Annotated in this window: 50 protein-coding genes (1 of these 50 running past the window's edge); 25 read left to right on the forward strand and 25 right to left on the reverse strand. The window is 70.1% G+C overall.

Translation table 11 applies throughout. The annotated features are described in order from the left end of the window. The first annotated feature begins 417 nt into the window (after window positions 1-417). Together HH310_RS34970 and HH310_RS34975 are read left to right on the forward strand one after the other, a co-directional pair. Window positions 418-771 (forward strand): type II toxin-antitoxin system RelE/ParE family toxin, encoded by a 354-nt coding sequence (locus HH310_RS34970; protein WP_248294732.1) that lies wholly within the window; start codon window positions 418-420, stop codon window positions 769-771. Beyond that, window positions 653-967, forward strand: coding sequence for a transcriptional regulator (locus HH310_RS34975; RefSeq protein ID WP_169180020.1), 315 nt, complete (start codon window positions 653-655; stop codon window positions 965-967). The genes HH310_RS34970 and HH310_RS34975 overlap by 119 nt, the downstream gene beginning before the upstream one ends. Before the next feature lie 191 nt (window positions 968-1,158). Here HH310_RS34975 and HH310_RS45610 read toward each other — a convergent pair whose 3' ends face one another. After that, window positions 1,159-1,488 (reverse strand): type II toxin-antitoxin system HicB family antitoxin, encoded by a 330-nt coding sequence (locus HH310_RS45610; protein WP_169180021.1) that lies wholly within the window; start codon window positions 1,486-1,488, stop codon window positions 1,159-1,161. An 860-nt stretch (window positions 1,489-2,348) separates the two neighbouring features. Here HH310_RS45610 and HH310_RS34985 point away from each other — a divergent pair. The 4 genes from HH310_RS34985 (at window position 2,349) to HH310_RS35000 (ending at window position 5,547) form a co-directional block, all read left to right on the forward strand. Further along, a complete protein-coding gene (locus tag HH310_RS34985) occupies window positions 2,349-2,741 on the forward strand; it encodes a PadR family transcriptional regulator (protein WP_169180022.1) in 393 nt (130 codons plus the stop codon). After that, the gene (locus HH310_RS34990; protein ID WP_169180023.1) at window positions 2,738-3,652 is read left to right on the forward strand and encodes a permease prefix domain 1-containing protein; all 915 of its coding nucleotides are present in this window, start codon (window positions 2,738-2,740) and stop codon (window positions 3,650-3,652) included. The genes HH310_RS34985 and HH310_RS34990 overlap by 4 nt, the downstream gene beginning before the upstream one ends. Before the next feature lie 126 nt (window positions 3,653-3,778). Next, window positions 3,779-4,777: an ATP-binding cassette domain-containing protein gene (locus HH310_RS34995; protein ID WP_169180024.1), complete on the forward strand. Its 999-nt coding sequence runs from the start codon at window positions 3,779-3,781 to the stop codon at window positions 4,775-4,777. Further along, a complete protein-coding gene (locus HH310_RS35000; protein WP_169180025.1) occupies window positions 4,774-5,547 on the forward strand; it encodes an ABC transporter permease in 774 nt (257 codons plus the stop codon). The genes HH310_RS34995 and HH310_RS35000 overlap by 4 nt, the downstream gene beginning before the upstream one ends. Before the next feature lie 6 nt (window positions 5,548-5,553). On the opposite strand, the gene HH310_RS35005 is transcribed toward HH310_RS35000, so the two are convergent. From HH310_RS35005 to HH310_RS35030, 6 genes are all read right to left on the reverse strand, one after another. After that, on the reverse strand, window positions 5,554-6,138 hold the full coding sequence (locus HH310_RS35005; protein WP_169180026.1) for a trans-aconitate 2-methyltransferase: 585 nt from the start codon (window positions 6,136-6,138) through the stop codon (window positions 5,554-5,556). After that, window positions 6,138-7,196 (reverse strand): DUF3616 domain-containing protein, encoded by a 1,059-nt coding sequence (locus HH310_RS35010; RefSeq protein WP_169180027.1) that lies wholly within the window; start codon window positions 7,194-7,196, stop codon window positions 6,138-6,140. The genes HH310_RS35005 and HH310_RS35010 overlap by 1 nt, the downstream gene beginning before the upstream one ends. Before the next feature lie 23 nt (window positions 7,197-7,219). Continuing rightward, window positions 7,220-8,596, reverse strand: coding sequence for a M20/M25/M40 family metallo-hydrolase (locus HH310_RS35015; protein WP_169180028.1), 1,377 nt, complete (start codon window positions 8,594-8,596; stop codon window positions 7,220-7,222). A 56-nt stretch (window positions 8,597-8,652) separates the two neighbouring features. Further along, window positions 8,653-9,315, reverse strand: a complete 663-nt coding sequence (locus tag HH310_RS35020; RefSeq protein WP_169180019.1) for a vancomycin high temperature exclusion protein — start codon at window positions 9,313-9,315, stop codon at window positions 8,653-8,655. Next, entirely contained in the window at window positions 9,312-11,564 is a 2,253-nt protein-coding gene (locus HH310_RS35025) for a glycoside hydrolase family 3 N-terminal domain-containing protein (RefSeq protein ID WP_169180029.1), read from the reverse strand. Before HH310_RS35025 ends, HH310_RS35020 begins: the two co-directional genes overlap by 4 nt. A gap of 112 nt (window positions 11,565-11,676) precedes the next feature. Continuing rightward, window positions 11,677-11,910, reverse strand: a complete 234-nt coding sequence (locus HH310_RS35030) for a hypothetical protein (RefSeq protein ID WP_169180030.1) — start codon at window positions 11,908-11,910, stop codon at window positions 11,677-11,679. A gap of 96 nt (window positions 11,911-12,006) precedes the next feature. On the opposite strand from HH310_RS35030, the gene argC reads away from it, so the two are divergent. From argC to argG, 8 genes are read left to right on the forward strand one after another with little or no spacing between them, the layout of a single operon-like run. Beyond that, the gene (gene argC, locus HH310_RS35035; protein ID WP_169180031.1) at window positions 12,007-13,008 is read left to right on the forward strand and encodes an N-acetyl-gamma-glutamyl-phosphate reductase; all 1,002 of its coding nucleotides are present in this window, start codon (window positions 12,007-12,009) and stop codon (window positions 13,006-13,008) included. After that, the gene (gene argJ / locus HH310_RS35040) at window positions 13,005-14,177 is read left to right on the forward strand and encodes a bifunctional glutamate N-acetyltransferase/amino-acid acetyltransferase ArgJ (protein WP_169180032.1); all 1,173 of its coding nucleotides are present in this window, start codon (window positions 13,005-13,007) and stop codon (window positions 14,175-14,177) included. The genes argC and argJ overlap by 4 nt, the downstream gene beginning before the upstream one ends. After that, window positions 14,174-15,037, forward strand: coding sequence for an acetylglutamate kinase (argB, locus tag HH310_RS35045; protein ID WP_169180033.1), 864 nt, complete (start codon window positions 14,174-14,176; stop codon window positions 15,035-15,037). Before argJ ends, argB begins: the two co-directional genes overlap by 4 nt. Continuing rightward, a complete protein-coding gene (locus tag HH310_RS35050; protein WP_169180034.1) occupies window positions 15,034-16,185 on the forward strand; it encodes an acetylornithine transaminase in 1,152 nt (383 codons plus the stop codon). The genes argB and HH310_RS35050 overlap by 4 nt, the downstream gene beginning before the upstream one ends. Next, window positions 16,182-17,114 carry an ornithine carbamoyltransferase gene (gene argF / locus HH310_RS35055; RefSeq protein ID WP_169180035.1) on the forward strand — a complete coding sequence of 311 codons (933 nt, stop codon included), beginning with the start codon at window positions 16,182-16,184 and terminating at the stop codon, window positions 17,112-17,114. Before HH310_RS35050 ends, argF begins: the two co-directional genes overlap by 4 nt. Then, window positions 17,111-17,614, forward strand: a complete 504-nt coding sequence (locus HH310_RS35060) for an arginine repressor (RefSeq protein ID WP_169180036.1) — start codon at window positions 17,111-17,113, stop codon at window positions 17,612-17,614. Before argF ends, HH310_RS35060 begins: the two co-directional genes overlap by 4 nt. After that, on the forward strand, window positions 17,611-18,498 hold the full coding sequence (locus tag HH310_RS35065) for a hypothetical protein (RefSeq protein WP_169180037.1): 888 nt from the start codon (window positions 17,611-17,613) through the stop codon (window positions 18,496-18,498). Before HH310_RS35060 ends, HH310_RS35065 begins: the two co-directional genes overlap by 4 nt. 4 nt (window positions 18,499-18,502) lie before the next feature. Next, the gene (gene argG / locus HH310_RS35070; RefSeq protein WP_169180038.1) at window positions 18,503-19,720 is read left to right on the forward strand and encodes an argininosuccinate synthase; all 1,218 of its coding nucleotides are present in this window, start codon (window positions 18,503-18,505) and stop codon (window positions 19,718-19,720) included. 36 nt (window positions 19,721-19,756) lie between these two features. Here argG and dapE read toward each other — a convergent pair whose 3' ends face one another. After that, entirely contained in the window at window positions 19,757-20,830 is a 1,074-nt protein-coding gene (dapE, locus tag HH310_RS35075; protein WP_169180039.1) for a succinyl-diaminopimelate desuccinylase, read from the reverse strand. A gap of 58 nt (window positions 20,831-20,888) precedes the next feature. Here dapE and argH point away from each other — a divergent pair, with 58 nt between their 5' ends. Then, a complete protein-coding gene (gene argH / locus HH310_RS35080; RefSeq protein ID WP_312034528.1) occupies window positions 20,889-22,319 on the forward strand; it encodes an argininosuccinate lyase in 1,431 nt (476 codons plus the stop codon). A gap of 802 nt (window positions 22,320-23,121) precedes the next feature. Here argH and HH310_RS35090 read toward each other — a convergent pair. Continuing rightward, window positions 23,122-24,189: a winged helix DNA-binding domain-containing protein gene (locus HH310_RS35090; RefSeq protein WP_169180040.1), complete on the reverse strand. Its 1,068-nt coding sequence runs from the start codon at window positions 24,187-24,189 to the stop codon at window positions 23,122-23,124. A gap of 460 nt (window positions 24,190-24,649) precedes the next feature. Here HH310_RS35090 and HH310_RS35095 point away from each other — a divergent pair, with 460 nt between their 5' ends. Together HH310_RS35095 and HH310_RS35100 are read left to right on the forward strand one after the other, a co-directional pair. Further along, the gene (locus HH310_RS35095) at window positions 24,650-25,255 is read left to right on the forward strand and encodes a response regulator transcription factor (protein ID WP_169180041.1); all 606 of its coding nucleotides are present in this window, start codon (window positions 24,650-24,652) and stop codon (window positions 25,253-25,255) included. 41 nt (window positions 25,256-25,296) lie between these two features. Next, window positions 25,297-25,854 carry a VanZ family protein gene (locus HH310_RS35100; RefSeq protein WP_169180042.1) on the forward strand — a complete coding sequence of 186 codons (558 nt, stop codon included), beginning with the start codon at window positions 25,297-25,299 and terminating at the stop codon, window positions 25,852-25,854. Here HH310_RS35100 and HH310_RS35105 read toward each other — a convergent pair. Further along, window positions 25,813-26,874 (reverse strand): glycosyltransferase, encoded by a 1,062-nt coding sequence (locus HH310_RS35105; protein ID WP_169180043.1) that lies wholly within the window; start codon window positions 26,872-26,874, stop codon window positions 25,813-25,815. The two genes, HH310_RS35100 and HH310_RS35105, sit on opposite strands and share 42 nt — an antisense overlap. 373 nt (window positions 26,875-27,247) lie before the next feature. On the opposite strand from HH310_RS35105, the gene HH310_RS35110 reads away from it, so the two are divergent. Genes HH310_RS35110 through HH310_RS35125 form a run of 4 tightly spaced genes read left to right on the forward strand, consistent with a single transcriptional unit; the run spans window position 27,248 to window position 32,161 of the window. Further along, on the forward strand, window positions 27,248-29,200 hold the full coding sequence (locus HH310_RS35110) for a nucleoside-diphosphate sugar epimerase/dehydratase (protein ID WP_169180044.1): 1,953 nt from the start codon (window positions 27,248-27,250) through the stop codon (window positions 29,198-29,200). A gap of 18 nt (window positions 29,201-29,218) precedes the next feature. After that, window positions 29,219-30,475, forward strand: coding sequence for a nucleotide sugar dehydrogenase (locus HH310_RS35115; RefSeq protein WP_169180045.1), 1,257 nt, complete (start codon window positions 29,219-29,221; stop codon window positions 30,473-30,475). A gap of 14 nt (window positions 30,476-30,489) precedes the next feature. Further along, complete coding sequence (locus HH310_RS35120; protein ID WP_312034529.1) at window positions 30,490-31,134, forward strand: sugar transferase; 645 nt, start codon at window positions 30,490-30,492, stop codon at window positions 31,132-31,134. Beyond that, on the forward strand, window positions 31,124-32,161 hold the full coding sequence (locus HH310_RS35125; RefSeq protein ID WP_169180046.1) for a hypothetical protein: 1,038 nt from the start codon (window positions 31,124-31,126) through the stop codon (window positions 32,159-32,161). The genes HH310_RS35120 and HH310_RS35125 overlap by 11 nt, the downstream gene beginning before the upstream one ends. On the opposite strand, the gene HH310_RS35130 is transcribed toward HH310_RS35125, so the two are convergent. The 10 genes from HH310_RS35130 to HH310_RS35175 are packed head-to-tail and all read right to left on the reverse strand — an operon-like array spanning window position 32,129 to window position 43,672. Then, complete coding sequence (locus HH310_RS35130; protein WP_169180047.1) at window positions 32,129-33,142, reverse strand: GNAT family N-acetyltransferase; 1,014 nt, start codon at window positions 33,140-33,142, stop codon at window positions 32,129-32,131. The genes HH310_RS35125 and HH310_RS35130 overlap by 33 nt on opposite strands. 34 nt (window positions 33,143-33,176) lie before the next feature. Further along, on the reverse strand, window positions 33,177-34,373 hold the full coding sequence (locus tag HH310_RS35135) for an FAD-dependent monooxygenase (RefSeq protein WP_169180048.1): 1,197 nt from the start codon (window positions 34,371-34,373) through the stop codon (window positions 33,177-33,179). A gap of 3 nt (window positions 34,374-34,376) precedes the next feature. Continuing rightward, entirely contained in the window at window positions 34,377-35,405 is a 1,029-nt protein-coding gene (locus HH310_RS35140) for a GNAT family N-acetyltransferase (RefSeq protein ID WP_169180049.1), read from the reverse strand. Between the two features lie 25 nt (window positions 35,406-35,430). Further along, window positions 35,431-36,594: a hypothetical protein gene (locus HH310_RS35145; protein WP_169180050.1), complete on the reverse strand. Its 1,164-nt coding sequence runs from the start codon at window positions 36,592-36,594 to the stop codon at window positions 35,431-35,433. Next, window positions 36,591-37,820, reverse strand: coding sequence for an O-antigen ligase (locus tag HH310_RS35150; protein WP_169180051.1), 1,230 nt, complete (start codon window positions 37,818-37,820; stop codon window positions 36,591-36,593). The genes HH310_RS35145 and HH310_RS35150 overlap by 4 nt, the downstream gene beginning before the upstream one ends. After that, a complete protein-coding gene (locus tag HH310_RS35155) occupies window positions 37,817-39,085 on the reverse strand; it encodes an NAD(P)H-quinone oxidoreductase (protein ID WP_169180052.1) in 1,269 nt (422 codons plus the stop codon). Before HH310_RS35155 ends, HH310_RS35150 begins: the two co-directional genes overlap by 4 nt. Next, complete coding sequence (locus tag HH310_RS35160) at window positions 39,078-40,550, reverse strand: polysaccharide biosynthesis tyrosine autokinase (RefSeq protein WP_169180053.1); 1,473 nt, start codon at window positions 40,548-40,550, stop codon at window positions 39,078-39,080. Before HH310_RS35160 ends, HH310_RS35155 begins: the two co-directional genes overlap by 8 nt. Beyond that, window positions 40,550-41,773 carry a glycosyltransferase family 4 protein gene (locus HH310_RS35165; RefSeq protein WP_211193005.1) on the reverse strand — a complete coding sequence of 408 codons (1,224 nt, stop codon included), beginning with the start codon at window positions 41,771-41,773 and terminating at the stop codon, window positions 40,550-40,552. Before HH310_RS35165 ends, HH310_RS35160 begins: the two co-directional genes overlap by 1 nt. Beyond that, window positions 41,770-42,909, reverse strand: a complete 1,140-nt coding sequence (locus HH310_RS35170) for a DegT/DnrJ/EryC1/StrS aminotransferase family protein (RefSeq protein WP_169180054.1) — start codon at window positions 42,907-42,909, stop codon at window positions 41,770-41,772. Before HH310_RS35170 ends, HH310_RS35165 begins: the two co-directional genes overlap by 4 nt. Further along, window positions 42,902-43,672 (reverse strand): polysaccharide deacetylase family protein, encoded by a 771-nt coding sequence (locus HH310_RS35175; protein ID WP_169180055.1) that lies wholly within the window; start codon window positions 43,670-43,672, stop codon window positions 42,902-42,904. The genes HH310_RS35170 and HH310_RS35175 overlap by 8 nt, the downstream gene beginning before the upstream one ends. A gap of 181 nt (window positions 43,673-43,853) precedes the next feature. Between HH310_RS35175 and HH310_RS35180 the strand changes: the two genes are divergently transcribed. Further along, window positions 43,854-44,861 (forward strand): GNAT family N-acetyltransferase, encoded by a 1,008-nt coding sequence (locus HH310_RS35180; protein ID WP_169180056.1) that lies wholly within the window; start codon window positions 43,854-43,856, stop codon window positions 44,859-44,861. A 21-nt stretch (window positions 44,862-44,882) separates the two neighbouring features. Here HH310_RS35180 and HH310_RS35185 read toward each other — a convergent pair whose 3' ends face one another. From HH310_RS35185 to HH310_RS35200, 4 genes are all read right to left on the reverse strand, one after another. After that, complete coding sequence (locus HH310_RS35185) at window positions 44,883-45,932, reverse strand: LacI family DNA-binding transcriptional regulator (protein WP_169180057.1); 1,050 nt, start codon at window positions 45,930-45,932, stop codon at window positions 44,883-44,885. Between the two features lie 30 nt (window positions 45,933-45,962). Next, a complete protein-coding gene (locus tag HH310_RS35190) occupies window positions 45,963-48,338 on the reverse strand; it encodes a bifunctional diguanylate cyclase/phosphodiesterase (protein WP_169180058.1) in 2,376 nt (791 codons plus the stop codon). A 132-nt stretch (window positions 48,339-48,470) separates the two neighbouring features. Further along, window positions 48,471-49,340 (reverse strand): sulfite exporter TauE/SafE family protein, encoded by an 870-nt coding sequence (locus tag HH310_RS35195; protein WP_169180059.1) that lies wholly within the window; start codon window positions 49,338-49,340, stop codon window positions 48,471-48,473. A 13-nt stretch (window positions 49,341-49,353) separates the two neighbouring features. Continuing rightward, window positions 49,354-51,687: a bifunctional diguanylate cyclase/phosphodiesterase gene (locus HH310_RS35200; protein ID WP_169180060.1), complete on the reverse strand. Its 2,334-nt coding sequence runs from the start codon at window positions 51,685-51,687 to the stop codon at window positions 49,354-49,356. Between the two features lie 135 nt (window positions 51,688-51,822). On the opposite strand from HH310_RS35200, the gene HH310_RS35205 reads away from it, so the two are divergent. The 3 genes from HH310_RS35205 (at window position 51,823) to HH310_RS35215 (ending at window position 55,195) form a co-directional block, all read left to right on the forward strand. Continuing rightward, complete coding sequence (locus HH310_RS35205; protein ID WP_169180061.1) at window positions 51,823-52,887, forward strand: esterase-like activity of phytase family protein; 1,065 nt, start codon at window positions 51,823-51,825, stop codon at window positions 52,885-52,887. Between the two features lie 136 nt (window positions 52,888-53,023). Then, window positions 53,024-53,620: a TetR/AcrR family transcriptional regulator gene (locus tag HH310_RS35210; protein ID WP_169180062.1), complete on the forward strand. Its 597-nt coding sequence runs from the start codon at window positions 53,024-53,026 to the stop codon at window positions 53,618-53,620. Between the two features lie 99 nt (window positions 53,621-53,719). Continuing rightward, window positions 53,720-55,195, forward strand: coding sequence for a DHA2 family efflux MFS transporter permease subunit (locus tag HH310_RS35215; protein ID WP_169180063.1), 1,476 nt, complete (start codon window positions 53,720-53,722; stop codon window positions 55,193-55,195). Window positions 55,196-55,310: 115 nt separating this feature from the next. On the opposite strand, the gene HH310_RS35220 is transcribed toward HH310_RS35215, so the two are convergent. Beyond that, window positions 55,311-57,671, reverse strand: the 3' portion of a protein-coding gene (locus tag HH310_RS35220) for a phosphodiester glycosidase family protein (RefSeq protein ID WP_169180064.1). It continues 1,059 nt past the right edge of the window; only the last 2,361 of its 3,420 coding nucleotides appear in the window; the start codon falls outside the window, past its right edge; its stop codon occupies window positions 55,311-55,313.

Below are 57,671 nucleotides of genomic sequence, written 5' to 3' on the forward strand. Positions count from 1 at the left end.
TGAGACCTGGGGTTGGCTTGATCGCTGTGGCCGCTATGGCGTTTCCACCGCTTGAGCCGGTGTAAGTGTGCCGACTTTCGCCGTGCTGGAGCGGCTTCGAGCGGCGTTGGACTGGCGTTTGGAGGTGGGTGCGACGTTCGGTCCACCAGGTTCGAGCCCCGGAAGGTCCACCCATCAACTGACCTGCGGAAGCGTGCCGGGTGAGCGATGCGATGCGCGGACCGCTCCCGCTCGGGTTTAGTTCGGGCTATAGTTCTGCCATGCCTCCGGTTGAGCCGCGTCGTTGGTCGATCAAGACCACGTCCGACGTGCGTGACTAGCTTCGGGCGTTGCGTCGGACGGATCCGGATGTCTTCCGCTCGGTAAATGTGGCTGTCGACATGCTCGCCGAGGCCGGTCCGGCGCTCGGGCGTCCCGATGGTCGATACATTGCAGGGGTCGACCATCAGCAATCTCAAGGAGCTGCGACCGCGGTCGGGCCGGGATGTCGCGATCAGGGTGCTGTTTGTCTTCGACCCGTGGTCGCAGGCGGTGTTGCTGGTGGCGGGTAAAAGGCCGGCGACTCTAGCCGGTGGTATACGACGGCGATTCCGATCGCCGAGGCCGCCTTCGACAGGTGGCTGGCGGAGGGGAGGAAGCGGAGGGACGACTCGTGAGCGAGTTCCACGATTGGGAAGACCTCCGGGCGGAGCTGCACGACGGGGACGAGGACGCCCTTGCCGTGGAGCGGGCACGGACCGAAGCCTGGATCAGTGCGTACCACCTTGCTGAGGAGCGCAAGCGGCTGGGATTGACGCAGCGGCAGGTGGCCGAGTTGATGGGTGTTTCGCCCGGGCGGGTCAGCCAGATCGAGAACGGAGACCTCGATGTCAACGAGGTGGCGACGCTGAGCCGGTATGCGCGGGCGTTGGGTGCCCGGATGCGGATCATCTTCGACTACGGCAACGATCTTCGTCAGATCGCCTGACACATCGCACATGCCACGGCAGGATCGGTCGGCAGGTCCGAATCCCAACTAGTGAGACCTGGGGTTGGCTTGATCGCTGTGACCACTGTGGCGCTCCCACCGCTGCGAGGCCGGCGGAGGTGTGCCGACTCTCGCCGTGCTGGAGCGGCCGGATACCCAAACGGACATGGCCGGCGCAGCCTTTCGTCTGATCAGGCGCCGGCAAGCCGTGATGTCGCCAGGGCGTTGAGTGAGACGCCTTGTTCGGCGGCGCGTATGGCCAGCCGCCGATGGACTTCTTCGGGCACTCGGACCTGGAATTTGCCGGAGTAGTGCTTGTCGGCGATCGCGCCCGGGGTTTCCTCGCCGGACGCCTGCATTTCGGTGACGATCTCCTCGGCTGCCCGCTGGATGCCGATGAAGGCTTCGAGGCGGTCCGGGGCCAGCCAGGACACCGAGGGCAGCTCGGCCACGGTGCCGACGTATTCCTCGTCCTCCGCCGACCAGTGAACTCGGTAGGTGTAGTGATCGGCAGCGCTCACGATCGCTCCTCCAGCTTCTTGATCGCGGTCAGGACCTGTCTGACCGAGTACGGCTTTGCCTTTCCGCCCTTGTTCTGGATGATGGCGCTACGAGGGCGTCACCCCTGGGCCAATGACTATAGTCATTGGCCCAGGGGTGACGTGGCCGGGGCATTGATGATCGGTAGCGCGTTCCTAGGCACGACGTTCGCGATGGAGGCACCATTGATGAAGCGGCGAGCTGGGCCCTCGGTCGACCCTTCACCTTTGGCAGCGGGTGGAATAGGCCAGCACGCGACCGATAGTCCGATCACGGGTTCCGGATCCGTTGTCCCGTAAGGGATGGATCTTCGCGAAGGCTCGATCAAGATTCGCGGCACGGCGGGATTGGTCGGCAGGCCCAAATCCCAACTAGTAAGACCTGGGCTTGCATTACGCCGCGCCTTGCACATCCGTGACGGAGGCCGCGAGCTTTGCCGCGTCCTCACTGAGCTGCTCCAGTTCTGCCATCACGCGGACCATCTTCGAACATGCGTACGACAAATTTCGGGGTGTCGACGGCCGATCAGAAGATCTATGTCCACCATGTGAAAACGCCGGACGCCTCCCAGGGGTGGAACCAACCTGCTCGGCCCCCAATTGGACGGAGCCGACCTCACCGAAGCGCGACCGGACTCGCGGACCGTGTGGCCGGGGGATTCGATGCCGCCGATCTGCGCGACGCGGGAGTCCTGGCGCCACCGACCACCCCCGTCTGACGTGCGGTTTCGCTGCATCCGTCGGGCCAGGCCTCCGGAACGCCGTGTCGTGCGCGCTGAGCGTGGGCCGTTCTTTCCCGGAGCTCTATCGCGTCAAGTACTGTGCCTGATACAGTAGTTGCCGTGGTTGAGAACAGCGTCGACGCCCTCGCTGCTGACCTGCTGCGTGGGCACACCGACACGATCGTGCTGGCGGTGCTGCGGGCCGGGGACAGCTACGGGTTTGAGATCTTCAAGCGGATCCGGGACGCCACCGGCGGGCGGCACGAGATCAAGGAAGCCACCCTGTACGCGACGTACCGGCGGCTCATGAAGGACGGCCTCATCGAGGCGTACTGGGGTGACGAAAGCCAGGGCGGCCGGCGCAAGTATTACCGGATCACCGACGCGGGGCGGGCCGTGTACGGCCGCAACGTGTCGGCCTGGGAAGTCACCCGCGACCTCATCGATTCTCTGCTCGAACTGGACCGGTCGACCGGTTCCCGCGACGGCTGGCACGGAAGGCGGTCATCGTGACCATCCCCCACGACAGCATGTATGTTCACCGGCTGCTCGACGAGGCGTTCGCGGGCGTCGAGATGACCCCGGAACGGCAGGAGCTCAAGGACGAGGTCCGGGCCAACCTGGTCGCCCGGGTCGCCGAGCTGGAGGCCGAGGGGATGCCCGCGGACCGGGGTGCCCGGCAAGCCGTCGAGGAGCTCGGTGACCTCCGGGCGCTCATCGACGGCACCGAGTCGGCCGCGCCCTGGTATCAGCAGCGGGTGCGGCCGAGGCCGGGCTTCGTGGTGCGCACCGTCGCGTTGTCCACATTGGGCATCGCGGGGCTGGCCGTCCTGGCCCTCGAAGCCACCGTTGCCGACGTGCCGCTGGGCGGGGCGATCGCCGCTGGGCTCGCGGTCGCGGTGGCGGCCGGGGCGATCACCGCTGACGCGCTTCGCCAGGAGACGAACCACAATCATCCGATGCCGGTGCGCCGGGCCGCCGCGTACGGGATCGGGGTGTTGCTGGTCGTCGCCGGACTGGCCGGGGGGTGGCTCTTCGTCCGGGACGACGGGGTCGGCTGGCTGATCGGCGGCATCGTGCTGGTGCTGGCGGCGGTCGGGTTGCTGAGCTATCTCGGCGCGACCCAGACCAACCGGCACAAACAGTGGGTGGTGCGGATGCAGGACGAGCATCGGGAGGTGGGCGACCGCTTCAGCCGCGATCCGGCGGCGGCCGCGCGGTTCGGTATCTACACGATGGTCAACTGGCTGGTCACCGTCACCGTGTTCATCGTGCTGACGCTGACCGTCGGCTGGGCCTGGTCGTGGATCGCGGTGGTCGGCGGCTTCGTCGTCATGATGATCATGCTGGCCCGGATGCTCTTCGTCCCTGGAGCGGAGGAAGCAGGAGGCGCGGAGAAGGCCGCGAACAGCGTCAACGAATGAGCGTGGCCGCGGTGCGTCAACACCGCGGCCACGGTTTGACACACACCGAGGCGGTTGGCCTGCCGTGCGTGCCCGCATCATCACGGTAGCCCACGCCGCCTCCTTCACCTCGTGCTAGGAGTGCGCATGTCCACAACCGCTGTCGAAGCCGTCGAGCTCGGCAAGGCGTACGGGAAGGTCCAAGCCCTTGCGGGTCTGAGTTTCGCCGTACGCCCCGGCATCGTGTTCGGGCTGCTCGGCCCCAACGGCGCCGGGAAGTCCACCACGATCCGCATCCTGACCACGCTGTCGCGGCCGGACCGGGGCCGTGCCGCCATCCACGGCATCGACGTCGGCGAGCACCCCGAGCGGGTCCGGCGGCTGATCGGCTACGTGCCGCAGCGGCCCGGCTTCGACCCGGTCGCCACCGGCCTGGAAAACCTGGTGATGCAGGCCCGCATCCACGGCTCGTCCGCGAAGGAGGCCCGTCGGTGCGCCGGCGAACTGCTGGACCGCTTCGGGCTGACCGCGGCCGCGCGCCGCCGGGCCGGCACCTGGTCCGGCGGCATGCAACGCAAGCTCGACGTGGCCATGGGGCTGATGCACCGGCCGCGCGTGCTGTTCCTCGACGAGCCCACCACCGGCCTCGACCCGCAGGCCCGCCTGGACCTGTGGGCGGAGATCGCCCGGCTGGCCCGCGAGGACGGGATGACCGTGCTGCTCACCACGCACTACCTGGAGGAGGCCGACCACCTCGCCGCGCAGCTCGTGATCGTGGACGCCGGCCGGGTGGTCGCGGCCGGCACCCCGGACGAGCTCAAGAACGGGCTCGGCGGCGATACGGTTCGGGTGGGTCTCGCCCGCCCGGCCGATGCGGCACGGGCGCGAGCGGCCCTCGCCGCGGTGCCGGGCGTGGGGGAGACGGTGTCCGAAGGCGGGTCGCTGCACGCACGGGTGCGCAACGGCGCGGCCGTTCTGCCCGTCGTGCTGTCCGCATTGGACGGCGCCGGTGTCGAACTCGTCGCGGCGGGGGTCGCGCGGCCGTCGCTCGACGATGTATACATGCGCTTCGCGGGCCGCAGCTTCGCCGAAGCGGAAGCGGGCGGAAAAGCGGGAGTGGGTCCGCTCGAGGTGGTGCCGGCATGACCGCCCTCACCCACGCCCGCCTGCTGTCCGGCCGATCCCTGCGGACCTTGTCGCGCCAGCCCGCCTACCTACTTTTCACGCTGGTCCAGCCGATGCTGTGGCTGCTGTTGTTCGGCCAGCTCTTCCGCCGCGTCGCCGAGCTGCCCGGCTTCGGCACCGGCGGCTACCTGGACTATTTGACCCCCGGCGTGGTCGTGATGACCGCGATGATGTCGGCCGGTTGGGCGGGTACGACGATCGTCGACGACATGGAACGGGGCGTGATGGACCGGACCCTGATCTCGCCGATCCGCCGCCCCACCCTGGTCGCCGCCGGCCTGACCCATCAGGCGCTGGTCACCGTCGTCCAGTCGCTGATCGTGTTCGGCACCGGGCTGCTGGCGGGCGCCCGCTACCACGGTGGTCCGCTCGGATTGCTGACGGTGCTGGGCTGCGCGGTCCTGCTCGCGCTGGTCTTCGCCTCTTTCTCGTACGCCGTGGCCCTGCTCGTCCGGCAGCACGAGGCACTGATCGCCATCTCGCAGTTCCTGGTGCTGCCGCTGGCGTTCCTGTCCTCGGTGATGATGGCCCCCGCGCTGATGCCGGGCTGGGTCAGCCGGGTGGCACGCTTCAATCCGGTGGACTGGGCCGCGGTCGCGAGCCGGGAAGCGTTGCAAGTGGATCCGAATTGGACGGTCGTGCTGCAACGAACCGGGCTGCTCGCCGCGCTGGCGATCGTGACGGCCTGGCTGGCCGTTAGTTCGTACCGGGTGCACCAGCGCTCTCTTTGACGAGCTTTAACGAGCCGCGATCGCCGCATGCGCGCGGCGCGGGCCGTCGGTGGGTCGCCGCTGCCGTTCGACCTCGGTGAAACCGGCCTTCACCAGCCGCGCCGCGAACTCGTCGACCGGCCAGAAGTAGGCCGTCGTCACCTTGTGCGGGAACGGGACCACCTCGTCGCCGTCGAAGAACCCGACCACCAGGGTTCCGCCGGGTTTCAGCACCCGGCGGAACCGGGCGAGCACACCGTCGAGCTCGTGGGGCGGCCGGTGGATGAGCGAATACCAGGAAAGAATCCCGTCCACCGGACCTTCGACATCGTCCATCGATCCGATGTGGAACGGGACATCCGGGTGGGTGGCACGCGCGTGCGCAATGAATTCCGGAACCAGGTCGATTCCGCTCGCCGAAACGCCCAGCGACCGCAGATACGCGGTGAGGTGCCCCGGCCCGCAACCCGCGTCGACCACCGTCCCGGTCAGATGCCGGCCGATCAGGGCGAGGTCGTCCGCGTCCACCTGCGAGGTCGCGCCGAACATGTCGATGTAGAGCGCGGCGAGGGAAGCGTACGACTGACGGACCGTTTGGAACGAAGGCGACATCAACGCCGCCGGACCACGTCGGCCAGCACGGCACCGTCCGCGGTCAGCCGGATCGCGGCCGGGCTGTCATAGACGACGAGGATGTGGTCGCCGAACAGGCTGATCCCCTCGGCGTGGTCGTCGCCCTCGCCGTAGGACAGTTCCACCTCCCGCGAGATCAGGTCGCCGCGCACGATGGTCGGCATCTCGACCCGCGCCGCGTCGCGCCAGCGATAGATGCGAACCGGGCCGTCGAGATCCATCGTCGGGCCGGCCAGGATCAGCAGGTCGTCGCCCGCCGGGCACAGGTCACGCACCCCCAGACCCTCAAGATCAAGGACATGCTTGCGGTACGGGGATCCGTCGCTGAACGGACGCAGGCGCAGGCGGTCCGGGCGTTCCGGCGACACGTACGGGCGTAACTCGAGCACGAACGCCCAGCCGCGCAGGACCGGGCCGCGTAAACCCAGGTAGACGCGGTCGCCGACGACCGCGATGCCCTCCACGTCGAGTCCGTTGTCCTTGCCCGGGATGTCCAGGAACGCCCCCAGGTGCTCGTCGTCGGCCAGCAGCCTGCGCAGGTCGTCACGCCCGGCGAGCGCGGCCGCCCGATGCCGTACGCCGTCCGCCGTCAACTCGCGCACCGGAGTCGGGATGCCGTCCACGTCGGCGATGGGGAGGCGTACCAGGACCTGGCGATTGTCCTGACCCTCCACCCGAGCCAGGCGCCGCAAGGCCTTCTCGTCGTCGTGCCGCTCCTTGATCTGTTTGCGGCGCAGGCTGTGCGAGCCGACCGCCCACAGGAAGTGGCCGGTGCGGGCCAGGCCCTCGACGTCCGCCTCCTCGTCCTGGTCGTCGCCGGGCAGATCGACGAAGTCGGCGAGGCGGAACGTGCGCTCGTCGCCGAACTCGGACGGCTTGCCCGGATCGTCGGCCACCAGCCTCTCCACCGTCGCGGTCTCGTCCCCGGCGATCCACAGGACGCGGCCGTCGAGGCGTACGGCGGAGAGGTTGGTGTGTGTCGCGGCGGCGCGCGAGGTGTCGCCGAAGATCAGCCGGATGGTTTGCTCGACAGACATAGGGTCATCGTGTCATCACCGAGCTAACTTGAGGGGGCGGGCGCGGCGGCCGGGCTGCGATGACCGGACGAGTCGACCGCGCGGACGCCGAAGAAGACGTTGTCCTTGGACAGATCGATCGTCACGGTGTCCACCTTTCCCACCTTGACCACGTGTTCCCAGTCCGGAGCCGTCGTCTCGCGCCAGAGCACCTCGTACCCAGACAGATCGGGCTCGGTGCCGAGCGTCCAGCGCAGCGTCGTCTCGTTGGTGAGCTGCGTCGTGTCGATGACGACGCCCTTCGGCGTGCCGGGCGCCTGGGCCAGGTTCCACAGCGACGCCCCGTTCACCCTCGCAACCCTGGCGATGTACGCGAAATCGCAGAACTCGATCAGGTCGCCGTACTGCACGCCGTCCTCGACCCGGACGTCCTGGTGCTCGTGCGCGAAGTTCTCCCGCGGCTCGGTGAAACGGGCCGCCGGATAGCCGCGGAGCAGGAACGAGATGTGGTCGCTGCCGCGCAGGTAACGGTCGCGGCGCCAGATGACGCGCACCTTCATGCCGGTGTCCGGATTCTCCGCGACGCTCTCCACGAACCGGCCGAGCTGGCGGGACGCGCCGTCGTTCTCGCCGCCGACGCTCTTGCGGATGTTCGCCTGGGCGGCCGTCTCCGAGGTGGGCACGCCCTCGACGAACAGGCGCACGGTCCGGGAGTCGTCGCGGGTGCCATCGTGCGCGTTGCCGGTGCCGACGATGTCGTTGCTGAACATCGCCTGCACGTCGGCGTTGCGATCCTTGAACGACTGGGCCAGGTAGTCGGAGCCGTAGATGTTCTGCTCCTCCCCGGCGACGGCGGCGAACACGATCGTCGCCTCCGGCCGGTGGGTCGCCATCACCCGGGCCAGCTCCATGATCACGGCGACCCCGGAGGCGTCGTCGTCGGCGCCCGGTGCGTCGTCGGTCGCGTTCATGACGTCCGTGACGCGCGAGTCGTAGTGGCCGGTCACCACGTAGATCCGGTCCGGCGTGACGCTGCCCTTGAGGGTGGCGACGACGTTGGTGATGGTGGTCGGAACGGGGATGCGCGGCGACACCGGCTGCACGAACGACTGCAGCTCGACGGTCATCCTGCCGTTCGAGGCGGACGCGTACCGGCCGAGCTCCGCGAAGATCCAGTCGCGGGCGGCGCCGATCCCGCGGACCGGGTCGTCCTGCACGGAGAGGGTGTGCCGGGTGCCGAAGGAGACCAGTTTCTGGACGGTCCCCTCGATGCGCTTGGGGTCGATCTTCTTGAGGAGGTCCCGGAGTTCACGATCGGGCGGAGCGCTGTGGCGTTCCGCGGCCTGCGCGGGCGTGGCGATGCCGGCCGCGGCAGCCGCCGCCGACACCGCGAGAAAGGTGCGTCTTGTGGACTTGGCCATGACCAACACTGTTGTCCAAAGGGGATGGCGTGTCCATGGACATCAATGTCTGAAGTTTAGGAAAGCGCGTCCTGGATCCCGGTCTCCCGGCGGCCGAGCAACGCCGGGTCCCGGCCGGAGAGCACGTCGTAGACGGCTTTCACGGTGGCGCCGCGCTCGCGGATCAGGTTGCGCGTCCAGATCGCGCGCATGTGCTTCACCGATTCGTCGCCCACGCCCGTGGCGTCCACGCCGAGATGGCGGCACAACGCGACGGCCCGGTCGATGTGGAAACTCTGGGTCACGACAATGGCCTTCTGTACGCCGAAGATCCGCTTGGCCCGCGCGCACGAGTCGTAGGTGTCGAACCCCGCGTAGTCGAGCACGATCTGCCGCGCCGGGACACCGTGCGCCAGCAGGTAGACCTCCATCGAGCCCGGCTCGTCGTAGTCCCAGCGGCGGTGGTCGCCGGACAGCAGGACCACCCGCACCTTGCCCGCGTCCAGCAGGCGCTTGGCGATGTCGAGACGGGCGGCCAGGTACGCCGAGGGGGTGCCGTCCGCGTACACCTGCGCGCCGAGCACCAGCGCGACGGGCGCGGCCGGCACCGTGGCCTCGTGGTAGACGTGGCCCCTCGCGCCGGCCCGCTCCCAGATCTCGCCACCGGCCAGGACCAGCCCGCCGAGCAGGCCGGCGATCAGTCCGGCGAACAGGAGACGCCGTAGCCAGCGTTTGATCACGCGGACAGGGTAAACGGCGCCCGCATCAGGTCGCGCTCGCGCGAGCTCGGCCCGACCAGCAACTCGAAGTCGCCCGGCTCGACCACCCGGCGGCCGTCCGCGGTGACCAGCGAACATGCGGCGGCCGGCACCTCGATCGCGACCGTCACCGACTGGCCGGCCGGCACCAGCACCTGCCGGTACGCCTTCAACTCGCGCACCGCCCAGGTCACGCTGGTCACCAGATCACTCACGTACGCCTGAACGGTCTCCACGCCGTCGCGAGTACCCGTGTTCGTGAGCGTCACCTCGGCCTTGACGGTGCCGTCCGGGGCGACCGCCGGAGTGGTGACGGTCAGATCGGCGTACGAGATCGTGGTGTAGGTCAGCCCCTCGCCGAAGACGAACAGCGGGTCCTGGGTGAGGTCGGCGTAGCGGGTGCCGTGCTGGCCGCGGATCTGGTTGTAGAAGACCGGCTGCTGGCCGACGTGCCGGGGCACCGACAACGGCATCCGGCCGCTCGGCTCGATCAGGCCGAGCACCAGTTCCGCGATGGCCCGGCCGCCGCGCATGCCCGGGTTGAACGCCTGGATGATCACGGCCGCGTTCAGCGCGGACTCGGGCAGCACGCACGGCTTCGAGTTCATCAGCACGACGACCATCGGGGTCTTGGTGGCCGCGATCGCGTCGAGCAGCGCGATCTGGCCGCCCTGCAGTTCCAGCGTCGCGGTCGACTTGTGCTCACCGGTCAGGTTCACCGTGTCGCCGACGACCACCACCGCGTAGTCGGCCCGGATCGCCGCGTCCCGGGCCACGCTGATCAGGTGCGCGTCGATCGGCGCGCCCTGCGAGATCGGCGGCCGCGGCTGCCCGTCCGGGTAGGTCGCGCCCTCCGGGTCCGGTACCAGGCGCTCGATGTCGGCGCCGCGCGCGTGGATGATGTCCCAGGCCGCCGGGGCCACCGCCCGGAACCCGTCGAGCACCGTCTCGGTCATCTCGCGGGGGTGCCCGTCGGGCATCCAGTCGACCTGGCCGGAGTTGCCCGCCCAGTCGCCGAGCTGCGCGGACACGTCGTCGGCGTTCGGCCCGATCACCGCGATGCGCCGGAACTTCGCCGCCGCGTCGATCGGCAGCACGCCGTCGTCGTTGCGCAGCAGCACCAGCGACTTGCGGGCGACCTCGAGGTTCAGCGCGGCGTGCTCGGGGATGCCGATGACCGTCCGCTGCCGCTCCGGGTCGGGGACGCGCGGGTTCTCGAACAGGCCGAGCGAGAACTTCAGCCGCAGGATCCGGCGGACCGCGGCGTCGATCTCGGCCTCGGTGAGCAGGCCGCGCGCGACCGCCTCCTGCGCACCCTCGAAGAAGCCGGGGGTGACCATCATGAGGTCGTTGCCGGCCTGGACCGCGAGCGCCGCGGCCTCCGCGTAGTCGGCGGCCACCTTCTGCTCCCAGACCATCCGGCCCACGTTGTCCCAGTCGGTGACCAGGGTGCCGGCGAAACCCCATTCCTCCTTGAGGACGTCGTTGAGCAGCCAGCGGTTCGCGGTGATCGGGACGCCGTCCATCGACTGGTAGCCGATCATGAAGATCTGGGCACCCTCGCGCGCGGCCCGCTCGAACGGCGGCATGAACCAGGACCGCAGCTTGCGGGGGCTGATGTCGGCCTCGCTGGCGTCCCGGCCGCCCTGGGTCTCGGAATAGCCGGCGAAGTGCTTGGCGGTGGCCAGCACGCCGGTCGGGTCCTGCAGGCCGTCGCCCTGGTAGCCGCGGATCATCGCGGCGCCGAACTCGCCGATCAGGAACGGATCCTCGCCGAAAGTTTCGTCGACTCGGCCCCAGCGCAGGTCGCGAGCGATGCACAGCACCGGCGAGAAGGTCCAGTGCGTGCCGGTCGCCGAGATCTCGACGGCCGAGACCCGGGCGACCCGTTCGATCAGCTCCGGATCCCAGGTGCAGGCCATGCCGAGCTGGGTCGGGAAGATCGTGGCGCCCGGCCAGAACGAGTGCCCGTGGATGCAGTCCTCGGCGGTCAGCAACGGGATCTGCAGGCGCGTCTTGGCGACCAGGTCGATCGCCTCGAGCATCTTCGCCGGGGAGGTGTGCAGGATGCTGCCGGCCAGCTTCTCGCTGACGATCTCCTTCAGGTCGGTGCGCGAGTCCAGCTGGAGCATCTGCCCGACCTTCTCGGGCAGGGTCATCCGGCCGAGCAGATCCTCCACGCGCCGCTCGACGGGCAGGGAGGGATCCCGGTACGGAAGATCAGCAGGCACTTGCGCCTCCGAGGTCAGGACCGCGGTGGCACGGTCTGCTTCTGTGAATCATTCGGAGTCTTCCAGCCCGGAACCGGTTCCGGAACACCAGGCCGGTTCCGGAACTTGCAACCTAGTTGTCCGGGTCGCTCTCGTCGATGCTCGGCACCTCCAGCCCCGCGGCCTCGATCGCGTCGAGTCTGGCCTGCTCAGCGACCTTCTCCCGCTCGACCAGCGTGGCGTACTCGGCCAGCGCCGACGGGTCCTCGGTGTCCTCCAGGTGCTCGAAGAAACGCTGGGTGGTGCGGACGGCCTCGGCATACGCCCCGGCGGCCTCGCGGATCGCGACGATCGTCTTGTCAGTCATGGGACAAGTGATACCACCGCACCCTCCGGGTGATCGCGGTTGCCCCTCGGTGGTGTGGGTTGATACGGTTCTCTGCATAGTCATGCGGAGGTTGGTATGGGAATCCGGGTCGCTGTGGCCGGGGCCAGTGGATATGCGGGCGGCGAGTTGCTTCGCCTGCTCGCCGGGCACCCCGAGTTCGATCTCGTGGCCGCCACGGCACACTCGCAAGCAGGCACACATGTCACTGCCGTTCATCCGCAGCTGACCGGTTTAGACCTCACGCTCGGCGCCACCGACGCGGCCACCTTGAGCGAGGCTGACCTGGTCTTTCTCGCGCTGCCGCACGGCGAGTCGGCGGCCCTGGCCGCCCAGCTTCCCGAGTCGGTCAAGATCGTCGATCTGGGCGCCGACTTCCGGCTGGCGGATGCGAGCGCCTGGGGCACCTATTACGGCGGCGCGCACGCCGGCACCTGGACGTATGGTCTGCCCGAGCTGCCCGGCCAGCGCGCCCGCGTCGCCGCGGCCACCCGGGTCGCCAACACGGGTTGTTATGCGGCCACCGTCACCCTCGCGCTCGCCCCGCTGATCGCGGCCGGCGTCGCCGACCCCGCGGATGTCGTCGTGGTCGCCAGCTCCGGCACGTCCGGGGCGGGCCGCAGTGCGAAGGCGCATCTGCTGGGCAGCGAGGTGATGGGCGACCTCACGCCATACAAGGTGGGCGTCCATCAGCACGTGCCGGAGATCAAGCAGGCCACCGGCGCCACGTCGCTGTCGATGACCCCGGTGCTCGCGCCGATGCCGCGCGGCATCCTGGCCACGGTCACGGCCCGTTTCGCGACCGAGGCCGATCCGCGCGCGGTGCTGAAAGATGCGTATGCCGGCGAGCCGTTCGTGCACGTGCTGCCCGAGGGCCAGTGGCCGCACACGGCCGCCACCGCCGGCTCCAACTCGTGCCACCTGCAGGCCACTGTCGACGCCGACTCGGGCCGCATCCTGGTGCTCAGCGCGCTCGACAATCTCGGCAAGGGCGCAGCCGGTCAGGCCGTGCAGTGCGCCAACATCATGTCCGGCCTGCCCGAGACGCTGGGCCTGTCGGTGTTCGGGGTGGCGCCGTGACCGTCACCCACCCCAAGGGCTTCCGGGCCAGCGGCGTGGCCGCCGGGCTGAAGCCGTCCGGCAACCCGGACGTCGCGCTGGTCGTCAACGACGGGCCCGATTTCACGGCCGCCGGTGTCTTCACCGGCAACCGCGTCAAGGCCGCGCCGGTGATGTGGAGCGAGCAGGTCCTCAAGGGCGGCGTGGTGCGGGCCGTGGTGCTCAACTCGGGCGGCGCCAACGCCTGCACCGGCACCCAGGGCTTCCGCGACACGCACGCCACCGCCGAGCACACCGCCGCGGTGCTGCGTGCAGGCACGAAACCCCAACTCGTCGGCCCGGGTGACGTGGCCGTCTGCTCGACCGGCCTGATCGGTGAGCTGCTGCCGATGGACAAGCTGCTCCCCGGCGTCAGCGCCGCGGCCAAGGCCCTCGCGGCCGACGGCGGGCCGGCCGCCGCCGAGGCGATCATGACGACCGACACGGTCACCAAGAACGCGGTGGTGCAACGCGGCCGCTGGTCGGTCGGCGGCATCGCGAAGGGCGCCGGCATGCTCGCCCCCGCGCTGGCCACCATGCTCGTGGTGGTCACCACCGACGCCTCGGCCGACAACGAGACCCTGGACACCGCGCTGCGCGAGGCCACCCGGGTCACGTTCGACCGGCTCGACTCGGACGGGTGCATGTCCACCAACGACACGGTCCTGCTGCTGGCCAGCGGTGCCTCCGGTGCCGAGCCGTCGCCGGAGGAGCTGACCGCCGCCGTCACCGAGGTCTGCCACGATCTGGCCCAGCAGCTGATCTCCGACGCCGAGGGCGCCACCAAGCACATCGCGATCGAGGTGCGGGGCGCGGCCAGCGAGGCCGACGCGGTGGAGGTGGGCCGCGCGGTCGCCCGCAACAACCTGGTGAAGACGGCCATGTTCGGCAACGACCCGAACTGGGGGCGGATCCTCGCCGCGGTCGGCACGACGCAGGCCGCCTTCGAGCCCGAGCGCGTGGACGTGGCGATCAACGACGTGTGGATCTGCAAGGGCGGTGCCGCCGCCGCGGACCGCTCCACCGTGGACCTGACCGGCCGCGACGTGCGGATCACGGTCAACCTGCGGGAGGGCGAGATGGCGGCGACGATCTGGACGACCGACCTGTCGCACGCCTACGTCCACGAGAACTCGGCGTATTCATCGTGAACCCTGTCGAGAAGGCCGAGGTCCTGATCGAGGCGCTGCCGTGGCTGGAGCGCTTCCACGGCGCCACCGTCGTGATCAAGTATGGCGGCAACGCGATGGTCACCCCGTCGCTGCAGCAGGCGTTCGCGGCCGACATGGTCTTCCTGCGGTACGCCGGGATCAAGCCGGTCGTGGTGCACGGCGGCGGACCGCAGATCAGCCGGATGCTGGGCCGCCTCGGGATCGAGTCGGAGTTCCGCGGCGGCCTGCGGGTCACCACCCCGGAAACCATGGACGTGGTCCGGATGGTGCTGACCGGTCAGGTCGGCCGCGAGCTGGTCGGCCTGATCAACCAGCACGGCCCGTTCGCGGTGGGGCTGTCCGGTGAGGACGCCAAGCTGTTCACCGCGGTCCGCCGGGGCACGCTCGTCGACGGCACCGAGGTCGACCTCGGGCAGGTCGGCGACGTCGACCGGGTGGACACGTCGGCGGTCGACGACCTGATCGCGGCCGGCCGCATCCCGGTGATCGCCACCGTCGCGCCGGACAAGGACGGCGTGCTGCACAACGTCAACGCGGACAGCGCGGCCGCCGCCCTGGCCGAGGCGCTGGGCGCGCGCAAGCTGGTCATCCTCACCGACGTGCCCGGCCTCTACACCGACTGGCCGGACACCGGCTCGCTGGTCCGCCAGATCGAGGCCGGCGACCTGGCGAAACTGCTGCCGCGCCTGGAAGCCGGAATGGTCCCCAAGATGGAGGCGTGCCTGCGCGCCGTGCGCGGTGGCCTGAGCGCCGCGCACGTCGTCGACGGCCGCGTCCCGCACTCCACGCTCCTGGAAATCTTCACCCCGGAGGGAATCGGAACGATGGTGGTCGCATGAGCCTGGTCAGCCGCTGGTCGCAGACCATGATGAACAACTACGGGACGCCGCAGACCGCCTTCGTCCGAGGCGAGGGTGCGGTGCTCACCGACGAGGACGGCAAGCAGTACGTCGACTTCCTCGGCGGGATCGCGGTGAACGCGCTGGGCCACGCCCACCCGGCCGTCGTCGCCGCGGTCACCCAGCAGGTCCAGACCCTCGGGCACGTCTCCAACCTCTACATCTCCGAGCCCGCGGTGGCGCTCGCCGACCTGCTGCTCACCCTGGCCGGCCGCGCCGGGCGGGTGTTCTTCGCGAACTCCGGCACCGAAGCGGTCGAGGCCGCGTTCAAGCTGTCCCGGCTCACCGGCCGCTCCCGGGTGGTGGCCACACACGGCGCGTTCCACGGCCGGTCGATGGGGGCGCTGGCGCTGACCGGGCAGCCGGCCAAGTCCGACCCGTTCCGGCCGTTACCGGGAAATGTCGAGCATGTCCCTTATGGTGACTCGGATGCGCTGAACAGTGCCGTCGACACGGACACGGCGATGGTCATCCTCGAGCCCATCCAGGGGGAGAACGGCGTCGTGGTGCCCCCGCCCGGTTACCTGGCCGCCGCGCGCGAGATCTGCGACCGCACCGGCGCCCTGCTGGTGCTCGACGAGATCCAGACCGGCATCGGGCGCACCGGGCATTGGTTCCACCATCAGAGCGAGGGGGTCGAGCCGGACGTGATCACGCTGGCCAAGGGTCTCGGCGGCGGCCTGCCGCTGGGCGCCTGCGTGGCCTTCGGCAAGGCCGCCGACCTGTTCACCCCCGGCTCGCACGGGTCCACGTTCGGCGGTAACCCGATCTCCTGCGCGGCCGGTCTCGCGGTGATCCGCACGATCGCCGGCGAGGGCCTGCTCGACCACGTCAAGCGCGTCGGCGAGCAGCTGCGCCGCGGCATCGAGGGCCTGAACCACCCGATGATCAGCCAGGTGCGCGGCGCCGGCCTGCTGCTCGGCATCGTGCTCGCCGAACCGGTCGCGGCCTCGCTGACGGCCCGGCTGCGCGACGCCGGTTTCCTGGTCAACGCCGCGGTCCCGGACGTCATCCGCATCGCCCCGCCGCTGATCGTCAGCGCCGAGCAGGCCGACGCGTTCATCTCGGCACTGGACGGTGTGCGGTGACCCGGCACTTCCTGCGCGACGACGACCTGACCCCGCAGGAGCAGTCCGACGTCCTCGACCTCGCCGCCTCGATGAAGGCCGACCGGTTCGCGTACCGGCCGCTGGCCGGACCGCGCTCGGTCGCCGTCTTCTTCGACAAGGTCAGCCTGCGCACCCGGCTCTCGTTCGAGGCCGGCATCGCCGAGCTGGGCGGCCAGCCGATGATCGTGGACACCCAGCTCACCCACTTCGGGCGCGGTGAGTCGCTGGCCGACGCCGGGCGGGTCGTCGCGCGGTACGCGGCCGCCATGGTGTTCCGGACCACCGGCGACGAGCGGCTCGCCGAGCTCGCGTCCCAGGTGGACGTTCCGGTGATCAACGCGCTGACCGACGGCTTCCACCCCTGCCAGCTGCTGGCCGACCTGCAGACCGTGCGCGAGCGGCTGGGCGGGACGGCGGGCCGCAAGATCGCGTACGTGGGCGACGCCGCCAACAACATGGCGCATTCCTATCTGCTGGCGGGCGCCACGGCCGGCATGCACGTCCGCGTCGCCGGGCCCTCCGGGTTCGACCCGAGCGCCGCCGTGGTCTCCCGGGCGGCGGAGATCGCCGCGTGGACCGGCGGCTCGGTCGAGGTGCTGCGCGACCCGTTCGAGGCGGCCGACGGCGTCGACGTGCTCGCCACCGACACGTGGACCTCGATGGGTCAGGAGAGCGACGGCCGGGACCGGCTCACCCCGTTCCGCCCGTACCAGGTCAACGAGAAGCTGCTCGCCGCCGCGGCGCCGGAGGCGATCGTCCTGCACTGCCTGCCCGCGCACCGCGGCGAGGAGATCACCGACGAGGTCATGGACGGCCCGCAGAGCGCCGTGTTCGACCAGGCGGAAAACCGGCTGCACGCGCAGAAGGCGCTGCTGGCCTGGCTGCTGGCGGTGAACGAGCAGTCATGAGAGGCGAGTTCGTCCACCCGACCCGCGCGGCGCGGCACGCCCGCATCGTCGAGCTGATCCGGGATCGGCAGGTGCGCTCCCAGACCGAGCTGGCCGACCTGCTGTCGTCCGACGGCGTGCAGGTCACCCAGGCCACCCTCTCCCGCGACCTGGAGGAGATGGGCGCCGTCAAGGTCAGCGGGGCATACCTGATCCCGGAGGACGGCAAGCGGCCGCTGCGCGAGGCCGAGAACGCCCCGGCCCGGCTGGTGCGGCTGCTGCGCGAGCTGCTCACCGGCGTGGACGCGAGCGGCAACATCGCGGTGCTGCGCACCCCGCCGGGGGCGGCACAGTTCCTGGCCAGCGCGCTCGACCGCTCCGGGCTCACCGACATCGTCGGCACCATCGCCGGCGACGACACCATCCTCGTCGTGTCCCGCGACGACGGGCCCGGCTCCGGCGCCGCACTCGCCGGGAAGCTGAGCGCCTGGAGCCTCGAACCTCAGGAGATGTCATCGTGACCGAGCAGCCGCCGGTCGAGGTCCACTTCCCGGACTTCGCCGATCACGTGCAGGGCCTCGCGGCCCGTGAGGTCGAGTTCTTCCTCGCCTCGAACGCGACGCTGCGCGAGCATCTCAACGAGACGCCCTACGGTCATCAGCTCACCTGGCTCGACTTCACCGACACCACCGGGCAGAGCTGGTCGAGCCGGGAATTCCTGAACCTCTTCAACGTGATCAACGGCATCGCGTTCGGCGACCGTGGCATCCCGATGCCGCAGTGGGTGATGGTCGACCTCATCCTGATGCCGAGCGCGGCGGTGATCGCGAGCCTGCCGCAGGACGAGTTCGCGGCGATGGTGGAACGCTCGACGTTCCGGTTCGACATCGACGTGAAGCAGCACCTGCGCGCGGTGCAGGAGACCATGCGCACCTCCGGGTACACCGGGCCGGTGCCGATCGGCGGATACTGCGCCGCGCCCAGCGCCGCCCCCGGCACGTGGGTCGGCTGGTCGCTGTGGTCGCTGATGCCCGCTGTCGGTCTCGGCCAGGCGGCCAAGGCGCTGGCACTGTCCGCCTATCGCGCGCGCAAGCTCGACGGCGTCACCCAGTACGACAACAGCGCGCTCAAGGTGCACACCCGGTTCGGCGCGTTGAAGATCCTGGTCGCGACCGTGCCGTTCCACACCTCGCCCGGCTCGTTCGTCTACGAGAGCGACTTCACCGGCGTCCGGCACGCCGCGCGGACACCGAGCTTCCTGCTCGACCCGTTCGACTACCAGCGGCAGAGCGCCATGCAGAAGGCCGTCGAGGCGGGCGAGAGCGACTTCTACGTGCTCGCGCCCGGCCACCTGCTGGACGGCGGCAAGACGTACGTGCCCATCCTCGAAATCCCCAAGGATTAGAAGAATGACCAATCGCAAGATCGTTCTCGCCTTCTCCGGCGGCCTGGACACCTCGTACGCGCTGGTCTCCCTGCGGGAGCAGGGCTGGGAGGTGCTCACCGCGAACATCGACACCGGCGGCCTGCACAGCGGCGAAGGCGAGTCCGTCAAGGCGCGCGCCGAGGAGCTCGGCTCGGCCGGGCACTTCATCGTGGACGCGCGGGCCGAGCTCTACTCCCGCGTCATCACGTACGGGATCAAGGCGAACTACCTGCGCAACGGCGGGTACCCGTCGTGCGTCGGCGCGGAACGCATGATCCAGGCCGAGAAGGTGGTGCAGGTCGCGCTGGAGAACGGCGCCGACGCGGTGGGCCACGGCTCGACCGGCGCGGGGGCCGACCACGTGCGCTACGACGCGGTGATCCGGGCGCTCGCGCCGAAGCTCGAGATCGTCACGCCGATCCGGGACGAGCGGCTCACCCGGGAGGAGGAGTCCGAGTTCCTGCGGGGGCACGGTTTCGAGGTGAGCGCCAAGACGACCACGTACTCGATCAACGAGGGCCTCATCGGGACGACCATCGGCGGCGGGGAGACGTACGGCTCCTGGGATTATCTGCCGGAGAGCGCGTGGACGTACACGGAGTCGATCGACGAGGCGCCCGCCGAGGGTGTCGAGCTGGTGCTGTCGTTCGACAGGGGCGAGGTGGTGGCGGCGACGGCCGACGGCGTCGCGCTGGCGAACAGCCCGAACTACGCGATCCTCAAGGCGCTCAACGAGCTGGGCGGCGCGCACGGCGTCGGGCGGGGCATCCACATGGGATCGACGATGGTCGGCAACCTCGCCCGGGTCGGTTTCGAGGCGCCCGGCATGCTGATCCTCATCGCCGCGCACCGCGAGCTGGAGCGGCTGGTGCTGAGCAACCGGCAGCAGGCGACCAAGGCGACGCTCGGCACGACGTACGGGGATCTGCTGCACGAGGCGGTCTACTACGACCCGATCCTGGACGACTTCCGCGCGTTCCTCGACTCCAGCCAGGGCCGGGTGACCGGCGACGTGCGCGTCCGGCTGCACAAGGGCAACATCGTGCTGCTCGGCAGCCGCAGCCCGCACAGCCTGCTGGACGCGGCCGCCCGCGAGGGTGTCGTCTACGGGTACGGCTCGTCGCTGTGGACCGGCGAGGAGGCCCGGGCGTTCGCGCACATGTACGCGATGCCCGGTGCCATCGCTCAGGTCGCGGGTTGAGCCGTCGGTCCGATGGTGGGCGGGGCAGTGCGGCGGTCAGGCCAGCCAGCGGGTGAGGATGTCCAGGCACTCCCGGATGTCGCTGGTGGGGCAGAACTCGTTGTCGGTGTGCGCGAGGTTGGGGTCGCCCGGCCCGAAGTTGACGGCCGGGATGCCCAGCGCGGCGAACCGGGACACGTCGGTCCAGCCCAGCTTGGCCACCGGCTCGCGGCCGACCGCGTCGGCGAACGCGCGGGCGGCCGGGTGGTCCAGGCCGGGCCGCGCGCCCGGGGCCGAGTCGGCGACGGTGAGCTCGTAACCGGCGAAGACCTCCCGCAGATGCTGCTCGGCCGCGGCCGGGTCGCGGTCGGGGGCGAAGCGGTAGTTGACCGAGATCGTGCAGCGGTCCGGGATGACGTTGCCGGCGATGCCGCCCTCGATGCGCACCGCGTTGAGGCCCTCGTGGTAGCGCAGGCCGTCGACCGCGGGCTCGCGCGGCTCGTAGCGCCGGAGCCGGTCGAGCACCTCACCGGCCGCGTGGATCGCGTTCACCCCGAGCCAGGAGCGGGCCGCGTGCGAGGCCCGGCCGGGCACGGTGATCTCGACCCGCATCGTGCCCTGGCAGCCGCCCTCGATCCCCGCGTTCGACGGCTCGCCGAGGATCGCGAAGTCGCCGGCCAGCCAGTCCGGGTGCTCGCGGACCAGCCGGCCGAGACCGTTGAGCCGCGCCGCGACCTCCTCATGGTCGTAGAAGACGTAGGTCACGTCGTAACGCGGGCTCGCCAGCAGCGCCGCCGCCTTGAGAAACACCGCGTCACCGGCCTTCATGTCGGCGGTGCCGCGCCCGTGGATCGTCTCGTCGTCGCCGCTGCCGGTCATCGTCGTCGGCAGGTTGTCCTTGATCGGGACGGTGTCGAGGTGCCCGGCCAGCACCACGCGGGTCGGCCGGCCGAGGTTGGTGCGGGCCACGATCGCGTCGCCGTCGCGCCGGACCTCCAGATGCGGGTACGCCTTGAGCGCCACCTCAACCGCATCGGCGATCTCCTTCTCCGCGCCGCTGACCGAGTTGATGTCGCACAGCGCGCGGGTGAGGGTGACGACGTCGTTGCTGAGATCGATCGTGGGAGTCATTCCCGCGACTTTAGTTCCCGTCCGGACCGCTAGGGTTCCGGCGGTGGAAGGAGACAGCGTGTCGGACAGCGATGGTGCTACGCGACTGTGGGGTGCCCGGTTCTCCGGCGGCCCGGCGGACGCGCTCGCGCGCCTCAGCGTGAGCGTGCAGTTCGACTGGCGCCTCGCGCCCTACGATCTGCTCGCCTCGCGGGCGCACGCCCGGGTGCTGTCGAGGGCCGGGCTGCTCGACCCGGCCGAGCTGGGCCAGATCCTGGCCGCGCTCGACGACCTCGAGCAGGCGTGCGCCACCGGCGAGTTCCGGCCCACGGTCGACGACGAGGACGTGCACACCGCGCTCGAACGCGGGCTGCTGGAACGGCTCGGATCGCTGGGCGGCAAGCTGCGCGCCGGGCGTTCACGCAACGACCAGGTGGCCACCGATCTGCGGCTCTACCTGCGCGATCACGCGCGCGGGCTGGCGGTGTCGGTGGTCGAGCTGGCCGACGCGCTGACCGAGCAGGCGTCCCGCAACATCGACACCCCGGCGCCGGGCATGACGCACGTGCAGCACGCTCAGCCGGTCACGTTCGGGCATTGGCTGCTCGCGCACGTTCAGCCGCTGCTGCGTGATCTCGACCGGTTGCGGGACTGGGACGGGCGTACGGCGATCTCGCCCTTGGGGTCGGGTGCGCTGGCCGGCTCGTCGTTGCCGCTCGACCCGGCCGCGGTGGCCAAGGAGCTGGGGTTCACCGCGCCCGCGCCGAACTCGATGGACGCGGTGGCCGACCGCGACTTCGTGGCCGAGTTCCTGTTCGTGACCGCGCTGATCGGGGTGCACCTCTCCCGGCTCGGCGAGGAGGTGGTGCTGTGGACGTCGACCGAGTTCGGCTGGGTGGAGCTCGACGACGCCTTCGCCACCGGGTCGTCGATCATGCCGCAGAAGAAGAACGCGGACATCGCCGAGCTGGCCCGCGGCAAGAGTGGCCGGCTCATCGGCGGCCTGATCGCGGTGCTGACCATGCTCAAGGGCCTGCCGCTGACCTACGACCGGGACATGCAGGAGGACAAGGAGCCGGCGTTCGACGCGATCGAGACGCTGTCGCTGCTGCTGCCGGCGCTGGCCGGCATGATCTCCACGATGACCGTACGCGTCGACCGCCTCGCCGCGGCCGCACCGGTGGGCTTCTCGCTGGCCACCGAGGTCGCCGACTGGCTGGTGCGCAAGGGCGTCCCGTTCCGCGACGCCCACGAGATCACCGGCAAGCTGGTGGCGCTGTGCTCGGTGCGCGAGTGCGAGCTGGAGGACCTCACCGACGACGACCTGAAGACGGTCAGCGAGCACCTCGACCCGTCGGTGCGCGAGGTGATGTCGGTGGAGTCGGCGCTGGCCGCCCGCACCACGCCGGGCTCGACCGGCCCGGGTCCGGTGGCCGAGCAGCTCGCCCAGGTGCAGCACCGGCTCGACACGTGGCGGCAGTGGGCCGTCGAAAAAGTCGTGCCACGCTGAGAGCCTGCGGGGAGTTGTGACGGTGTGCGTTTGCCGAGCTCCCGCGTGGGAAGTTTCGCCGCTGGGCCGACCCCGAAACGAATGCTCGTTCGCGGAGCCGACCCTCGGCGGCAGCCGCTACCTGCGAGCGGACGGCGGCCGGCGCAGTGCCGCCTGTGCCCGAATGGGGAATCAATCCTCTGGCTGCCCGCGCCACGGGCTAGACCTAACCGTGGTGGTCGGCGGTGAGTGCCCTCGTCGCGGCCTGGCCGGTGGCGCGGTAGCGAGAGAGCTGAGGCCCTGTGGTGATCCACTCGCGGCCGGGCGGTCCCGCTATGTGGACACCGCGGCCACATCATGGATTTTTGGCAACCTTGGAGAGTTACGCCCACATACGAGCCATAACTTTCCAAGGTTCACATTCGGCCGGAAAAACCTGCCGGACGAAAGCCTCATTGCGTGACGAAGGTACTCTCTACAATGGACGCGGGTCCCACATCGTGGACGGTGGATCCGTGATGCGGACGCGGGTCTCAGCAGGCGGACGCTCGTCTCACGGAATGGAAGCCCGCGCGGCCGCGCGCCGGGCCCAGCCGTCCAGCGGCCCAGCCGACCTGGCGAGTATCGGGAAATGTCGGATATGCGGGCGGGGGGCGGCGGGCTGGCGGACGGACGGACGGCGATCAGATCGCTGATCAGCTACGGCCATTGAGTCGTCGACGGCCATTGACTCGTCCACGGCCATTGACTCGTCCTCGGCCATTGACTCGTCCACGGCCACTGACTCGTCCACGGCCACTGACTCGGCTTAGGACTTACTCGGCTAGTCGTCGCGGAAGGCGATCTCGTGGGGCGCATCAGGGGCCAGGAACGCGAGCAACTGGGCGCCCTCGGCCGATATCTCGGCGCGCTCGCGCGCGGTGAGGCGCCGGAACGGGCGTACGGTCAAACGGCCTTTCGTCTCTTTCCATGTCGCCGCGACGAAACCGTCGACCAGCAGCGACCGCGGCATCTCCATGTTTCCGCCGCCCCACCCCTGGCTGGTGTAGTCGACGTCGCCGAGCACCCGGCGGCGGTCGTCGTGCGAGAGCAGCAGGTTGTCGAAGTCGTAGAGGAATCGCACCGGCGCCGGCGTTTCCGGGTCGGGGCGCGGCGCGTCCGGCAGGTCGAAATACCCGCCGGGCAGCGCCACCAACGACGGTCGCAGCCGCTCGAACACCTCGGCGAGCCGGGTCAGCCCGGACCACTGCTGGCAGTCCAGCACGGTCGCCGGTCCGAAAGCCGACAGATAACTCAATACCAGCCGATCTACCGGCGCATCGATCAGCGGCGCGGGGAAGACGTGGTGCGCCGCCTTTCCCCTGCGTCCCCAGAGACCGCGCGGCGGGGACTGCGCCAGCGGCAGCCACGCCCGGGCCGCGTTGCCCAGGGCCAGCGGGTCGCGTCCCGGCCAGCGCACGGCCAGTTCGCGGCCCAGCTCGGTGAAGGTCATCGGCCGTTCCGCGAGCGCCTTGCGGGCCAGCGCCGCCAGTTCGTCCCGGTCGACGTCGCGCAGGTCGCGGCCGAACGCGCCCATCGTGCCGCGGTGGATGACCGGGTCGACCAGCGGCCGCAACCATCGGGCGTCGTCGGCGGCGACGAGGTGGATGGTCCCGCGCATCAGCGCCATCCGCACCAGCAACCCGTCGGCGAGCAGGTCGGAGGTGGCCGCCGGCGAGTAACCGGCCAGGCGCGTCCATAAACCGACGTACCAGGTCTGCGCGGTCTGCGCCTGCAGCCCGCCCACCCGGCTCAGCGCCTCCGGGACGGAGATGTCGGCGCGCCGCAGCAGCAACTGCCGCGCGAGCGTCGCCCGATTGAGGGCACGAAGGGCTCGAAGTCCGGTTGTCATACGAACCACGCTATCGACGATTGCGGTCAGGAATCGACCGCAATCAAACGCACGGAAATGGGCGAAATTTCCGGAGAAGGCGGCCGATGGGGGAAAGTCAACTTTTGCAATTGGTAAGAGGTTGATCTCGGGCGGATTTCGCCTGGTCTATTCAGAAGATCCGGTGTAGTTGCCTCGGCTGATCGGCTAGCGCCGGTTGCGATGAGTGTCCCAGACGTTACGGTGAGAAGACGTCGTGGCGAACCCTGAACTTGGCACAGATGCACTCTGACTTGCGCGAACACTTGCTAGAACTCTCATCCACTCGGCCGCCGGGCCGAATTTTTCATGCCACCGACCAAGCCGGCGGGCCGTCGGTCACGAATTGACTCGTGGCGATACAGAGGAAGTACTCCCAGGGTGCCGGACGGGCCGTCGGAAGGTCCGGACGGGGCAGGCGTCCAGCGGTGAGGTGGTGTGCATGATCCGGGTTCTGACGGTCCGCGACGAGGGATACTTCGGCGTCCCGGTGCGATCGCTGCTGGAATCGCATCCGGACATGAATTACGTCGCCACCCTGACCTTCGACGAGGATCTCGTGCAATCCGCCGCGGTGCTGTGGCCGGACGTGATCGTCATCGACACCGAATACATGGTCAGCCAGGTGCTCCCGTTCGCCGAGGAACTGCACGCCGCGATCGGCTCCTGCGCCATGCTGATGCTCTGCGACCCGGCCAAGCGCGGCATGCTCCCGCCCCGGCATCGCCGCCGCTCGCTCAACTTCCTGCTCAAGGACGCGTCCAGCGCGCTGCTGGCCGACTCGGTGCGGCGCCTCGCGGCCGGCGAGCACGTCGTCTCCCCGCGTCTGCAGGCCGCCTCGCTGAACATCGATCGCGGCCTGACCACCCGGGAGCTGGAGGTGCTGGGTCTCGCGGCGCAGGGCGACTCGGTGAAGGAGATCGCGGGCCGGCTCTATCTGTCCGGCGGCACGGTCCGCAACTACCTGTCGGCCATCATCTCGAAGACCGGCGCGCGCAACCGCCTCGACGCGATCCGCATCGCCCGCCGGGACGGCTGGCTCCGCTGATACCCGACGGCTCACATCATCGCGACGTAGCGTGGTCGGGGATGCACACCATTCCCGCCTTGCCCGTGCTCGTCCCGCTGGGGCTCGTCCTGATGGGCGCGTCGTGGCTCGCGCTGCGTAAACAGGGCCCGTGGCGGGTCGGCGCGGCCTGGCTCGCGGTGTGGTATGCGGTCGCCGTCCTGGGCGCCACCATGCTCCCGCTCGACCTGGACTGGGGTCCGTACGCGGGGGACCCGCAACTGTTCCGGATCATCCTGGTGCCGATCCTCGAGATGCGGCCCGACGACTTCCTGCTGAACACGATCATGACGCTGCCGCTGGCGCTGGTGCTGCGCCTGGCGTTCGGCATCAAGGACCGCGGCCGCGTGGTGCTCATCGGCTTCCTCGCCAGCCTGACCATCGAGACCACGCAGGCGCTGCTGGTCCTGGTGCTGCACGGCAACCGGTGGGCGGACGTGAACGACCTCTGCTCGAACACGTTGGGCGCGCTGCTCGGCTGGTACGCGCTGCAGCACCTGATGCGCTACGCCGCCGCGCGCAGACTCGTGGAGCGCGCCTCACCCCGGCCCGAACCGGTCGTAGATCCGGCCCACCGATAACGCCATCTGGTCGGCTTCGTAGCCCTTGCCCGCCGAGCGCGCCGGCAGCCGCTCCCCATGACGTTCGTCGAGCAGCAGCACCTCGGTGCGCAGCGCCCGCGGCAACGACTCCGGGTCGTGCGGGGAGAGCCGCCGGCAGTCGTCCACGTCGGTGCGCCCGGCCAGCGGCGTACAGGATCCGAAGAGCGCGGGCAGCCCGGCCGCCATCGCCTCCAGCACCACCAGGCCGAACGTGTCGGTGGCCGGCGAGGCGAAGATGTCCATGGCGCACAACATCTCCCGCGCGTGCGGCACCTGCCCGGCGAACAGCACCCGGTCGGCCACCCCCTCGATGGCCGCGAGCCCCTCCAGCGCCGCGCGTGCCGGGCCGTCGCCGACCAGCAGCAGCGTCGCGCCGGGCACCTCGCCGATCGCCCGGATGAGCCGCTCGAACTGTTTGCGCGGCTCGAGCCGGCCGACCCCGCCGACGACCGGGGTGCGGTCGCCGATCCCGAGGCGGGCGCGGACCGCGGCGCGTACGGCCGGGTCGTATCGGAATTCGGACATGTCCACGGCCCGCGGAATCACTTCGATGCGTTCCCCCGGTACGCCCCAGCGCCGCAACGGTTCGGCCAGCTCGTCGGACGCGGTCACGGTCACCTGCGCGTACCGCCGGCCGGCCAGGAACAGCACGCCGGGCACCCGGGGCAGCCGGTGCTCGGTGGCGACCGCGACCGGCACCCCGGCCCAGCGCGCGGCCGCCCGCCCGGGCACCCCGGCCCGGAACAGATGCGTGTGCACCAGGTCGAACCGGCCGCGCCGCATCAGCCGGCGCAGCTTACGGACCACCGTCAGATGGCGATCGCCAGCGGTGTCGAGCTCGTGCACCGGCACGCCGGAAGCGCGTATCGCGGCGGCGACCGGCCCGCCCGCCGTCAGCGTCACCACCTCGTTCTGGTGGGGGAGCCGGCGCACCAGCATCCGCAGCTGATGTCCGCCGGCGTCGGCGGCCGCGGCGCCGATCACATGCAGAACTCTCACGTTCCGGATGTGCGGTGCGCGCCAGGATACGTCAATTTTCCGCCCCCCGGTCGACTCGGTCGGGAATTTGCTTTTGCCGCCCCTGTGAAGGGACGTTGGCAGAATTTAGGGAACGGTGAAAGTTGTAAATGTCATAGGTGACGTGAAAACTCCTCATATCATCCGTGACATTTATTCCCCGGCCGATCGTAGTGTCCGGTTCGGTCCTGAAGTCGTTGTGTAGCAACCGATCGGACAGAACGTGAAAGAGACTCACGTCGGTTGTGACAATTGCTACTGTATCGCTTCCCCGGATTTTGCCAGGCTCATTTCCGAGCGCTGCGAACCGCGCTTTTTCTCATTGTCGCCAGATGGCGCGCGCGAGGGGGAGTCCATGCTGGTTAGGCGTTCCGCACCCGGCGAGAACACCGAAGATTCCCACCCCGGCAATTGGCGCGGCCGGGCGGCGCGTTCCGGACTCGGTGGCCGTGCCGCCCGCGCGGCCGCCGACGCGCTCGCCCTGTCCCTCGCGATGCTGATCGCCACGCTGCTACGCCACGACGGCGATTTCTCGCACGTCGACCTGACCGGACTGCTGGTGCTGGCCAGCCTCGGCGCGGTGGTGCACACCGCGGCCGGCCTCCAATTCGGTCTCTACACCGGCCGATGGTCCTACGGCTGCTTCGAGGAGATCGCGGCGCTCGTCAAGACCGCGGCCCTCACCACCCCGCTGTTGTTCATTCTGGACACTCTGCTGGGCCGGCTCGTGCCGCGCTCGGCGATCATCGCGTCCGGCCTGATCACCCTGGTCATCGCGGCCGGCATCCGCTACACCGTGCGGCTCGCGCGCGACCAGCGGCTGCGGCCCTCGGCCGAGCACGGCGCCCGGATCGTCGTGGTCGGCGCGGGGGAGGGCGCCGCCCAGGTCGTGCGGGCCATGCTCCGCAGCCCGTCCAGCCCGTACGTGCCGGTGGCGCTGCTCGACGACGACCCGGCCAAGCGCAGCCTGCAGATCATGGGGGTGCCGGTCGCCGGCACCCGGCACGCGCTGCCCGAGGTGGTGCGCCGCTACCGCGCCGACGTGGTCCTCATCGCGATCCCCAGCGCCGGCGCCGAGCTGATGCGCACCCTGACCGAGCTCGCCGAGCCCCTCAACGTCGAGGTCAAGGTCGTGCCGCCGGTGGTCGAGCTGTTCGGCCGCACGGTCAGCGTCGACGACATCCGCCCGGTCAGCCACGCCGACCTGCTCGGCCGCCGGGAGACCGAGATCGACGTCGCCGCGATCGCCGGCTACCTGCAGGGCCGCCGCGTGCTGGTCACCGGCGCCGGCGGGTCGATCGGCTCGGAGCTGTGCCGCCAGCTCGCCCAGTTCCACCCGGAACGGCTGGTCATGCTGGACCGCGACGAGTCCGGCCTGCACGCGGTGCAGCTCTCGCTGGACGGGCGCGGCCTGCTCGACGACCGCAACCTGGTCGTCGCCGACATCCGCGACCAGCAACGCCTCGACGAGGTCTTCGCCGAGCACAAGCCGCAGGTCGTCTTCCACGCCGCCGCGCTCAAGCACCTCACCCTGCTGGAGATGCACCCGTCCGAGGCGCTCAAGACCAACATCGTCGGCACCTACCAGATCCTGCAGACCGCCCTGAAGCACGGCGTGGACCGGCTGGTCAACATCTCCACCGACAAGGCCGCCGATCCGATCAGCGTGCTCGGCTACTCCAAGCGCATCACCGAACGGCTGACCGCGGCGGCCGACGCCGCCACCAAGGGCACCTTCTGCAGCGTCCGGTTCGGCAACGTGCTGGGCAGCCGCGGCTCGGTACTGACCGCGTTCGCCGCGCAGGTCGAGGCCGGTGGGCCGATCACGGTCACCGACCCCGAGGTGGAGCGCTACTTCATGACGGTCCAGGAGGCCGTCCGCCTCGTCATCCAGGCCGGCGCACTGCACAGCGACGGCGAGGTCCTGGTGCTGGACATGGGCGACCCGGTCCGCATCGCCGACGTGGCCCGCCGGTTCGCCGACGCCGCCGAGCAGCACATCCAGATCGTCTACACCGGACTGCGGCCCGGCGAGAAGCTCAGCGAGGTGCTGCTCGGACCGGGCGAGACCGACCAGCGGCCGAACCACCCGCTCATCTCGCAGACCCCGGTGCCGCCGCTGGACGGCTCGGTGCTCTCCATGCTCGACCCCACCGCGCCCCGTGGCGAGCTCACCGCCTTCCTGCGCTGGCTCACCGAAAGCCCGGCGCTGCAGACGAAGGTCCGGGTCAACGGCAACGGACGCCGCGCCCGCAACCTCATCCCCCGTCAGCCGCAGTACACCGTGCGTCCGATCCGGCCGCGCTGAACCGAAGGAGAACCAAGCATGCGGGTTGTCATCGCCGGTCAGGGCTACGTCGGGCTGCCGCTCGCGGTCCGCGCCGCTCAGGTGGGTCACTCGGTGGTCGGCTTCGACGTCGACGAGGACCGGATCAAGCGGCTCGCCGCCGGGGAGTCCTACGTGGAGGACGTGTCGTCCGCCGAGCTGCAGGAGATCCTCGCGAGCGGCGCCTACCAGGCGTCCAGCGATCCGCGGTCCTGCGCCGGCTTCGACATCGCGGTGATCTCGGTGCCCACGCCGTTACGCGACGGCACGCCGGACCTCAGCTACATCGAGGCGTCCGCCCGGCTGCTCGGCCGGTACCTGCGGCCCGGCGCCACCGTCGCGCTCGAGTCGACCACCTACCCGGGCACCACGATCGACCTGGTCGGCCCGATCCTCGAGGAGCAGTCCGGGCTGATCGCCGGCACCGACTTCCACCTGGGCTACAGCCCCGAGCGCATCGACCCGGGCAACCGCGAGTACAACCTGGTCACCACGCCCAAGGTGGTCTCCGGCATCGACGAGGCGTCGCTGGCGAAGGTGCGCGAGTTCTACGGCTCGGTGGTCGAGACCACCGTCCCGGTCTCCGACACCAAGGTCGCCGAGCTCACCAAGCTGATCGAGAACACCTTCCGGCACGTCAACATCGCGCTGGTCAACGAGCTCGCGGTGTTCGCGCACGAGCTGGACATCGACGTGTGGGAGGCGATCGGCGCCGCGTCGTCCAAGCCGTTCGGCTACATGCGGTTCGTGCCCGGGCCCGGCGTCGGCGGGCACTGCCTGCCGATCGACCCGTCGTACCTGTCCTGGCGGGTGCAGCGGGCGCTCGGGCAGAGCTTCCGGTTCGTCGAGCTGGCCAACGACATCAACAACCACATGCCCGATTACGTCGTACGGCGGTTGGTCGAGGCCCTGAATCGGCAGAGGAAGTCGGTGAACGGCTCGACGATCCTGCTCCTCGGCCTCGCGTACAAGCGCAACACCGGCGACGCCCGCGAGTCCCCGGCCCGCCGCGTCGCGTCGTTGCTGCTGGACATGGGTGCCGAGGTGCGCGCCGCCGACCCGCACGTGGTCGAGGACGCGCACGTCGACCAGCGGGTGGTCCGGGTCGCCGCGACCGCCGAGCAGATCGCCGCCGCGGACGCGGTCGTGCTGCTCGCCGACCACGACGCCTTCGATCTCGACGCGGTGACCGCGCACGCCACGTACGTGCTGGACACCCGTCACCGACTTTCCGGCCCGACCGTCGAGACGCTGTAGCAGGAGGCCACACCGTGGGAGCCGTACGACTGCTCTGGGACGTCCTCAACCGCATCGCCGCCATCCTGGCGCTGATCCTGTTGTCGCCCGTGATCCTCGGCATCGCGCTGTGGATCCGGATCGCCGACGGCAAGGGCATCTTCTTCGTCCAGGACCGGGCCGGCCGCGACGGTGTCCCGTTCCGGATGATGAAGTTCCGCTCGATGGTGCACGACTCGGTCGCGATGACCACGAAACTGGGCATCGCCGACCCGTTCGGCCTGCTCGAGAACGATCCCCGGATCACCCGGTGCGGCCGGTTCCTGCGCCGCACCAGCCTCGACGAGCTGCCGCAGCTGATCAACGTGGCACGCGGCGACATGTGGCTGGTCGGCCCGCGCCCGGACGTGCTGCCGCAGGCCGCGAACTACTCCGACGAGGACCGCCGCCGGCTGGAGGTCAAGCCCGGCATCACCGGCTGGGCCCAGGTCAACGGCCGCGACGACATCGACTGGCCGCAGCGTTTCGTGCTGGACCGCTGGTACGTGGACCACTGGTCGCCGATGCTCGACCTGCGGATCATCTGGCGGACGTTCACCAGCCTGCATCGCGGTGAGCCGCCGGTGCACGTGGACGAGCTGAACATCGCGCGGGCCGAGGAAGTCCGTCGTGCCGCGTGAGATCGGCTCGGAGTTCCACTGGGACCCGAGCTACCTCACCGCGGCCACCGACGAGAGCCCGCTGCCCGCGCGGCACAAGCTGTTCGCGACCGGCTGCGGCGCGCTGACCGCCCTGTTGCGGCAGCTCGCACCCCGCGGCCGGCTGCATCTGCCGTCGTACTTCTGCATGGGGGTGGCCGAGGCGCTGTCGGAGACCGTGCGGATCTCCTGGTACCGGCATCTGCCGGACGCCGGCGGGCCGCGGCTGGAGACGCTGCGGGCCGGCCAGGGCGACGTCGTGCTGGCGCAGAACCTGTTCGGCCGCGAGACCGGCGAGGCCTGGAACGCCTGGATGGCGGCGCACCCGGACGTCGTGGTGATCGAGGACCACTCGCACGACCCGTTCAGCCGGTGGGCGCGCACCAGCCAGGCCGCCTACGCGGTGGCCTCCCTCCGCAAGACCCTGCCGCTGCCCGACGGCGGCCTGCTCTGGTCTCCGCAGGAACGAGCCTTGCCCAGCCCGTACGGGAATCCGCATGGCAGTGATTTGAAGCTCGTCGCCATGCTGCTGAAATCGGCCTGGCTGGCGGGTTCGGACGTGGACAAGACGGCGTTCCGGGCCTTGCAGCAGCGCGGCGAGCACGTGCTGCTCGGCAGTGCGGCCCCGGCCGGCGCCCTGACCACGGCGATCCTGCCGCTGCTGGACATCGAACGTCTACAACGGACGGCGACCGCGAACGTGCGGGCCATGGCCGAGATGCTGGGTATGCCCCCCGTCAAAGGGACGAACCCGTTCCGGCTGCAGATCCTACGCGAGACGCGGCAGGAGCGCGACGATCTGCTCGGCCACCTGGCCGCGAACGGCGTCTACGCGCCGGTGCACTGGCGGCAGGACCGCACCGGGCTGTGGAGCGGCGACGAGCAGGCGGCGGCGTTGTCGTCGCGCATGCTCACCCTCCCGGTCGATCACCGGTGCACCCCGGCCGACCTGCGCCGGCTGGCCGGGGTGCTCGGTTCACCGGTACGAGGGGAACCGGCCCGTCGTTGACGTGGTGGTCGGTTCCTCACCGGTCAGCTTCTCGTAGCCCACCGGATCGGTGACGACCCGCCAGGTGAAGAAATCGCTGCGCCCGGCCGAGAAGGCCGCCTTGTAGTGGAACAGCGAGTCGGCTGCGCCACCCACGCCGCCACCGAGATGGTAGATCTCGTTACCACGGTCCTGCCCCCAGCGGCGGATCGCGTCGTAGAGAAGCTTGTCGGCATGCGACACCCGGCCGTCCTTGGTGGACTGGAGATGGGTGTGCATGATCGTGCCGTACTCGAAGAACAGATTCCCGCCGAGCAGCTCGCCGTCCGCGGCGACCGCGGCCGCCAGGTGCGCCCGCTCGCCCAGCGCGTCGCGCAGCCGGCGAAAATAGTCCGTGGTGAAGAAGTAGAAGTCGGTCGCGTGCACCCGGCGCATGGTGGCGTGGTACGTCGCGATCCAGTCGTCGAAGTAGCCCCAGTCGTCAAAGACGATCTCCACGCCGGCTCGCTTCGCCTTGCCGATCTGGTTACGGCACGAGCGGTGGGTCTGCTTCCACATTTCCTCGTACGGAAGGGTCAGGTCGATGGTCACGGTCTGGCCGTGCTCCACCACGGTGCCCACGGAGGCGAGAGCCGCCCTCGGGGCCGGTAACAGCGGATTGAGCCGGACGAACGCCGTGATCACCCCCTGGGCCGCGAGCACGTCGGCCATGTGCCGGCCGGCCCGCTCCCAGAAACCCTGGTCCGCGGTCGTGGCGATCGGTCCCGGATACCCGTACGGCGACACCGCGTCCATCGAGGTGGTGTCCGGGATCTCCCGCAAAATCAGCGGAATCAGCAGGGTGTCGCCGTCGTCGTCGAACCGGAAGGCGGCGGGTGAGCCACCGGACATGCCGGCGTCCATCCGCACGTACGCCGGAAGGTGGTAGATGTCGTGCCGCATCCTGTCCAGCGCGTCGGTCCACCGTGAGTCCGCGGGTCTCAGCAAAGCGGCTATGGCCATGTGACATCCTCTCGTCGTAGGGGTATACAGCGATTCAGTGCCCGGCGTTCACCACGAGGACGCGACGGCGGGCCCGATTCCAGCGACGCGCGCTGAGTGCCTTGCGCAGCAGCGCGCGCGGCAGCCGGCGCTGGGTGCTCAGGTGCAGCACGTACCGCCAGGTGGGGTATTCGCCGCGCCGGTTCGACAGGGCGTAGGAGAACTGGTTGGCGGGCATGTCCGCGCAGTCCGGCAGCTGCTCGAACCACCGGCTGCTGGCGAGCGCGGCCCGCTGCAACGGCGCCATGGCCGTCTTACGCCGGTGCTCGTAACGTTCCAGCGCCACCGGCAGGTCGTCGCCGGTCGCCACCGCGTCGGCGAGGGCCATCGCGTCCTGGATCGCCAGCTTCGTGCCGGAACCGATCGCGAAATGCGTGGTGTGCGCGGCATCGCCCATCAGCACGATGTGCCCGGCGTCCCAGCGGCGGTTGGTGACCCGGCGGAAGTTCAGCCAGCCGGTGCCGCCGGACAGCGCCTTGTGGTCGAACAACGGCTGGGCGTCCAGGTGGCTCGCGAAGATCTCGGCCAGCTTCGCGCTGCCCGCCTCCCCGTCCATCCGGTCGAAACCCAGGCCCTGCCACGTCTCCGGCGTGCACTCGACGATGAACGTGCTCCGCTCGTCGTCGAACGGGTAGGCGTGGAACCAGATCCACCCGGCCTCGGTGCGTTCGAAGCCGAAGGTGAACGTGTCGAACACCTTGGGCGTGCCCAGCCAGATGTACTTGTTGCGGCCCATGTCGATCTCCGGGCCGAAGTGTTCGGCGTGCAGCTCCCGGATCTTGCTGGCGGCGCCGTCGCAGGCCACCACCAGATCCGCGTCCGGCACCTCGTCGACCTCGTCCTGATACTCGATCCGCACGCCGAGCTCGCGGGCCCGTGCCGACAGGATGTCGAGCAATCGGTGCCGGCCCAGGCTGAATCCGTACCCGGCCAGGTGCGTGACCGCCTTGCCGGACGCGCGCACCTCGTACTCGTCCCACTTGTACGCCGCGTCCCAGATCCGCCCGGCGCTCACCGGGTCGTACTCGAACAGGTCGTCGAGCAGGTCGTCCCAGAAGACCACGCCCCACCCGTACGTCACACCCTGGGGGTTGCGCTCGAGCACGGTGATCTCGTGCGCCGGGTCGGCCAGCTTGGCCAGGACGGCGAAGTAGAGGCCGGCGGGCCCGCCTCCGACACAGGTGATGCGCATGGTCTACTCCTGACGGTAGGGCGGGAAGGCGGCGGTGAGGTCACCCGGATCGGCGTCCGGTCGCCGTTCGGTCATCAAGCTCCGGTACGCCTCCGGATCTGCCACGACACGCCAGGTGTGGAAGGCGTGCCGCTGCGGGGAGAAGCCCGCCTTGTACGTGAACAGCGAGTCGTTCTGGCCGCCCTTGCCCCCGCCGAGGTGGAACAGGGTGTTCCCCCGGTTCTTGCAGAAGCGGCGCACCTCGTCGTAGAGCAGCTCGTCGGCGTAGCGGTTCTTGGCCCGCCGCGTCGACGAGACGTACCCGGTCGCGATGCCGTCGTACTCGAAGAACGTGTTGCCGCCGACCACCTCGTCGCCCTCCAGCGCACAGGCGAAGTGCATGCGTTCGCCGACGGCGTCGCGCATCGCCTCCAGGTGCTCGCGGGTGAAGAAGTAGAACTCGTTCGCGCCGACCCGGCGCATGTTGTCGTGGTAGCACTCCACCCACTCGCCGAGCCGGTCCCACTCGTCGAACAGCACCCGGGTGCCGGCGCGGCGGGCCCGGTTGATGTGGTTGCGGTGGTCGCTGCGGGTGAGGCTCCACATCTGCTCGACCGAGATGGTGAGGTCCATCGACACGGTCTCGCCGTGCAGCACCATCGCGCCGTGCCGGGCCATCACGTCCAGCGGCGCCGGCAGCATCGGATGCATCCGGACGAACGCGGTCACCACCCCCTCGGCCGCGAGGGTCCTGCCGAACGCGGCGCAGGCCTGGTCCCAGAAGTCGGTGTCCTCGGCCGCCGCCTGGCTCGCCGGTCCCGGATACCCGTACGGCGAGGCCGCGTCGCGCCATCCGGTGCCCGGGATGTCCCGCATGATCAGCGGGACGAGCAGGTGCTGGCCGCCGGCCTCGAACCAGAACGCGGCCGGGGTGCTGCCGGTCAGGGCGGCGTCCAGCACGACGTACCGCGGCAGGTGGTAGATGTCGTGGCCGGCCTTTTCCAAGGCCTCGGACCAGCGCGGGTCGCCCGGGTCGAGCAGCGCGGCTTTCATCGTGCGTCCTCCTTGAAAGGGCGGCTTACGGCCGCAGGATCCGTGCGTTGAGCGCCATGTTGGCCGCGAACTGGTCGTTCACCACGCGGTGACTGTCCAGCCGGGCCTGCACGGCGGTGTCGAAACGGCCGAGCTTGACGAAACCGTCGGAGAACCATCCGTTGTCCTCCCCGGAGCCGTCCACGAACTCGTGATACGTCGTCCCCCCGGGCCAGATGACCTTCAGGAGGGTCGCCGAGAAGGCGGCCATGTCCGCCGTGGTCCAGGTGGTGCCGTGCGCTCGCGCCTCGGTCACGTACGCCATCACCCCGTTGCCGTGCCCGGCGTCCTGCCCGGGCCGCTTGAACGACCCCCACTGGTCGCTCCAGAAGTACGCGGTGGCCTCCACCGGATTGCGCCGCAGCTGCCCCTTCAACCCCTTGGGCGCACCGGGCATGTGCAGGTCGATGTTCGCGACCACGGTCAGGTACCGGCTGCGCTTTCCCGGGTCGGCGGTGAGCCGGGACAGGTTCATCGAGATCAGCGCCCAGTGCGCGGCCATGTGCGTGCGCTCGCGGTAGATCCAGTCCTGCGGGCCGCGGGCGTACCATTTCGCGAAGACCTGCGACTCGGCGAACGCGAGCAGCCGGTCGTAGCGCATCCGGTAGGTCTTGTTGCCGTAGACCTGCGGGTTCTCCCGCATCGCGACCAGCAGCTGCGTCCCGTACCGCCAGAAATACGACTCGTAGAGCGGGATCTCGTCACCGTTCTCGCCGTTCTCGTTCGACGGCCAGCCCTGGTAGCCGTCGTTGAACTGGCTGCGCGGCAGCGAGCGGGACGTCACGGCCGAGCCCGCCACGTTCTCCAGGAACTCCAGCCCCAGGTCCAGATACTTGCGCGTGCCGGTGGCGCGGAACATCGCGGTGAGCGCGTCCAGCGAGTACGACAGCTCGTAGAACTCCCAGCTGTCCTTGGACAGGCTGGCCGGGCGGCCGGTCCGGATCTGGTAGTCCCAGCTACGGTCGAACATCGCCGTCCAGTAGGCGATGGACCTGATCGCGGTGGGTGCCGGCGACGTCCGTTCGGCCGGGGCCGCCGGCAGCGGGTCCAGCACGGCCGGCACGTCCTCGCCGCCGTCGCGGGTACAGGCGGCGGTCACCGACCCGAGAGCGGCGAGCAGAAGCGTGCGTCGTGCGATTCGCGGGTTCACTGTGGCACCGGCTCTCGGCTGATCTCTGGTTCGTGGGCAGGGGCTTTCGCGACGGCGGCCGCGGCGGCCAGCGCGGCGAACAGCCAGGCCAGGCGCGAGTCGTAGTAGTCGCCGGAGAAAAGGCTGCTCAGCCCCACGAAGACGGCCGCCGCCACGGCCAGTCCCGTCATCATCTTGTGCTGCGGCAGCACGTCGCGGCGGCGGATCGTGAAGGTCCACAGCAGGATGGCCGTGGTCAGCAGTCCGATGCCGATCGCACCGCCCTCGGCCGCGACGCCGAGCACGTAGTTGTGCGGATACTCGACGCCCTGGTTGACGCCGATGAGCCCGTAGAAGCCGTCCAGGCCGGCCCCGGCGAGCGGGTGGTCGACGGCCAGCTTCCACGCGGCCGCCCAGATGTCCGTGCGGTCCGACAGGTAGTGCTGCTCCACGGTCTGTTCCACGAACCGCTCCTGGAACAGCGAGGTGAACGCGGGCGGCGCGAAGTTCCAGACGACCACTCCGGCCACGCTCAGCGCGACCACCGCGGCCACCACCGGCCCGGGACGCAGCTTGCGGCGCAGCTTGAGCAGCGCGACACCGCCCACGAACATCCCGGCGAGCAGCCCGGCCCGCGACCCGGAGAGCACCGCGGCGAGGATGAACAGCGGCACCGCGAGCAGCACCCACCACTTGCGGGTCAGCAGGAAGACGGCGAGCGCGCTGATGATGCCGAGGATCTGGATGCGCACGAAGACGTTCGGGCCACCGCCGAAGGCCGAGTACCGGCCCTGCTCGCCCGGCCCGTTGATGAACAACGCGGCCAGCGCGAACACGATGGCCGCGACGTAGAACAGCCAGAACGTCTGCCGCACCACGGTCTGCGGGTCGCCGATCGCGTACAGGTAGAAGGCGACGACCAGCGCGATCATCAGGACCAGGTCGAGGGTCTGCGGGCCGACCCGGGCGGCGCTCGGCGCCCAGAGGCCGGAGGCGATCTGGAACAGGAAGAACAGCACCATGGCGATGAGCCAGCCCTCGTGCCGCGGCGAGTGCGGCACCGCCGGGCGGCGCGCGATGTCGATGGTCAGCAGCACGAACGCGCCGATCAGCCCGACCACCCGCAGGTCGACCCAGGCCAGGTCGGGGAAGCCGGCCCGGTCCAGGGTGAAGCGGCCGCCGATCGCCACCAGGATCATCACCAGACCCGGCGCGAGGAACGTCCGCGGCACGCGCAACCAGCTCATGGCGCCGGGTCCCGCTTCACCCGCATCACCACGAGCGCGAACAGCAGGCACGCGCCGTAGCCGATGAGCGATCCGTACGCCGCGCCGACGATGCCGTGCGCCGGGATCAGCAACAGGTAGAACGCGAAGCTGACCGCGAACCCGACGATCTCGCCGGTGGACACCAGCCCGGCGTGCCCCTTCGCGATCAGCAGGGCCAGCGCGACCCGGGAGATGCCGTAGAGACCGGCCGCGATCACCAGCGGCACCACGACCGCCTTCGCCGGCGCGTACGCCTCGCCGAACAACGGCACGATCAGCAGATACAGCATGACCGCCGCGATCGGCACCAGCACCACCGTGTACGCCACCGCGGCCAGCACCACCGGCCGGGTCCGCAGCCCGCCCTCGCGATCCGCGGCCCGCCACTTGCCGATCCGCGAGTCGGCGAACGCCCGCAACGGCCAGGCGAGCAGCTCGGTCATCGTCGCCACGCTGGCGTACAGGCCGAGCGCCGAGGTGGAGGCCAGCGCGGGCAGCGCCAGCCGGTCCGCGCGCAGCATCGCCATGTTGGACACCGCGGCCGGGAACAGCGCCAGGCCTTCGCGCCGCACCAGAGCGTTGCGCTCGTGCCCCTGCCCGTCGGTCGAGCCACGCCACCAGATCAGCACGTACGCCGTGGTCGGCAGCAGCCCCGCCACCAGATACGCGGTGATCCAGATCGCCGGGTTCGACACGCCCAGCACGAACAGCGCGGCGAACAGTGCGAGTTGCAGCAGCGCCTCGATGACCTGCGCGGCCAGGAAGTCCTTCGTCTTGCCGACCGCGATGGCGATCGACCGGGCCGCCAGCCCCACCGCGGCCACCAGCGTGTACGCCACCACGAGCGCGACGATCGCGGCGCCCGGGTTCAGGCCGTGCGGCGCCGCGAGCGAGAACACCGCGGCCGCCACGACACCTGCGACAACCGGCACGATCAACAGCCGGGTGTACGCGCGTACGGCGGCCGACGGGGTGTAGTTGTGATAGCTCGCCACGAAGCTGCGTTCGGTGCCCAGCAGCAGCACCTGCGAACCCAGGTAGACGATCTGCAGCAGCAGCGCCACCTCGCCGCGATGGTCCGGGGTCATCGCCCGGGCCATCAGCACGTTCGCGATCAGCGCCACCACCCCGGTGAGCACCTGTGCCGCGAGCAGCTTCAGGTACGGCTCGCGAACCTGGCGCAGCAGCCAGTCCGCCGCTCCGGTGCGCGGCGTGCTCGCGGGTCGCGTCCGAACCTCAGTCATCCGTCTTTTTCTCTTGCTCCGCGGGCACGACCTCGCTGTTGACCACCTTCGCCCGGCCGCTCACCTTGACCTGCGGCGGCTCGTTTCCGTCGTCCTCCGGGCCCTCCGGCTTGTCGATCAGGTGGGTCACCACGCTGAGGCTGTCGCCCGGCTCCAGACGGGTCGCGCCGGTGCTGGCCGGCAGCTTCTTGGGCAGCGCGTTGAGCACCGCGCCGACCAGCCGCGCGCCGACCCGCTCGAGCAGATCCTTGGACCGCTCGACCTCGCCGGAGCGGGTCTTGTTGGCCCGCACCACCAGCAGCGCGCCGTCGGTGACCTTGCTGAGCACCACCGCGTCGGCCACGCCGTGCAGCGACGGCGCGTCCACGATCACCGCGTCGTAGCGCTCGGTCAGATAGCGCAGGGCGCTGGCCAGCGCCGGCGACGCCAGCAACTCGCCCGGATCGAGCCGGCCCTTGCCCGGCGGCAGCACGGTGATCCGGCCGTCCAGCGTCTCGCGCAACGCCTCCGGCAGCCCGATGTCGCCGGTCAGCACGTCGGCCAGCCCGGGTCCGCCGTCCAGCGCCAGATAGCGCCCGACGCCCGGCGAACGCAGGTTCGCGTCGATCAGCACCACCCGGGCGCCGGTCTCCGCGACCGCCACCGCGAGCCCGCAGGCGATCGCGGTGGTGCCCTCCTTCGGGCCGGACGCGGTCAGCAGCAACGACGTGCCACGAGCATTCGTGCGCGACAGCGCCGCCACGTCGGGCAGCAGGCTGCGCAACCGCCGGAACGCCTCGGCCAGCGCCTCGTCCGGGTGGTGCCCCCGCCCGTAGCGCCCGCCCAGCGCGATCGTGCCGACCGCGGGCAGCCCGAGCCGCCGCAGGTCGTCCTCGTCGGCCGCGGTGCGCGCGGTGGCTTCCCGGACCGCCACGGCGGCCGCGCCGATCAGCAGGCCCAGCACCGCCGCGAAGCCGATGTTGCGGACCAGGTTGCCCGGGTCCTGCGTGGTCACCGGCTGCTGCGCGATCGACACCTTGGGGGTCGGGTTGCCCTGCTGCGCGGCACCGGCCGCCGGGTCGAGCTCCGCGGCCAGCGCGACCAGGGCCGACGAGGCGGCGGTGACCATCGCACGGCTACGGCCCTGATCCGGGTCGACGGCGGTCACGACGAGCAGATCGGTGCCGGCCTGCACCTGTGCGGTGAGCTCGGTCTGCACCTGGGCGGCCGTGACGCCGTGACCCAGCTTGTCGGCCACGTTCTGGGCCACCCGCGGCCCGGTGATCAAGGCGATGTAGGAGTTGAGACGACTCGTGGTCGCGTCCGGATCGGTGCTGGACGTCGTCACGAACAGCACCATCGACGACCGGTACGCCGGTGCCGCGGTGAGAGTCAGTCCTGCCGCGGCACCCGCGGCTATCAGCACCGGCAGGACGATCCAGAGCCATCGACGCCGGCACGCCCGTACGTATTCGCGCAGTTCCACTAGTTGCTCTCCCCAACGGTCCGGTTCAGCACGTGCTCGAAGCGTTCGAAAAGCAGGTCCCGGGAGAAACGCTCAACCGCCAGTGTGTGGGCGGCGGCCCGTGCGCGGCTCAACCATTGGTCGTCACGCACGTACTTCGCGAATTTTTCCCCGGCGTCCGCGGCGTCTTCCGGATCGAGCACCAGCCCGGCGCCGGTCTCGTTGAGCAGATCGGCCTGCCAGCCGCCGTGGTTGATGGCGATCGGCCGGCTCGCGGCGAGCGCGTCGAAGAACTTGTTCGCCGAGTTGTCCCACAGGGCCTTGATCGGGCGCACGAAGCTGGTCGACATGGTGGCCGCGCCGAGGATGACCGGCAGGTCGGCCTTGGGCACCTTGGGCCACATGTGCACGCTGCGGTCCAGCAGCCCGTAGCTGCGGGCGAGCTCCTTGGTCGGCTCCCACTCCATGCCGTGGCCCACGATGAGGACCTGCACGTCCGGGTCGATCTCCTGCATCCGGCGGGCGGCGTGCACCAGGTACTCGACGCCGTTGACCTTGCCGAGCGCGCCGGTGTAGACGATCAGCGGCCGGTCGCCCAGCCAGTCGTGCTGAGCCCGGAATTGTCCTATTTTCTCAGGTGACACCTCGAACATGGCGATGTCGGCCGCGTTCGGGATCATCGTGGTACGGGTGCCCGGCCGGCGCGCGGTGATGCCCGCCGCCATGCCGGGGGAGAGGGCGATGACCTCGGACGCGTTGCGGTAGGCGAAGTTCGCCAGCCCACCCGCCAGGCGCCGGGCCACCGGGTTGCGCAGCGCGCCCATCTTGATCGGCACCTCGGGCCACAGGTCGCGGACCTCGAAGACGAACGGCGCCCGGCTCAGCTTGGACGCCAGCACGCCGGGCACCGCGACGGTCAGCGGGGTGCTGGTCGCGAACACCAGGTCGGCCTTGATCCGGGTGGCCTTCACCGTGGCCAGCGCCATGAACTCGGCGAACGCGCGCAGCCGGCGGGCGTACGACATGGTGTTCGCGTACGGCACCGAGAACCAGTGCACGTGCACGCCGTCGTCGTTCGTCTCACGCCAGCCCAGCTCGCGCTTGCCCTCGGTGATGTCGGTGGTGACGACGTGCACCTCGTGGCCACGCTCGACCAGGCGACGGGCCTGCTCGTAGGAGCGGATCCCGCCGGCCATCCGCGGGTTGCAGTAGTACTGATGGATGTAGACGATGCGCACCCTCATGCCCCTTGCTCTGCTGCTGCCCGGACGGCTTGAACGACCCGCTCGCGGTCCTGCTGAGTGAGGGCCGAGCCGCTCGGCAGGCACAGCCCCCGGTCGAACAGATCGGCGCAGGTGTCCCCGCCGCGCATGGGGAAGTCCCGGAACATCGGCTGCAGATGCAGTGGCTTCCAGGTGGGCCGGCCTTCGATGTTGCGCTCGCGCAACGTGGCGAGGATGTCGTCGCGCGACGCACCGAACTGGTTCGCGTCGACCAGCAGGCAGGTCAGCCAATGGTTGGGCCGGCCGTATCCCGCAACCGGCATGAAGCTGATCCCGCTCAGATCGCTGAGCGCGGCCCGGTAGTACCGGTTCGTCTCGCGGCGCGCGGCGATCATGTCGCCCAGCCGCTGCAGTTGCCCCCGCCCGACCGCCGCGAGCAGGTTGCTGAGCCGGTAGTTGTAGCCGACCCGGCGATGCTCGTAATGTTCTTCTTTCTCCCGGGCCTGGGTGGAGAGATGCCGGGTCTGTGCGGCCACCCGGTCGTCGTCGGTGACGAGCATGCCGCCCCCGCCGGTGGTCATGATCTTGTTGCCGTTGAACGAGAGGATCCCGGCGAGACCGAAGGATCCGGCCGCACGACCTCGGTAGTCCGCGCCCAGTGCCTCAGCCGCGTCCTCGATCAACGGCACGCCGTACCGGTCGCAGGCCTCCATCAGCGGGTCGTAGTCGGCCGTCTGCCCGTACATGTCGACCGCGATGACCACGCGCGGCAGCCTCCCCTTGCGGGCCCGGCGGCGCAGCTCCTCGGCGACCAGCTCGGGATCGACGTTCCAGCTCTCCCGGGTGCTGTCCAGGAAGACCGGCCGGGCGCCCAGATACATCACGGCGTTGGCGGTGGCCGCGAACGTGAACGACGGCACCAGCACGGTGTCACCCCGGCGCACCCCGGCCGCCGTCAAGGCCAGATGCAGCGCCGCTGTTCCGCTGCTGAGGGCCACGGCGTGGCGTACGCCGAGCTGGTCTTTGATCTGCTCCTCGAAAGCGTCCAGGTCGGGCCCGACCGGGGCGACCCAGTTCGAGTCGAAGGCCTGCAGCAGCAGCTTGCGTTCCACGTCGCCGACGTCCGGCGGGGAGAGGAAGATGCGCGCGTCAGCCATGGACACGGGTCCTCACCGCCCAGAGCGGCCAGGCCGGGTGCAGTCCCTGCCGGTTGATGCTCATCGGCGAGTCACCGGGGTGCATCGCGTCGCGGCGGGTGCTGGCGAAACTGCGGTACCCGGCCTCGCGGGCCGCGATCACGTCGCGCTGCAGATAGTCAACTGCCGGATTCCCGTACGGGGCGGCGAAGTCCCGGACCGCGACACCGACCTGGTCCTCGATCTCGTTCTTCGAGTCCAGCAGTTCGCGGGCCGCCACCATGTCGTCCTGATCGGCGAGCCGGTGGTGGGTGACGGTGTGCGAGCCGAGGCCGAACCCGGCGCCGGACAGCTCGCGGACGTCCGACCAGGTGAGGTTGCCGGCCTCGCCGATCAGGCCGGTCGTCACGAAGAAGGTGGCCGGCACGTTCAGGTCGAACAGGATCGGGGCCACCACGTCGCGCCAGCTCAGGTGCCCGTCGTCGAAGTTGACGCAGAACACCGGCCCGGTCAGCGGCTTGCGCCCGGCCAGGATCGCCAGCGCGTCGTCCCAGCTCACCATCGCGCCGATGTCCCGGAACGTGCGCAGGTGCCGGCGCAGGTCGCGGCCGTACTCCCGGGGCACGTCATGATAAAAGGGGAAATAGAGGCCCGGTGCCTTGGGCAGGCGGCGGAACATGCCGGCCGGCGCGAGGATGCGCCCTTGCACGCGGGGGCGCTCCCGTAGCCGGCGGCGGACCTCCAGCTCGTTCAGGCGCCGTCTGATCGTGGTCGGCGGCTGCATCCTCGGCACCCTCCCTGGTTGTCCTTGGTCAGACTTAAGCAAATGGGGCGGCTAGGGCGTCAGTAGCAATTGTCATAAGGAACGTGAAAGACTCTCACGTCAATTCTCCGTGCTTGCGGAATACGCGTCCGGCGGCGCATCATCCGGCAGGAAGGCACAATTTTCCGACTGCGGGGGACTGATGCTGCGACTGCACCGTGCCGAGCCGACGCCAGAGTTGTGGGCCGACCGCCAGACGTACGACGACCGATTGATCTTCCACACCGAGCCGTGGCTGCGCTTCGTCGCCGAATGCCAGAACGCTCAGCCGGTGCTGGCCACCGTCACTCTCGACGGCGCCCCGGCCGGGCACTTCACCGGGCTGGTGACCAGGAAGTACGGCCTGCGTATCCTGGGCAGCCCGATGGCCGGCTGGACCACTTCGTACCTGGGCTTCAACCTGCGCCCGGACATCTCGCGGCGGCAGGCCCTGGAAGCGTTGATGCCGTTCGCGTTCGACGAGCTCGGCTGCGCCCACCTGGAGATCCGCGACCGCGGCCTGACCGAGCCCGACCTGGCGGGCCTGGGCCTGACGTGGGCCGCCGCCCCCACCGCGGTCATCGACCTCCGACCCGACCCGGATCGGCTGTTCGGGCTGATGTCAAGCGCCTGCCGGCGCAATATCCGTAAGGCCGAAAAGTCGTCGGTGACAATCGAAGAGGCAGCCCCCGACGACGAATTCGCCGCCGATTTCTACAATCAGTTGCGCGACGTTTTCGCGAAGCAGAATCTGGTGCCCACCTATTCGATTGCGCGGGTGCAAAGCCTGATCCGAAACCTCGCCCCGCACCACCGGTTACTCCTGTTACGGGCACGCGACGATTCGGGCCGCTGCATCGCCACCGCGGTCCTGCCCTGGTACCACCGCACGATGTACTTCTGGGGCGGCGCCTCCTACCGCGAGCACCAGCACAACCGCCCGAACGAGGCGCTGATCTGGCACGCGATGCGCTGGGCGCGCGAGCGGGGCGTCACCGAGTTCGACTTCGTCGGCGGCAACTCGTACAAGTCGAAGTACGGCACGTCCGAGGTCCCGGTCCCGTGGGCGCGGCGCTCGCGCTCCCCGCTGGTGGCCCACCTGCGGGACGCGGCGAAGCAGGGTTACGCGCTGAAGCAGCGGGCGGTGGCGCGCTTGACGGGCGCCCACTGACAGCCCCTTGCGGCGCGGGAGTCAGGCGGCGGACGTGGCCGCCGGCACCTCACCGCGCCGCGGCGCGATCGCCGTCGACTCGCGAACCACCAACTCCGGGCGGAACAGAAACTCCGAGTGCGGCGCCCCGTGCCCGTTGATCTCGTCGACCAGGGCGTTCACCGTGGCGGCCGCCATCGCGGTCACCGGCTGGCGCAGCGTCGTCAGCGGCGGATCGGTGAAGGCGATCAACGGCGAGTCGTCGAACCCGATCACCGACAGGTCCTGCGGGACGCGCAGCCCCCGGCGCCGGGCCGCGCGGATCGCCCCCAGCGCCATCAGGTCGGAACCGCAGACGATGCCCGTCACCCCCAGGGCCAGCAACCGATCGGCCGCGACCTCGCCGCCCTCGACCCCGAACAACGCCAGCGAGGTCAAACCGTCCACTTCGGAGTCGGACGCACCGGCGGAACGTTTCATCGCCGCCCGGAAACCCTCCAGGCGGCGCTGCGTCGAGATGAACCGGTTAGGGCCGGAGATCATGCCGATGCGCCGATGGCCGAGCGACACCAGGTGACTCACCGCGAGGTCGCCCGCCTGGCGTTCGTCACAGGAGACGAAGGGCGCCTCGATGCCGGAGCTGAAACCGTTTACCAGCACGATCGGCAACGGGCGGTCGAGCAACCGGAGGTAGCGCTGCTTGTCGGCGGTGGTGTCCGCGGACAGGCCGGAGACGAAGACGATGCCGGACACCTGACGGTCCAGGAGCATCTCCACGTACTCGTCCTCGGTCACCCCGCCCGGCGTCTGCGTGCACAGCACCGGCGTGTAACCCTGCTGGGCCAGCGTGGACTCGATGGCCTGCGCGAACGCCGGGAAGATCGGGTTCTCCAGTTCGGGCACGACCAGCCCGACCAGGCCGGCGCTGCGCTTGCGTAACCGCTCCGGCCGCTCGTAGCCGAGCACGTCGAGCGCCGTCAGCACCGCCTGGCGCGTCTCGTGCGACACGCCCGGCCGGTCGTTGATGACACGCGACACCGTCGCCTCGCTGACCTGGGCTTGCCGGGCGATGTCGGCCATCCGTGCGGGCATGCGCCAACTCTAATCGCCCGGAATCAACGCTCAGACGAGCGCGACCAGATGATCCGCCGGCTCCGGCCGTCCGGTGTGATACCCCTGCGCGAACTGGCACCCGATCCGCGCCAGCACCCGCAACTGCGCCTCGGTCTCCACCCCTTCGGCCACCACCTTCAACCCGAGCGTGTGCCCGAGCTGCAACACCGCACTGACCAGCTCCTGCTGCCGCGGATTCGAGGCCAGCCCGGTGACGAACGACCGGTCCACCTTGAGCACGTCAACCGGAATGTCCCGCAGATAACCGAGCGACGAGTACCCCGTCCCGAAGTCGTCGATGGCGATCCGCACCCCGAGCGCCCGCAGCTCCTCGAGCCGCGCCGACGTCACCGCGATGTCGCGCATGAGCACCGTCTCGGTCAACTCCAGCACCAGGCTGTGCGGCGACAATCCCGAGGTCGTCAAGGCGTACGCGATCCGCTCGGTCAGATCCGGCACCTCGAAGTTCGCGGCCGAGAGGTTGACACTGACCCAGGCCGGCGCGGTCTCCGGCGACGTCTGCTGCCACGCGTGCACCGTGCGGCATGCCTCCAGCAGCACCCATCGATCGATCTCGGTGATCAGCCCGGTCTCCTCGGCGAGCGGGATGAACGTGCCGGGCGCCTGCAACCCACGCTCCGGATCCGCCCAGCGCACCAGCGCCTCGACCCCGGCCACCCGACGATCCGGCACCGACACGACGGGCTGCAGGTGCAACCTCAATTCCCCATTGTGTACGGCTTGACGCAGTCGAGTCTCCGAGTCGAGCCGATCCATGAGCTGCTCATGCATGCGCGTCTCGTAGATCTGGTAGCAGTTCTTGCCGGCCGACTTCGCCGCGTACATCGCCACGTCCGCGTCGCGCAGCACCTCCTCCGCGTCACCGTGCCGCCCGGCGTCCGCGACGATGCCGATGCTCACCGACACGACGGCCTGCCGGCCCTGTACCAGGAAAGGCCGGGCCAGCGCGTCCAAACAGGACTGCGCGACCTCTTCCACCGAGGAGACGTCCTCCAGCAGCACCGCGAACTCGTCCCCACCGAGCCGCGCGACCGTGTCCTGGGGCCGTAACGCACCGGCAAGGCGCTCCGCTGTGGTCCGCAACAGCGCGTCCCCGGCGTTGTGCCCGAGGCTGTCGTTGACCTTCTTGAACCCGTCCAGGTCGAGGTACAGCACCGCGGCCGGGGACAGCGTCGCCCGGGCCCGGGTGATCGCGTGATCCACCCGGTCCAGGAACAGCTTGCGGTTCGGCAGCCCGGTCAGCGCGTCGTGCAGCGCCTGGTGCCGCAGGTCGTGTTCGAGCGCGCGTTGCCGGGTGACGTCGCGCATCACGATGACCGCGCCGATCCGCCGGCCGTCCTTGGCGATCGGCGACACCGTGTACGCCACCCGCACCGACGTGCCGTCCGGCCGTTGCAGCGTGCCCTCACGCTCGGCCGAGTCGCCGGCCGGCCGGTCCGCGTCCGGCAGCACCGCCGAGGCGTCCCGGTCCAGCAGGCCCTCGACGCCGAGCCCGGTGATGCGGCCCGCGGCCGTGTTCGCGAACGTGATCCGGTCCTGCGCGTCGACCCCGCAGATGCCTTCGCCGGCGCTGTCCAGGATGCTGTCGGTGTACTCCTTGGCGAGGATCTCGCGGGCCGAGCGTTCCAGGCGGTCCGCCATGTCGTTGAACGCGTCGCCGAGCCGGCTGATCTCGTCCCGCCCGCCCGTTTCGACCCGTTGCGAATAGTTCGCGTCCCGGATGCTCGACACCGCCCGGGTCAGCGACCGGATCCGGCGCGTCACCGACTCGGCGACCACCAGCCCGAGCAGCAGGATCAGCACGATGCAGACCACGCCCGCGATGATCATCATGGTGCGGGCGCCGCGGGTGGCCGCGGTCATCTCCTGGTAGATCGGCGTGTACTCCAGGACGATCGCCCCGCGGGTCGCCCCGGCCTCGTCGACCAGCGGCACCGCGATCTGCTGGATGCCGTCCGGGTAGTCGGCGCTCGTCTCGACGAACGTGCGGGGCTTTCCGTCCGCGATCGTCTTGCCGACCTGGTTGTCCGAATCGGTGTCGAGCCGCGTCCCCACGTCCTCGGGGACCACGTCGGCCAGGATCGTCTTGCCGGCGTCGACCACCTCGATGTCGCGCTGCTGCAGGTCATGCAGCCGATGCAGGTAGGCCTCGAGCGCGGCCGGGTTGTTCAGCAGCGGCCCGTCACCGCCCAGCGGCAGCCCCACCACGATGTCCTTGGCGATGCCGCGCGCGACCTGCTCGGCCTCGGTGATCGCGGCGCGGCGGGTGGACTCCGCGTCCGCACCCAGCACGACGGCCCCGGTCAGCGCCACCAGGGCACCGACCGCGAGAAGACCGCCGAGAAATTTCTGCCGTACGTTCATACGCCGCGCCCCAAGATCGCTGCCGCCGTTTCCCTTCTCCCATCGGCGGGGGACGGCTGAACGAAAGAGGTTTGCGCGGCGCGAACCGGCGCGACGAACGGCGGGGCAACCGACGCGGCGACCTCGGCCCGGCTACCCGACCGGAACCAGCGCCCGCCGCCGGCGCACCACCGCCACCCCCGCGGCGGCCAGGATCGCCATGCCGGCAACCACGCCGACCACCGCTGTCGAAAGATTGAACAGCTTCAGCGAACTCGCCAGCAACACGATCACCAACGCGGTCCGCACCAGCCCGGCCGGCGCCCGCGACGAGATGCGCGAGCCCAGCAGCACCCCCGGCACCGACCCGATCACCACCGCGGCGGCCAGGTCGAGCTGCAGGTCACCGAACAGCGCATGCCCCAAGGCTGCCGCCGCGACCAGCGGAATGGCCTGGATCAGGTCGGTGCCCACCAGGTCGTTCGCCCGCAGCTTCGGATACATCGCCAGCAACGCCACGATGATCAGCGACCCGGACCCCACCGACGTGAGACCGACCACGAGCCCGCCGAGCGCCCCCAGCAGAGCGGTGGGCAGCGGTTTCACCTTGATCGGCTCGGGTGGCGCGTCGGACGACGGCGAGCGGCGCGCGGCCCACAGCTTGAGCAGCAGCCCACCCGCCGCGAGCAGCAGCGCCACGCCCAGCGCGATCTGGATGGTGTGCTGCACCGTCGCGTCGTCGCCGAGCAGCCGCAGCAGCAGCACCCCCAGGAACGCGCTGGGCACGCTGCCGACGCACAGCCAGCGGACGAGAGCCCAGTTCACCGTGCCGCGCCGGGCGTGCACGAAGCCGCCGAACGGCTTCATCACCGCGCTGGCCGCCAGGTCGCTGGAGACCGCGGCCACCGGCGGAATCCCGAAGATCAGCACGAGGATGGGCGTCATCAGGGCGCCGCCGCCCATCCCGGTGAGACCGACGACGATCCCGACTCCGAAGCCCGCGAGCGCCAAGGTGAGATCCACCCGGCGATCCTACTTAATCTGTGGAGATTGTCGAGATTTCTGCCCGTACGCCGCCGAGCAGCAACCCGATGTCGTCGGCGCTCATCGGCCGCGAGAAGTGGAAGCCCTGGGCGTACTGGTAGCCCACCTCGTAGAGCCGTTGTGCCTGGTCCGCCGACTCGACGCCCTCCGCGACCGCCTCGATCCGCAACCCGTCGGTGATGCCGATGAGCCCGTCCACGATGACCGCCTGGGAACTACGCGCGGTCACCCCGTCCACGAACGACTTGTCCACCTTGAGAACCCGCACGGGCGTGTCGACCAGCAGGCTGAGCGACGACTGCCCGGTGCCGAAGTCGTCCAGCGCCACCCGCATGCCGAGTTTGTGCAGCTCGTGCACCGCGTCCAGCGCCTCACCGGTGCCCAGCACCGCCGTCTCGGTGACCTCGGCGACCAGCCGGTGCGGATCGATGCCGGACGACCGCAGCAGCTCGCCGACCTCGGCCGCGAACCCGGGTTCGCGCAGCTGACGGGCCGAGATGTTGATGCTCACCTTTTCCGGTGCCCGCAGGCCGTACGCGCGCTCCCACTCGGTGGCCTGGGCCACCACCTGGCGCAGGATCCACCGGCCGAGCTCGACGATCGTGCCGTTGCGCTCGGCCAGCGGGATGAACACCGCGGGCGAGACCAGCCCGTGCTCCGGGTGCCGCCAGCGGACCAGTGCCTCGACCCCGGCGAGCCGGCCGTGCGGCAACTCCACGATCGGCTGGTAGAGCACGAACATCTGGTCGCGGGCGAGGGCCTGGCGCAGGTCGTTGCCGAGGCGGGCGTCGGCGTCGGCGAGCTGGTCCATGATCGTGTCGAACCAGGTCCACCGGCCGCCGCCGGAGCTCTTCGCGGTGTACATCGCCACGTCGGCGCGGCGCATCAGCTCCTCGGCCGTGTCCCCGGGCTCGGCCGCGGTCACCCCGGCGCTGATCCGCGCCACCAGGTCGTGCCCGTCCAGAAGCAGCGGCTCCCGTACGGCCTCCGTGAGATCCGTGAGCAGCGCGGCCGTCTCCCGGTCGGACCGTCCGCGCAGCAGCAACGTGAACTCGTCGCCGCCCAGCCGGGCCACCGTGTCGCCGGGGCGCAGACGTTCGTGCAGCCGCCGGCTGACCGCCTTGAGCAGCGCGTCCCCGACGCCGTGCCCGAGCCGGTCGTTGACCTCCTTGAAGTCGTCCAGGTCGACGAGCACCACGTGGAAGCGCTCGCCGGCGCCGAGCACCGAGGTGAGCTGCGCGGTGAACATCGCCCGGTTGCCGATCTCGGTGAGCGGGTCGTGTGACACCTGGTGCGCGAGCTCCTGCTGCACGTCCTGCAGCTTGCGCAGGTTCGCGTCGACCGTGCCGAGCAGCCGGTTGTTGTCCCGCAGCGCGGACGCCTGCCGCACCGCCACCAGGCCGGTCAGCGTCACCGCGAACAGCGCCACGGCCAGGTCCTCGCCACCGTGCGGCGCCACCACCGAGATCAGCATCGCGCTCATCGCGGTGATCGCCAGGTACGGCGTCACCGTGAAGCGCCGGCGCCGCGGCGGCCGCTCGGCGGTCACCACCGGGGCCCGTTCCTGGCGCTGGGCCGCGAGCAGGCAGGTCAGCGCTGACATCGCACCGGCCAGGAAGGTGGTGGAGATGTACGGGCGGTCGGCCACGAACGGCGACATCGCGCCGCTGATCGCGGACACGACCACGCCACCGGCCAGGATGTGCAGCGCGCGCCGGTCGAGGTTGCCGGCCCCGGCGAACGCCACCTTCGCGAAGGTGATCATCGAGACCGCGGCCAGGGCGGTGATCGCCACCAGCGGCATCGCCGATCCGGTCTGTGCCGTCCACGCGCTGAGCTTGCTGAACGAGAAGTGCCAGGCCAGGCCCGTGGTGGTGACCAGCACGATGCTCGAGTCCAGGCCGAACCGGATCCAGTCGGCGCGCGAGCGGCCCCACGTCGGCAGCCGCAGCAGCGCCCACATGGCGATCGCCAGGGTGGCGAAGTAGAGCACCAGCGTCCGCGCACCCAGCACCTGCGAGGGGCCGCCGGGTCCGAGCAGCGCGTCCGCCATGTTGCTGAGCACCGCGATCCCGAGCAGGCCGCAGATCAGCGCCATCTGACGCCAGAAGCGCCGGGTCGAGGCGTCCAGGTCGGCGCGGCGGCCGGCCCGCCAGCACGCGTAGGTGGCCAGCACCGACATCGCCGGCGTGGGCAGCCAGCCGAGCGCCGGGTGCCGCCAGACATGCCCGAGCCCGAGCACGAACCACGCGACGCTCAGCACGAACAGCAAAACGCCGGCCACCGTCACGACGCGTGACGGGCGTGGGAGGGCGTCGGGTCGCATGGAACCGCTGATCGGCTCCGCCCCCGGAAATCTGAAGTTTTCCGAACTTTCCGCACGGCGACGCCCGAGCGGTGTCCGCGATCACCAACTATTGACCGGTTAGTTACCCGTCACACCCGAGGAGGCGGCGTTTCCATGAGCGTCCGTTTCACCACGAATGTCCTGGTAGTCCCGGCGCTGCTGGCCGCCGGGCTGCTGATCCAAGCGGGGCCCGCCCAGGCGGCGGGCATCTCCACGAACGCGTGCTCCCCGCGCGCCACGGCGGTCTCCTTCAGCGACGGCCTGGACAAGGCCGTGATCGACGGGGTGGAGATCGGCGGCCTGTCCGACATGGCGTGGGACCAGCGCCGGCACGCCTGGGCCTCCACCGTCGACAACCACGCGAGCGACCCGTCGCGCATCTGGTTCTGGAGCGACCCGGCGCACGCGCACGTGGTGGGCGCCCCGCTCGTGCTCAAGAAGCCGGACGGCACCCCGTACGACGGGACGACCGCGGACAACGAGGGCCTGGCCGTGCTGCCGGACGGCGACTACGTGGTCAGTTCGGAGACCGAGCCGTCGATCCGGATCTTCGGCCGGGACGGCGTGCAGCGCGCCGCATTGCCGGTGCCGGCCCGATTCGCCCCTGCCCCGGCGGGCCAGGCCACCTCGAACGCCACCCTGGAGGGCCTGACGCTCGCGGACGGCGGCTCGCGGATCATCGCGTCGATGGAGGGCGCGCTCTCCGGTGACACCGACGCGACGGTGCACCGGCTGCTCACCTACGACAAGGACCGGCACGGCCGATGGTCGCTGGTCAAGCAGAGCGCCTACCGCACGGACGCCGGCAACCGGATCGCCGAGGTCCAGGCGTACGGGAAGGACTCGCTCTTGATCTTGGAGGCGGCCTTCGACGCGACCAAGGGCAACAGCGTTTCCCTGTACGCCGTGCCGAACCTCTCCCGCACGCCCGACATCGGCAAGGTGGCCGACGCCGCGGGCCGTCCGTCGCTCCGCAAGACGCTGGTCGCCGACCTGGTGAAGTGCCCGACCCTGGGCGCCACCGCGAAGCAGCCGCAGACCAACCCGCTGCTGGACAACTTCGAGGGCATGGCAATAGTCCCCGGCGGCCGCACCGCGACCGTGCACGTGATCAGCGACGACAACTTCGGCGCCACGCAGGTCACGCGCGTGCTGACGCTGTCCGCCCGCCTTCCCTGAGATGACGACGGCGCCCGTCTCCCCGGGGCGGGCGCCGTAGCCTCCGTCACATTCGGCCCAGGAGATCGCCGCTGCCGGTGGAGCGAAGTACCGTACGAAACGGTTTCGTTTCGTATTTAGAGAACCGGGGGGAGTCATGGTCGATCAAACGCTGGCCGTCGCACCCCGTCGCACCCGGCGGCTCGACGAGGAGCGCGCACAGGCCATTCTGCGCGCCACCTACGACCTTCTCCGCGAAGCGGGCTATCAGGGATTACGTGTCGACGCGGTCTGTGCCCGAGCGCAAGCGAGCAAGGCCACCGTGTACCGGCACTGGCCCACCAAGGCAAGTCTGGTCGCCGACGCGATCCGGACGTGCAAGTCAGGCGAAGCGGGCGTGCCGGACACCGGTAGCCTCCGCGGCGACCTGGTGGCCTGGTTCGGCGCCATCGCCCGCAGCGTCGCGGGCGACGAAGGACCGCTCCTGGCCGGTTTGTTCGTGGCGATGACGCACGACCCCGAGCTGGCCGCGGAGCTGCGGTCGATGCGGGACTCGAAGGTGGCGCACGCGGAAGCCGTCTGCGCGCGCGCCGAGCACCGGGGAGAGCTACGTCCCGGCTATGACCCCGGTCTCATCGACGAGATCGTTCCCGCTCAGCTCTTCATGCGTCACTTCGCCCTCGGCCAGGAACTCGACGACGAGTTCATCGAGCATCTGGTCGACGACATCATGCTGCCGCTGTTGGTGAGGTAACGGCAGCACCGATACATCCCCCGCCCCCGCCCCGTCTCATCGCCCTCGTCAGTCACTGACCTGGGTGGATCTCCGCGTGCCCTGAAGGGGGACCCAACCGTGTCCATCACAAGTACCGACGCCACGACGCCGCCAGATCTAAGCGGCGGCGCGGCGTCCCGTAAAGGGCTGATCCTGCTGGTCATCGTGGCCGCACAGCTGCTGATCGTGCTGGACGCCACGATCGTCAACATCGCGCTGCCGACCGCGCAGAAGGCGCTGGACATCAGCGACGCCGACCGGCAGTGGATCATCACCGCGTACGCCCTGACCTTCGGCGGCCTGCTGCTGCTCGGCGGCCGCATCGCCGACTTCACCGGACGCAAACGGGCGTTCATCATCGGCCTGCTCGGCTTCGCGGCCGCGTCCGCCTTCGGCGGGCTCGCCCAGAACGAGATCATGCTCTTCGGCGCCCGCGCGCTGCAGGGAGCCTTCGGCGCGCTGATGGCGCCGGCGGCCCTGTCGCTGCTCACCGTCACCTTCACTGAGGAGAAGGAGCGCGCCCGCGCGTTCGGCGTGTACGGCGCCATCGCGGGTGGCGGCGGCGCGGTCGGCCTGCTGCTGGGCGGGGTGCTCACCGAGTACGCCTCGTGGCGCTGGACGCTGCTGATCAGCACCCCCGTCGCGATCATCGCGGCCCTGGGCGCGGTCAAGTACATCAGCGAGAGCAAGGCCGAGGGCAGCACCCGCTACGACCTGCCCGGCGCGTTCACCTCGACGCTCGGCCTGGTCGCCCTGGTCTACGGCTTCACCAAGGCGGCCAGCGACGGCTGGGGCTCGACCACCACGATCGTGACCCTGGTGATCGCGGCGGCGCTGCTGGTCGCGTTCATCTTCATCGAGCTGCGCTCGTCGCACCCGCTGCTGCCGATGCGGGTGATCCTCGACGGCAACCGCGGTGGGTCGTTCCTGGCGGCCCTGCTGCTCGGTGTCGCCATCTTCGGCGTGTTCCTGTTCCTCACGCTCTACCTGCAGCAGACGCTCGGCTACTCGGCGTTGAAGAGCGGCGTGGCGTTCCTGCCGTTCACCATCGGCATCGTCGCCGGCGCCACCATCTCGGCCCAGCTGCAGACCAAGATCGGACCGCGCATCCTGATGGTCACCGGCCTGGTGCTGGGGGCCGTCGGCATGGTGCTGCTCACCGGCATCGGCACGGACACCAGCTACTGGACGCACGTCCTGCCCGGTTGTGTCATCTTGAGCTTCGGCATCGGCCTGGTGTTCGGCCCGATGTCGTCCACCGCCCTGGTCGGCATCGCCGACCACGACGCCGGCGTGGCCGGCGCGCTGATCAACACGACCCAGCAGGTCGGCGGCTCGCTGGGCACCGCGCTGCTGAACACGATCGTCACCTCGGCGATCGCCGGCTACCTGGTCGACCACAAGTCGAGCCTGCCGGCCGTGGCGACCATCCACGGTTACACGACGGCGTTCTGGGTCAGCGCGGTCGTGATCATCGTGGCGGCCGTGGCCTCGGGGATCCTCATCAAGGCCAAGCGTGACGATCTGGCCCCGGCCAGTCACGCGGCCATGTAGTTCCGCTCCATCACGAAAGGCAGCCGGCGGTTCGCCGGCTGCCTTTTCGTTTGTTTCCGCGGTTTTTGTTAGCGGGTCAGTGTGATCGTCGTCGATGCGGTGACGCCGCCCGCGTTCATCGGGTGATGGTGATCGTCGCCTGCGCGGTGACGCCGCCCGCGGTCACGGTGATCGTGATCTGGCCGGGGCGTACCGCGGTCACCTCGCCGGTCGCCGGGTCGAGGACCGCGAGGGTGTCCTTGTGCTTCTCGCCGATCGACACGCCCTTGCTTCCGGCGTAGACGACCGTGGCCGGGTAGCGCAGCGGGAACCGCAGCCCGAACTCGGTCGTCACGCCGACCGCCCCGAGCGCCGTGGTCTTCCCGGCCACGAGGGTGGCCGGCGCGGACAGCTCGATCGCGTCGATCAGCGGCACACTCTCCGCCTGCAGCCAATCCCGCGTGGCCGCGCTGGGCTGCCCGGCCCGCACCTTGGCCGGCCGCGGGTCCACGCCGACGTTCATCCAGCCGAAGAAGCCGCCCTGATCGGGCGAGGCCATCGGCGCCTTGCCCACGGCGGGCAGGGTCACCTCCAGCAGCCCGTCGGTGCGGGTCACCGAGGCGGCGTGCACATGCCCGGTGATCAGCGCGACCGGCTTGCCGGACTCCTCGCGGAACGCGGCCAGCCACCGCTCGAGCAGGTCGGCCTCGAGCTGGTCGGAGATCTGCGACGCGCCGGTGCCGGTGGGGTCGTGCGCCGGGTGATGGCAGGACACCACCACCCCGGAAATCGAACGTTCGTTCGCGGCCTTGGCCAGCTCGGCCCGCAGCGCCGGGATCTGGTCCCAGTCCGAGGTCCGCAGGTCGCCGGTGTGCGAGTCCAGCAGGATGAACCGGGTTCCCTTGTGGTCGAACACCTGCCGGGTCGGCCGCCCGGTGCCTGCCTTGAACGCGTCCAGCCCACCGGTCGAGGTCAGCCCGGCCTCGTGGTTGCCCGGCTCCCAGTAGACCGGCAGCCCGGCCGGCACGTGGTCGGCCAGCAGGCCGTTGGCCAGCGCGAAGTCGGCGGGGTTGTCGTCGTCCACGAAGTCGCCGCTGATCAGCAGGAAGTCGGGCTTCGACGCGACCGCCTGGGTGAGGGCCTTGACCGCCTGCCGGCCGGGGAACGAGTCCAGTCCGGCCGCCGCGCTCACGTGGATGTCGGACAGCACGGCGAAGCGCCACCGGTCGCGTCCGAGGCTCTCCTGCTCCAGCACGTACGGGTCGCGCTGCGGTGCCACGGTGGTGTCCGGCTGCTGGCCGACCTGCGCGGCCAGCCCGTCGAACTCGAGGACCCCGGCGTTCTTGTTGGTCTGCGAGGTCTCCGCGATGTAGACCCGCAGCAACTGGATCGGCTCGGCGAACCCGGTGGGGATGTCGCCGACCACCCGTTTCCAGCCGGTCCAGTCCACACTCAACGCGAACGTGAACGGCACGTTGGTGGTGCCCGCGGAGGTGAGCATCGCGCGCAGCCAGTGCTGCTTGCCGTCACCGTTGACCCACAGCGCCAGCTTCTTCGCCCCGGCCGGCAGGGTGAGCGGCGGGTTCGCCACCGCGTACGCCGCCGAGGTGCTGGTCTGCCCGGTGAAGTCGTAGGTGAGCTGGACCGCGTGGTTGTCCGCGGTGGCGCCGGGCCGGTCGGCGGCCGCGACGACCGCGACCGACGCCGTTCCGCGCGCGGACAGCGCCGTCCACTTCTCGCCCGGCTCGAACTCGGCCAGCGACACGTCCACCAGACCGACCGTCACCGGCAGCTTCGCGGTCACGCCCTGCGCCGTCGCGGTGATGGTGGCCGCCTTGCCGCCCGCGTCCGCGCCGCCGGTGATGGTGAGACCGCCGGCCGTTGCGGTCACCCGGATGACCGTGTGGTCGTAGGCCAGCGTGACGTCTCGGGGCGCCACCGGCGCGTCGAACCCGTCGGCGTCGAAGCCGACGATGCGGGCACTCGCCGTGGCACCCGGATCGATGGTGACCGCACGCTCGGAGAACTCCAGCCGCTGCAGAGGTCCGAGGACCCGCAGCGGGATCTCGCCGGTGGCGTCGCCGGCCCGGGCGCGCAACGTGCCCGCCCCGGGCTGCTCGGCGCGGAATACGTTGTCTTTGGTGCGGCCCAGCGATCCCGGACTCACCGACCAGGACACCGTGTGATGGCCGATCGGGACCGCCGCGTAGGTCTCGTCGAAACCCGCGGCGGCGACGTCGAGGGAGAGCCCGCTGATCACCCGGTCGGCGCCGGGCCGCAGGTCGAGCCCGCGCAGGGTGCCGCTGCCGGTCTTGGCGAACAGGCCGACGCCGCTCGGGATGACGCGCTCGCTGCCGTCCGACGGCGTGTTGACGACGCTGACCCCCGCGTCGCCGTGGCGCCGCGCGACGATGTCGGTGGAGCCGCCGCCGTCGAGCATGAAGGCGTCGGTCGCGCCGAGGCGTACCAGCAGCTTGGCCATCTCGTCGTAGCTCAG

The organism is Actinoplanes sp. TBRC 11911 (assembly GCF_012933445.1).
In the GTDB taxonomy this organism is placed as follows: domain Bacteria; phylum Actinomycetota; class Actinomycetes; order Mycobacteriales; family Micromonosporaceae; genus Actinoplanes.

Coding starts and splice junctions, on each gene's coding strand:
- HH310_RS35150 (WP_169180051.1), bottom strand. CDS start 37,820: ATGAGCTGGTTGCGCGTGCCGCGGACGTTCCTCGCGCCGGGTCTGGTG.
- HH310_RS35050 (WP_169180034.1), top strand. CDS start 15,034: ATGAGCCTGGTCAGCCGCTGGTCGCAGACCATGATGAACAACTACGGG.
- HH310_RS35015 (WP_169180028.1), bottom strand. CDS start 8,596: ATGGCCAAGTCCACAAGACGCACCTTTCTCGCGGTGTCGGCGGCGGCT.
- HH310_RS35110 (WP_169180044.1), top strand. CDS start 27,248: ATGCTGGTTAGGCGTTCCGCACCCGGCGAGAACACCGAAGATTCCCAC.
- HH310_RS35170 (WP_169180054.1), bottom strand. CDS start 42,909: ATGGCTGACGCGCGCATCTTCCTCTCCCCGCCGGACGTCGGCGACGTG.
- HH310_RS35115 (WP_169180045.1), top strand. CDS start 29,219: ATGCGGGTTGTCATCGCCGGTCAGGGCTACGTCGGGCTGCCGCTCGCG.
- HH310_RS35005 (WP_169180026.1), bottom strand. CDS start 6,138: ATGTCGCCTTCGTTCCAAACGGTCCGTCAGTCGTACGCTTCCCTCGCC.
- HH310_RS35210 (WP_169180062.1), top strand. CDS start 53,024: ATGGTCGATCAAACGCTGGCCGTCGCACCCCGTCGCACCCGGCGGCTC.
- HH310_RS35185 (WP_169180057.1), bottom strand. CDS start 45,932: ATGCCCGCACGGATGGCCGACATCGCCCGGCAAGCCCAGGTCAGCGAG.
- argG (WP_169180038.1), top strand. CDS start 18,503: ATGACCAATCGCAAGATCGTTCTCGCCTTCTCCGGCGGCCTGGACACC.
- HH310_RS35090 (WP_169180040.1), bottom strand. CDS start 24,189: ATGACAACCGGACTTCGAGCCCTTCGTGCCCTCAATCGGGCGACGCTC.
- HH310_RS35140 (WP_169180049.1), bottom strand. CDS start 35,405: ATGAAAGCCGCGCTGCTCGACCCGGGCGACCCGCGCTGGTCCGAGGCC.
- HH310_RS35175 (WP_169180055.1), bottom strand. CDS start 43,672: ATGCAGCCGCCGACCACGATCAGACGGCGCCTGAACGAGCTGGAGGTC.
- HH310_RS35200 (WP_169180060.1), bottom strand. CDS start 51,687: ATGCGACCCGACGCCCTCCCACGCCCGTCACGCGTCGTGACGGTGGCC.
- HH310_RS35205 (WP_169180061.1), top strand. CDS start 51,823: ATGAGCGTCCGTTTCACCACGAATGTCCTGGTAGTCCCGGCGCTGCTG.
- HH310_RS35190 (WP_169180058.1), bottom strand. CDS start 48,338: ATGAACGTACGGCAGAAATTTCTCGGCGGTCTTCTCGCGGTCGGTGCC.
- HH310_RS35095 (WP_169180041.1), top strand. CDS start 24,650: ATGATCCGGGTTCTGACGGTCCGCGACGAGGGATACTTCGGCGTCCCG.
- HH310_RS35060 (WP_169180036.1), top strand. CDS start 17,111: ATGAGAGGCGAGTTCGTCCACCCGACCCGCGCGGCGCGGCACGCCCGC.
- HH310_RS35180 (WP_169180056.1), top strand. CDS start 43,854: ATGCTGCGACTGCACCGTGCCGAGCCGACGCCAGAGTTGTGGGCCGAC.
- HH310_RS35135 (WP_169180048.1), bottom strand. CDS start 34,373: ATGCGCATCACCTGTGTCGGAGGCGGGCCCGCCGGCCTCTACTTCGCC.
- HH310_RS35010 (WP_169180027.1), bottom strand. CDS start 7,196: ATGTCTGTCGAGCAAACCATCCGGCTGATCTTCGGCGACACCTCGCGC.
- HH310_RS35100 (WP_169180042.1), top strand. CDS start 25,297: ATGCACACCATTCCCGCCTTGCCCGTGCTCGTCCCGCTGGGGCTCGTC.
- HH310_RS35030 (WP_169180030.1), bottom strand. CDS start 11,910: ATGACTGACAAGACGATCGTCGCGATCCGCGAGGCCGCCGGGGCGTAT.
- HH310_RS34995 (WP_169180024.1), top strand. CDS start 3,779: ATGTCCACAACCGCTGTCGAAGCCGTCGAGCTCGGCAAGGCGTACGGG.
- argC (WP_169180031.1), top strand. CDS start 12,007: ATGGGAATCCGGGTCGCTGTGGCCGGGGCCAGTGGATATGCGGGCGGC.
- HH310_RS35165 (WP_211193005.1), bottom strand. CDS start 41,773: ATGAGGGTGCGCATCGTCTACATCCATCAGTACTACTGCAACCCGCGG.
- HH310_RS35000 (WP_169180025.1), top strand. CDS start 4,774: ATGACCGCCCTCACCCACGCCCGCCTGCTGTCCGGCCGATCCCTGCGG.
- HH310_RS35130 (WP_169180047.1), bottom strand. CDS start 33,142: ATGGCCATAGCCGCTTTGCTGAGACCCGCGGACTCACGGTGGACCGAC.
- HH310_RS34970 (WP_248294732.1), top strand. CDS start 418: ATGGTCGATACATTGCAGGGGTCGACCATCAGCAATCTCAAGGAGCTG.
- dapE (WP_169180039.1), bottom strand. CDS start 20,830: ATGACTCCCACGATCGATCTCAGCAACGACGTCGTCACCCTCACCCGC.
- HH310_RS35155 (WP_169180052.1), bottom strand. CDS start 39,085: ATGACTGAGGTTCGGACGCGACCCGCGAGCACGCCGCGCACCGGAGCG.